This window comes from Sulfuricaulis sp., from assembly GCF_041499725.1.
In the GTDB taxonomy this organism is placed as follows: Bacteria; Pseudomonadota; Gammaproteobacteria; order Acidiferrobacterales; family Sulfurifustaceae; genus Sulfuricaulis.
On sequence record NZ_JBGQKW010000010.1, the window covers coordinates 1 to 48,826 of the forward strand.

The window sequence follows — 48,826 nt, forward strand, 5'->3', positions numbered from 1 at the left end:
CAAGGAGTGGGAACTGGGCGAGACGCAGGCACAAGCGCTCGCCTGGGCGGCACGGTTACACGAAATCGGGCTAGCGATCGCGCACACCAAATACCATCGCCACGGCGCTTATCTTGTCGAGCATTCCGATCTCCCGGGTTTCTCGTTACCCGAGCAGCGCTTGCTCGCCGCGCTCGTGCGCGCGCATCGTCGCCGTTATCCGCTCGAGGTATTCGAGGGTTTCGCGAAAGGCGAGACGCGCATGGTCCGCCGCCTGGCGGTGCTGCTGCGCCTGGCGGTGCTGCTGCACCGCGGGCGCACCGGGAGAGCGCCGCCACGCGTGGTATTGAAGGCGCACGAACGCCGCCTGCGGTTGCGTTTCCCGCGCGGCTGGCTGCGTCGCAACCCGCTTACGGCGATGGATCTGGCGCAGGAGGCGGAATACCTTAAAGCTGCCGGAGTCAGGCTGGAGTTTGAATAGACAGGATTTGCGGGAATTTTCGGGATTTTAATGCGCCGCTTTCTGCTTAATCCTGCGAATTTTACTTTTCAAGAAGTTTCCGCCAACTCCTCGAGCAGGGTGTCCTGTGCCGATACCGGTTCATGGTCCGGCGGCGCGAGGCGCCGGTAACTGCCGTCGCTTAGCAACTCCCACGCCTGGGTATTGTCCGCCAGGTAGACCGCCAGCGCTTCCTTATATACCCGCTCACGCAGCGATTTGTTCTCGGTCGGGAAGGCGATTTCGACGCGGCGAAAAAAATTGCGGTCCATCCAGTCGGCACTTGCCATCCACATCTCCTGATTGCTGTCGTTCTGGAACCAATAGGCGCGGGTATGCTCGAGAAAACGGCCGATAACGGAGCGCACGCGAATGTTTTCCGAGACGCCCGGTACACCCGGTCGCAAGCAGCAGATGCCGCGCACAATGAGGTCGATATTGACTCCCGCCTGCGAGGCCGCGTAGAGGGCTTGTATGATCTGTGATCCCACCAGGGCGTTCATTTTGGCGATGATGCGCGCCGGTTTGCCGGCGCGCGCGTGCCCGGCCTCCCGTTCGATTTTTTCCAGCAGCGATTTATGCAGGGTGAAAGGCGACTGCACCAGTTTCTGCAACTTGCTGGCGCGGCCGATGCTGGTTAGCTGCAAGAACAGTTTGTGCACGTCGTCGCCGATCGCCTCGTCGCAGGTGAGCAGGCCGAAATCGGTGTAAAGGCGGGCGGTGCGGTCATGGTAGTTGCCCGTGCCGAGGTGCACGTAGTGACGCAGGCGCGCGCGCTCGCGCCGCACCACCAGGGTCATCTTGGCGTGCGTTTTGAAACCGACCACGCCGTATACCACGTGGGCGCCGGCTTCCTGCAACAGCGTCGCCAGGCTGATGTTGGCTTCTTCATCGAAACGGGCGCGCAGCTCGATCACGACCGTGACTTCCTTGCCGGCGCGCGCCGCTTCGATCAGGGCGTCGACCATGGCTGAGTTCGGTCCAGTGCGGTACAGCGTTTGCTTGATGGCCAGGACGCCGGGATCGACGGCGGCCTGGCGCACGAAATCAATCACCGGAACGAACGACTCGAAAGGATGATGCAGCAGGACGTCTCCCTGGCGGATGACCTCGAACAGGTTTTTGTTGCGCACGAGTTTTTGCGGCAACCCCGGAGTGAAAGCGGGGTACTTCAGGTCCGGCCGGTCCACCAGATCGTAGATGGCGAGGAGGCGGCTGAAATTCACCGGACCGTTGACTTGGTAGAGGGTTTCTTCGGTTAGCTGAAACTTGTTCATCAGGTAGCCGGCCATGTCCGGCGGACAATTGTCGGCGACCTCCAGACGCACGGTGTCGCCGTAGCGGCGCGACGGCAATTCGCCTTCGACCGCACGCAGCAGGTCATCCACTTCTTCTTCGTCCACGAACAGTTCGCTGTTGCGGGTGACACGGAACTGATAACAACCGGTGACTTCCATGCCCGGGAACAGATCGTTGACATGGGTGTGAATGATCGAAGACAGGAACACGAAGTCATTGGGCCCGGTCGAACATTCCTTGGGCAGTGAAATCAGGCGCGGAAGCGCGCGCGGCGCCTGCACCACGGCGACACCGCCGCGGCGGCCGAATGCATCGACCCCGCGGAGCGAAATGATGAAGTTGAGGCTCTTGTTCAGGATCCGCGGGAAGGGATGCGACGGATCGAGGCCGAGCGGGCTCAATACCGGTAGCAGCTCGTGCTCGAAGTAGTGTCTGACCCAGGCTTCCTGAACCGCGTTCCACTCGGTACGCCGTACGAAGCGGATTTTTTGCCGCGCCAGCTCGGGAATGAGCAGCTCATTAAGCGTATGGTACTGATCTTCCACCAGCCGGTGGGTGGTGGCATTGATTTGCTTCAACACCTCCTGCGGCAGCAGGTTGTCCGGCCCAGCCTGCACCGATCCCGAAGCCACTTGTTCGTGCAGACGCGCCACGCGGATTTCGAAAAACTCGTCGAGGTTGGTGCTGGAAATGCACAGGAACTTGAGCCGCTCCAGCAGCGGTGTGGTCGCATCCTTGGCTTGCTCCAGCACCCGCCGGTTGAACTCAAGCAGACTGAGCTCCCGGTTGAGATAAAGTTCCGGCGACCGCAGATCTTCCAACGGTTTGAGTTCGGCAATATTCATGGGTTGGCCAAAAGGCAACACGAAGTTTATAGACAGATTGCGTCAGTAGTATGACACTTAATGTGACAGCGTTGCAGGGATACCCCCGGATCGCGCGGATCGCAACCGGTTTGGCGCTGTTTCAGGCGGATTTATCGGCCGTGCCCTGTGCTTCGATGTCGCGCCGCACCTCATCCATGTCGAGCGCTTTAGCTTTCTCGATAACCTGATCGAGGGCGGAGGCAGGCAGTGCGCCGGGCTGCGCGAAGATGATGATCTTCTCGCGGAAGATCATCAGGGTGGGAATCGAGCGGATCTGGAAGTAACCGGCCAGGGCCTGCTGCTCCTCGGTGTTAACCTTGGCAAACACGACATCCGGGTATTTTTCCGAGGCTGCTTCATAGGCCGGCGCGAATGAACGACACGGACCACACCACGGCGCCCAGAAATCCACGATGACCATGTTATTTTCGCTGATGATCTGATGAAGATTTTCCTGAGTTACTTCAACGGTAGCCACTTTAAATACCCCGCGGCATCGTGGGGATGCCATCTGAAAGTTAAGGTTGAATGCCTGATTATACCGGCACGAGGTGACTGTATCCGGGATTAAATAGGGACAGATCTGAAAAAATCAAGCCGGATTGGTTCACGCAGTCTGATCTGGCGCCGGGTTTCGGCATCCTGCCCTGATTCAACGGGAAACCATAATACGTAATGGCAGGAGCCGGTCAGCGCGATTCCTTCCCCAGAATTTCCCGTTCCACCTGATCCAGGCTGGTGTGGCGTACGTCCTTGCCCTTGACCAGATAAATAATGTATTCGCAGATGTTGCAGGAATGGTCGCCGATGCGCTCGAGCGCGCGCGCGGCCCAGATGACGTTCAGCACGCGCGAGATCGTGCGTGGGTCTTCCATCATGTAGGTGATGAGCTGGCGCATGGCGCCATCGTACTTCTGGTCGATCTTGATGTCCTCGCGCGCCACGCGCACCGCCGCTTCGATATCGAGGCGCGCAAACGCATCGAGTGCGTCGTGCAACATGTGACGCACATAACCGCCCAGCGCCTGGATCTCGGCGTAATTGTTCTTGGGGCGCTCCTCGGCGGCGAGCCGAACGGCCATGCGTGCGATTTTTTCGGCCTCGTCGCCGATGCGCTCGAGATCGGTGATGGTCTTGATCACCGCGACCACGAGCCGCAGGTCGCTGGCCGCGGGCTGGCGTCGGGCAATGATCTGGCTGCATTCCTCGTCGATGGTGACTTCCATCTTGTTGACCTGGGTATCGTGCATGATGACGTTTTCACCCAGCGCCGTGTCGCCCTTGATGAGGGCTTCGAGGGCTTGCTCGATCTGCTGCTCCACGAGTCCGCCCATTTGCAGCACGCGCGAACGGATGTCCTCCAGTTCAGCGCTGAACTGGCGGGAGATGTGTGTGTGAATTTGTTCCATAGTGCTCTCCGTGAATTCTCGTGAGCCATCCCTGGTGGCACTTCATTAACTTCGTTTTACCCCAGCCCGGACTTTCCTTGCTTCGCATCCCGCTCCGCGCGGAAAGGCCGGGGTTCGCCATCCCTGGCGAACCCGCTCGATGGGAGAAAGGTCCACTGGACCTTTCTCTGTTTCCCTCTCGCCCCTGGCCGGGCGTTCGCCGGCGCTGACACACGTTAAGTGTGTCAGCGACTACCCCGTCTTTCAGCCCGGAGTGCAGCTGACTTCGCTGCACCCGTTCGGTGGCTCGAGTGTCCACTGGACACTCGTGAAAACTCCACCTCACCCATAGCGGCCGGTGATGTAGTCTTCGGTCTGTTTCTTCGACGGATTAGTGAAAATGGTGTTGGTGTTGCCAAACTCCACCGCTTCACCCAGGTACATAAAGGCCGTGAAGTCGGAGACACGCGCGGCCTGCTGCATATTGTGCGTGACGATGACGATAGTATAGTTCTTTTTGAGTTCGTAGATCAGTTCCTCGATTTTGAGGGTCGAGATCGGGTCCAGCGCCGAGGCGGGTTCATCAAGCAGCATTACTTCCGGCTTTACGGCAATGGCGCGCGCGATGCACAAGCGCTGCTGCTGGCCGCCGGACAGGCTCATGCCGTTCTGGCGCAACTTGTCCTTGACCTCGCCCCACAGTGCCGCCTGCTGCAAGGCCCACTCCACCCGGTCGTCCATCTCCGAACGCGAGAGTTTTTCATACAGGCGCACGCCGAAGGCGATGTTCTCGTAAATCGACATGGGAAACGGCGTTGGTTTCTGAAACACCATGCCCACTCGCGCACGCAGACGGAAAAGATCCGTTCCCGGCGCGAGGATGTTCTCGCCGTCGAGTTGGATATCGCCGGTGGCGCGCTGGCCGGGATAGAGTTCGTACATACGGTTGAAAGTGCGCAGCAGCGTGGATTTGCCGCAACCCGACGGACCGATGAAGGCGGTAACCATGTTGGTGGCGATATCCAGGCCGATGCTCTTGAGCGCCTGGTATTTGCCGTAAAAGAAATTCAGGTCGCGTACCTGAATTTTTCCGCTGATATCGTTTTCCATTAGTGATCCATCTGTGCCTTGCTCAGCAGGGCGCGCGCCACGATGCTCAAGATCAACACGCTCAGGGTGATCAGAAGCGAGCCGGCCCAGGCCAGCGTATGCCATTCCGAATACGGGCTCATGGCGAACTGGAATATCACCACCGGCAGGTTGGCCATGGGTTGCATCAGGTCAGTGCTCCAGAACTGGTTGCTGAGTGCCGTGAAAAGCAGTGGCGCTGTTTCGCCCGCAATGCGCGCGATGGCCAGCAGTACGCCGGTAAGGATGCCGGAAAGCGCCGCCCGATAGGCGACGAGCGAGATCATTTTCCAGCGCGGCGCGCCCAGCGCCAGTGTCGCCTCGCGCAATGTATTGGGCACGAGCCGCAGCATCTCCTCGGTCGTGCGGATCACGACCGGCAGCATGATGATGGCGAGCGCGATGGCGCCGGCGAGCGCGGAGAAATGTCCCATACTTACGACCACCAGTTCATAGACGAAAAGCCCGATGATGATCGAAGGTGCGGAGAGCAATATGTCGTTGATGAAGCGAATGGTGCCGGCGACCCAGCTGCGGCCGCCGTATTCCGCCAGGTAGGTGCCGGCGAGGATGCCGACGGGTGTGCCGATCACGGTCGCCAGTCCCACCATGATGAGACTGCCGACAATGGCGTTGGCCAGTCCGCCGATTCCACCGGGGGCCGGCGTATTCTGATGAAACAGGTTCCAGTCGAGAGCCGCGATGCCGTAGCTGACGGTGGTCCAGAGTATCCAGAACAGCCAGAAGAGGCCGAAAATCGTGGCCAGAAGCGACCCCGTGAGGCTCACGATGTTGACGCTACGTCGCCGGAAATAGCGCAAGCCCATGCGTCAACTCTTGGCGCTGTCGCGTGACTCCAGCCCGAGCAGCAGGAGTTTGGCTAGCGCCAATACGATGAAGGTGATCATGAACAGCACGAGCCCGAGCGCGATCAGCGCGGAGGTGTGCATGTCGCCCACGGCCTCGTTGAATTCATTCGCCAGCGTCGAGGCGATTGAATTTCCCGGCTCGAACAGCGAAGCACTCATCCGGTGGGTATTGCCGATGACGAAGGTCACGGCCATGGTTTCGCCGAGTGCCCGCCCCAGCCCCAGGAATATGCCGCCCACCGCGCCGACGCGCGTGTACGGCAGCACCACGTTCCACACCACTTCCCAATGCGTGGCGCCCACGCCGTAGGCCGATTCCTTGAGGAATTTGGGCGTGGTGAGAAACACGTCGCGCATGAGCGCGGTGATATAGGGAATGATCATGATGCCGAGGATGATGCCGGCGGGCAGCATGCCGATACCGAGCGGCGCGCCCTGGAACAGGGCGCCGATGAGCGGGGTATCGCCGAACCGCGTCTGGAGCCAGGGCTGGACATGCTGTGACATGACGGGCGCGAACACGAACAGCCCCCACATGCCGTAGATGATACTGGGGATGGCCGCGAGCAGTTCGATCGCGGTACCGATCGGGCGTCGCATCCAGTCCGGCGCTACCTCGGTGAGAAATATCGCGATGCCGAAGCTCATGGGTACGGCGATCAGAAGTGCGATCAGGGAACTGATCAGCGTTCCGTAAATCGGCACGAGCGCGCCGAATCGTTCAGTAACCGGATTCCATTCGTCGGTCACGAGGAATTTCGGACCGAAGGCGACGAGTGCCTGCCAACCACCGACGAACAGCGACACGATGATGCCGGCAAGAATCACCAACACCAGCCACGCCGAGCCGGTGGTCAAAGCCTGAAAGAAACGGTCCATCAGGCGTTGCCGCGCGCTGATGCTGTCGGAAATGTGTGAACCGCCCATATTCATTATATTTATGGAAAGAGAAAGCGGGGTCACGAAGGACCCCGCAGGTTTACAGCTTGTCTGCCGGCAATCTTACTTCTGGACCATGCTGTCGGTCCAGATGGCCTTGCCACTCGCATCATTGATCTCGGTTTTCCATGTCTCTTCAACCAGTTTTACGACGCTGGCAGGCATGGGCACGTAATCTAGCTGCTCGGCAAACTTGTCGCCGTGATGATAGGCCCAGTCGAAAAACTTCAGCACCTGATGGGCGGTCTCCGTCTTTTCCTGTTTCTTGTACACCAGGATGAAGGTAGCGCCCGTGATCGGCCAGCTCTTCGCGCCCGGCTGATCGGTGAGCATCAGGTTGAAGCCCGGTGTGCCCTTCCAGTCTGCGCCCGCGGCGGCGGCTTGGAACGTCTCGCTGTCCGGCTTGACGAACTGGCCGGCTTTGTTTTGCATCTGGGTAAAGGTCATTTTGTTCTGCAGCGCGTAAGCATATTCGACGTAACCGATCGAACCCTTCAGGCGCTGCACGTACGAGGCCACGCCCTCATTGCCCTTGCCGCTCACGCCGGTGGGCCAGGCGACCGAGGTGTTGTTGCCGATTTTTTCCTTGAACCCGGGGCTTACCTTGGACAGATAGTGAGTGAAGATGAAGGTGGTGCCCGAACCGTCGGCGCGCGACACGACGGTGATTTTGCCGTTCGGCAGTTTCACGCCCGGGTTAAGGTTCTTGAGCGCCGCATCGTCCCAGTTCGTGATCTTGCCGAGGTAGATGTCGGCGAGCACCGCGCCGGTGAGTTTCAGTTCGCCCGCCTTCACGCCCTCCAGGTTCACGACCGGCACCACGCCGCCCATGACCATGGGGAACTGAATGAGACCGATCTCATTGAGCTTTTCCACGCTAAGCGGCGCATCCGAAGCGCCGAAGTCCACGGTCTTGGCGGTGATTTGTTTGATGCCGCCGCCCGAGCCGATGGACTGGTAATTCATGTTCATGCCGGTCTTGGCCTTGTAGGCCTCGGCCCATTTGGCGTAGATCGGGTAGGGGAAGGTGGCGCCCGCGCCGTTAATGGTTGTTTCGGCCTGAACCAGGCCCGCGGTCAGTCCGAACGCGACCACACCGGCGCTGACCAGATGTTTCAGCGGTTTGGATAATAAAAGCATAGCGTGATTTCTCCGAATATGAGTTTGTGTAAATGGCATGAATGCGGGACGCATCTTGCCTCCGCTATATGACATTTGTATGACGGTCATCAGGGCCCGGAATCGCGCGGTATTTGGCGGCTTTGCGTGAATCAGGTCCGTCAGCGTGCATCAGCCGCCGGATGGGGCGCCCGGAATGGGACAGCATTCGGCATAACTCAGGATGCCGGGAGAGCGCCCGTACCAGACGCTGGTGATGTAGACGATTTTCACCACCGAGAGTATGCCCACAACGGTGACGAGCACCACGTTGCCGGCAACGTGGGCCGATTGAAGTGTTGGTGACGAGTTATCGCTGTCGAGTTCCTTGAGGACAAGACACATGAAATCGTCGCCCGGGTGTCCACCCGCCGCGATGAGAGGCGCGGTCAGCGCGGTTTCGGTCGCGCTGACCGCCAGATATTCAGGTCAAGCCCCACCCGCACGCGGAAGACGCGACCACGACAAACGCGGCCATGCGCAAGAGCATGACGACATTAAAAATTGCCGATCAAGTTCTACTTTCCGGAACCCGCTAGCTCTTTGGCGCTGATCGTCCCGCCGCGACGGGATTCAAACCAGGCCCCGAGACGGAAACCGCCCCCCGCGAGACCGGCCAGTATCAGCAGGAACAGCCAGCTCGGCCAACCGGTCAGCCCGGCGAGGGTCTGGCTCTCCGGCCCCTTGCCCGTCTGATATAACGGCTGCAGCGAGTCGTAGAACACGGCGAATACCATCATGCCGATCACCATGCCGAGCATGAAGAACAGGGCGTCAAAGCGGCCGGAGAACAGGCCGACCACGGAAGTGCCGGGGCAGTATCCGCCGATGGCCATCCCCGCACCCAGCATTGCGCCGCCCAGCGCCATGGCCCAGAAGAACATGGTGGGGATTTTCAGGGCGTCGAAGCGCAGCCAGCCGGCCACGTCGAACAGCCACAATCCGATCGCGGCCACGACGATGGCGACAAACATGACCCTGAACACGGTCCAGTCGCGCAGCGCGAACTGGGCGGTCAGCTTGCGCGGGCTGTTGAGTCCCGCGGACTCGATGAAAAAGCCGAACAGGACGCCGGCCGCCAGAACAATCAAGTTGCCTGAATTTTCGAGCGGAAAGTTCATTGCCAAATCCTCCCTGTCAGGGTCGCCACCAGCAAGCCGGCGGCGAAAAAAGCCATCAGAAAGACGAAGGCCGCTACCGCCAGCACCGCGCCGCCGGACAGGCCGAGGCCGCTGGTGCAGCCACCCGCGAGCGACGCGCCGAAGCCGGAGAGCGTGCCGCCGGCCACGGCAAATCCGATTCGCGAGCCCACGCCCGTGCGCGGACCGCGCTCGATCTTGAAGAGAAAGCGCCGCGCGATGAGACTGCCCAGCAAGGCGCCAATGGCCACACCGGCGATTTCCCAGCTGATCCATGAGTTCATCGGATGACTCGCGCCCAGGTAGTTGCCGAGATCAGAATTCATCTGGGTCCAATCGGGTGCCACCGAGGCACTCAGCCATGCCAGCAGACGGCTGAAGAAACCGCTGGCGCCGAGGCCGTGCCCGGTGAATAGAAACATACCCATCAATGCCAGACCCAGCCCCACCCCGGCGGCCAATGGCGGCCAAAAGTCTTGCGGTTTACGTTCAGTCATTGCGAAACTCCTTTTGATTGCAGTTCAAATGTAAGTCTGATTAGTACGCCGGTCAGACCGCCGGCGGATGAATGCCCGTGGCCTAGCAGCATTCGTCAGAACTCAGGATGCCGCGCCTGGTTTCGTATCAGGCGCGCGAGTGGTTGACGAAGTTTGCCACCATGAGCATCACCGGTACCTCGATCAGCACGCCGACAACTATGCACAGAAATACCCAGACCGTGAGATAGCGTTCTGAAGAAGCCCATTTTGGCGCCGGCAAATTTCCTGGCTGTGGTTTCGCTATGTAAGCATTATATTAAATACTAATATTTCTTTATTTTGACGTGCGTCAATACGCGAAAAATACTGCTCAAGAGCCATACCAAAGCGATTATTGCCATGCTCTCGCAGTCAAAAAACAGCAAGTTATCGTTAAATTTGCAGGTTTCTCCTCCGGTTAATTCTTTATTTTTTATCAATACTGACATGGCGGCCTTGAGCTTCAGAGTCGTAGCGTTTGCTGGGCCGGAAAACGCCATCATTGATAAGGAAGTTAAGTAAAGATCAGCCTGGCTGTTTTTTTGGATGGGGGGGGGAGCTGTTTTTTCTTGTTTTTGCTGGCAGTACGACATCAGCGATGGTCGCGAAGCTCGCGAAGGATATTTCCACGCCGGCGGACCGCCACTTACCGGACGACCTTCTGGCCGGAGATGAGGTTGACAGCCAGATCTGTCTTGCGCAAGGTCACACCCCCGGCGGATGAATGCCCGTGCTCGGGCAACACTCATCGTAACTCAGAATGCCCGGCCTGGCTTCGTACCAGCCGCGCGAGTGATTGACGAAATAAGCGACCGCCAGCATCACCGGCACCTCGATCAGTACGCCCACGACGGTGGCGAGCGCCGCGCCTGACTCGAAGCCGAAGAGAGCAATCGCCGTGGCCACGGCCAGCTCGAAGAAGTTGCTGGCGCCGATCAACGCCGAAGGACCGGCGACACAGTGCGGCGAGTGCAGCGCGCGGTTGAGGAAATACGCCAGCCCTGAATTGAAGAATACCTGAATCAGAATGGGCACCGCCAGCAGCAGGATCACGAGCGGCTGGCGCACGATCTGTCCGCCCTGGAAACCGAACAGCAATACGAGCGTGGCGAGCAGGGCGGTGAGCGAAACCGGGTGCAGCGCCTTGATGGTCTGCGCGAGCCGCGCCAAACCAGTTTCGTGGCGCAGGATCGCACGGCGCACGAGCCAGGCGGCCGCGAGCGGCGCGACGATATAGAGCGCTACCGACAGCAGCAAGGTGCCCCATGGTACGGTGATGGAAGACAGGCCCAGCAGCAGCCCGACGATCGGTGCGAAGGCGACGACCATGATGACGTCGTTGAGCGCCACCTGGGTCAGCGTGAAGTTCGGCTCGCCGCGTGTCAGATGGCTCCACACGAACACCATCGCGGTGCAGGGCGCGGCGGCCAGCAGAATCAGCCCGGCGATGTAGGAATTGATTTGCTCCGCCGGCAGCCACGGTCGGAACAGCCAGCCGATGAACAACCAGCCGAGCAGGGCCATGGAGAACGGTTTTACTCCCCAGTTCACGAACAGCGTCACCCCGATGCCCTTCCAGTGCGCCGTCACGCGATGCAGCACCGCGAAATCCACCTTGAGCAGCATCGGGAAGATCATGAGCCAGATCAGCGCCGCGACCGGCAGGTTGATGCGGGCGATCTCGAGGCCGCCCACGGCCTGGAATGCCGTCGGGAAAAGTCGCCCGAGGCCGATCCCGGCGACGATGCACAGGAACACCCACAGAGTGAGATAGCGTTCGAACAAACCCATCCCGGCGCCCGTGGATCGCTTTGCGGTGGTTTCGCATTGTGCGCTCATGCTTCCTCCTTGCCGTCGCTGCGCGCCAGCATTTTCAGTCCGCCGATCAGGCCTTCGACGCGGCTTTTGATGTCATCGCGCGTGGCGCGGAACTTAACCATGATCTCGTCCTCGGTGCCGGTGGCTTTCGCCGGATCTTCCAGCGGCCAGTGTTTTTTCTGAACTCCGGGAGGCAGCATCGGGCAATGCTCATCGGCATGGCCGCAGACGGTGACCACGAGATCGGCCTGCGTCAGCATCTCCGGCGTCACGCGCGTGGATTCCTGGCGCGAGATATCCACGCCGGCTTCGCGCATGACGGCGATGGCGCGCGGGTTCTTGCCGTGCGCCTCGATGCCGGCGGATTTCGCCTCCAGCCATTCGCCGCCCAGGTGATTGGCCCAGCCCTCGGCCATTTGCGAACGGCAGGAATTGCCGGTGCACAGAAACAGAATCCTCGCTTTGCGTTGGTACATTCGATTTCCTGTATGAGCGATCAAGATTTATTGGCAGACTTTGCCCGCGCCGCAGGCGTTTTGGTTTCCCGGCGGATTGCTTTCCGGCGATGGGCAGAACACCGGCGCGAACCCGCCGCCCGGGGTACGGAAGTTGGTCGTCTGACCCTGATACAACCGCGCGGCGAGCAGCTGCACCTCGCCGTCGTAGACATAATTGCGAATATCGAGCTTGAGCGCGGTTTCGGTTCCGTTCTGCCGCAGCCGCCGTTGGCTCGGCGCGATTTGTTCCTGCGCGACGTAACGGCCGGAAACGATCTCGTCCCACACCCGCCGGGTGAGCTTGTCGCCGCGATACGCGGCTCTTCCGCCGTAACCGGCGGTGGGCTTGAAGAACAGTTTGCGCCGCCGCTCCCACAATTCCGCTGCGTGTGCGGCGTCCACCGCGACCGTGCGCGGAATGCCGGTCAGCAGCGTGTGGATGACAGGCTCCGGAACCTGCCACGCGCGCAGCCGCGCGTCGTCGGTCAGCGCGACGAGATTGCGCTTGTCGGCATAGAGCGCATGCACGCGCGGATGTGGCGTGAGCACGACGCTGCCTTCGAGGTAGGCCTGGCGCAGGACCGCGTGCCGCGGTTCATCCAGGGTGAAATCGGTCAGGCGGTTGTATACGAGGTCGATGGCTTGATTCTCATGCCACAGCTTGCCGTCGAGCATCCTGAGTTCGGCCGGATCGGCGATCACGGCCTTGAGTCCGTGACGGCGGAACAGCCGTTCGAACAAAAGAAACTCCGGGTAGAGGTACTGTTCCCGGGGAGCGTCATCCACGATGGAGATGCTCGTGGGCGTTTGCTCGCCGCGTTGCCGGCGCCACTCGCGCAGAAACATCTGGTGGAAAACGTCGTCGAGCGCGCCGATGTCCGCCGGCCCCGGTATCAGCGGCTTCATCGTCTCGCAGCAGGCGGCCTGCGCGCGCGCCAGTGCGGTGTTGAGCAGTGCCCCGCCGGCATTGGTGTTGATCTCAATGAGCTGCGGTCCCGCGGGTCCGAGATGGAAGTCATAGCCCATGAACACACCGCGCGGTCCCGGGTCGAAGCGGGCGACCTCCGGCGCCTCGGCCAGCACCTCCTCGCGATAGGCCGGCAGCGCCACCACAGTTTCTACTGCGCGGATGATTTCGCGCATGCGTTCGACCTGTTGCGGCGTCACGAACACCGCCGTGGCGGAAAAAAGATTCGGCCGGGTGGCGAGCATCTCGTCATAGAGATCGGCGTCCAGTTCGTGCCGCAGCGCGTCGCGGTTGACGGTCACGCACAGACAGTCACGATTGAGCGCCGTGGCCAGGTCTTTGGACCCGGTTGCGGAATGGACCGCGGCGGCATTTACCGTCGATGGTTTGGTAATGAATCTATTCATGCGCTTGCTTCAGCCTGCGAGCCAGCCTTCGACCACGCTCTTGTTCGGCATGCCGCCGGCGTGCACCACCTTGCCGTCGATCACCACGCCGGGCGTGGACATCACCCCATAGGCCATGATGTCGGCGATATTCTCGACCTTTTCTAGATTGACGGCGACGCCCTTGGCACGCGCCGCATCCTCGATGAGCTTCACGGTAGCTTTGCAGTTGGCGCAGCCCGTGCCCAGCACTTTCACGTTCTTCATACGACACCCCGTAAGGAATTGAACAGCAGGCCCACGATAACGAAGGCCGTGGCCAGATATCCGGTGAACGCCCCGAGCAGCGGCCACTTCACGACCTTGCGCAGGATCATCATCTCGGGCAGCGACAGCGCCGTGACCGCCATCATGAAGGCCAGCACCGTGCCGAGCGGCACACCTTTACCGAGCAACACCTCGGCGATCGGGATGATGCCGACCGCGTCGGAATAAAGCGGTACGCCCACGAGCACGGCGCCGACGACCGACAGGAATCCGCCGTCACCGGCGATGCGCGCCACGAAATCCTCCGGCACGTAGCCGTGGATCAGCGCGCCGACCGCGACACCGATCAGCACGAACTTCCAGATGCGTCCGACGATCTCGCGCACCTGCGCGAGCGCATATTCATGCCGGCCCTTGAGCGAGATATCGGGTGCCGCGCGCTGCGCTTCGCCCGTGTGTATCTTCCATACGTACTCCTCAACCCAGCGTTCCAGCTTGAATCGTTCGAGCACGAAGCCGCCGACAAAGGCCACGGTCAGGCCGGTGGCTACGTAGATCGCCGTCATCTTCACGCCGATCACCGAGGCCAGTACGACGACGGCGACCTCGTTGATCATGGGGCTCGCGATCAGGAACGACAGCGTGACACCGAGCGGGATGCCGGCCTCGAGAAAGCCGATGAACAGCGGAATCGAGGAGCAGGAACAGAACGGCGTCACCGCGCCCAGGCCCACGGCCATGAAGCGCGCCGAGATGTTCGAGCGCCGGCGGATGAACTCGCGTACCTTTTCCGGCGCAAGCAGCGCGCGCAGCAGGCCCATGACGTAGATCACCAGCGTGAGCAATGCCAGAATCTTCGAGACGTCCATCACGAAGAATTGCAGCGCTGACCCGAGAGGCGTGCCCTGTAATCCGGCGAGGTCGTAAACGATCCAGTTGGCGAGGGCTTCGAACATGATTTGTCCGGGTGAAATCGTTTTTTGCGCCGATGGGCGCCGGCCGTCAGGCGCAGCAGCGAATCGGCGGCCGGGTCGGCGCGCCGCGCAGGCGCTTGCGGTCCTGTGCGAACGGTTTGGCCGTGGTGTTTGCCCGGCTCGCGGTATTCAGAATTTCGCGCGCCCAGGCCGGTAACCCGGGGTTGATGCGATAGTGGATCCACAGCCCCTCGCGCCGGTCGCTGACGATACCGGCATCGCGCAGCATCGCCAGATGGCGTGAAATCTTGGGCTGGGATTCATCGAGCGCGTGGGTGAGTTCACAGACGCACAGCTCACCCTCCGCGGTCAGCAGCAACAGGCTACGCAGGCGTGTCGGATCGGCCAGGGCGGTAAAGAAGTTTTCCGCGGAAATCATGACATTAATATATGCCAAAACATATATATGATCAAACGTATATTAAATACCCCGGCAGTAGGCCCGGAAAATCGCGGTAATACAGGCTATCCGCACGGGGTGACGGCTGGGGATGGCTACGGTTGTCACCTCGGGGCCGGGACGCGTGGCAACTACCGTGCGTCACTCGCCGCCTCGGGCGAGAAACGCGCCGTCACGATGCGCAGCGCCACGAGCGTGACGATCACGCCCAGCCCGAGCAGCACCTTCCCCGGCGCGTACTCCTTGAACCACAGGCCCATCAGCTCGCCGATCAGTACCACCAGGGCGGTATCGAGAATAAATGTGACACGCACGCGTCCGAGTTTCAGATACGCCTGAAGCGTGCGGATGACTTCCAGAAGCGCCAGCATGATGAGCGCTTTTATGATCACGTGTTCGGCAATGCTCGCCCAGCCTGCGGCGAGCGTTTCACGCAGGCCGGCAACCAGGTGAATAATCCCCGCCAGCATCCACAGGCACAGCGCCAGGATCAGCAATCCGGTGAGATGACGGACCAGGGCGGGATAAATAACATCGGCGGTAACTTGGCCGGGAATGTTTGCTTCCGTGGGTTGTTCGGCGGCGGAGGCTGCTTCGATGTGGTGGAATTTACCGGCTAGATTACTCATGGCCGGCATGATGGACTGCCACCATGAAATTTGTATTACACCGGTGCCGGGAACATCAAGCGCGGGCAACCCGCTGCTCTGGAAAGACGCAGTGAAATGCGCTGCCTTGGCCGACATCACTTTCGATTTCAAGTCTCGCGTCGTGGCGCAGCAGCACGTGCTTGACGATGGACAGTCCCAGGCCGGTGCCGCCCGAGGCGCGCGAGCGCGCCGTATCCACGCGGTAAAAGCGTTCCGTCAGGTGCGGAAAATGTTCCGGCGCAATGCCTTCGCCGGTGTCGGTGACGGCGAATTCCGCGCCGTCACCCGCGGCGCGCCACGTGAGCCGGATCGTGCCACCGGCAGGTGTGTAACGCACGGCGTTGTTGATCAGGTTGGAAAACGCGCTGTGCAGTTCCTCGCGGCTGCCGAGCAGCTTGAGCGAAGGATCGGTCTCCAGTGTGATGTCGTGGTGGTTCTCTCCACTTAACAGCATCGCCTGCTCTTTGAGACTTGTGAGAAGCGCGGAGACATCCACCGGTTCATCGTGCGTACGCGGTGACGCGGTCTCCAGTTTCGAAAGCATGAGCAAATCGTCCACCAGGCGCTGCATGCGCAGGGATTGCTCATGCATGGTGGAAAGATGCTTCTTGAGGTCTTCCATCTTGATTTGGTCCATCTGCCGCAGCGTCTCGACGTAGCCGCCGAGGACCGTGAGCGGCGTGCGCAGCTCGTGCGAAACGTTGGCCACGAAGTGGCGGCGCATCTGTTCCAGCCGCATCAGCCGGGTGACATCGCGCCCGATGACGAGTTTCTGGCTGCTCCCGAAAGGGGTGATCTGGATGGAGACGTGGATTTCTCGGTTGTCCGGCGAGGTGATCTCCAGCGGTTCGACGTATTCACCGCGTTCCAGGTACTGGGCGAAGCCGGGCACGCGCAGGAGATTGAGCAGGCGCACGCCGGCGTCGTGCGGATAACGGATGCCGATCAAGCCCGCGGCGGAGCGATTGGCCCATTCGATGTCGCCCGCTTGCGACAACACCACCACGGCATCGGGCATCGCCGAAGCGGCTTTCTGAAATCGTGCAAGCATGCCGCTCAGCTGATCCTGGCGACGCGAGGCCTGTTTGACGAGCTTGTAAATTTCGTCGAACACCTCGCCCCACAATCCGCCGGCTTCCGGAATATCGCCGGCGCGGCGGTCGAGCAGCCAGCGATGCAGATTCCGCAGGTGCCGCAGTGTCCAGGCGATGTAAAAACCGAACCCGCAGGCGGCGATCAGGAACGGGTGATCGGTGAGCGCGCCGAAGAAGAGGCTCAATACGGCGATGCCGATGAGAATCCAGATTTCGCGCCATAGGCCGGGATGCATGCGTTATTCCTGCATCGAGAAACGGTAGCCGGCGCCGCGCACCGTCTGAATCAACCGGTCGTGCCCGGTGGCAGTCAGTATCTTGCGCAGGCGGCGGATATGCACGTCCACGGTGCGTTCTTCCACGTACACGTTATTGCCCCACACGCTGTCGAGCAGGCGCTCGCGCGAGTGCACGCGCTCGGGATGGGTCATGAAGAACTGCAGCAGGCGGAATTCCGTGGGCCCCAGTTCCAGATGCTGTCCACGCGCGCTGACGCGATGCGTGACCGGATCGAGCGTCAGTCCACCGATTTCCACCGGCGATTCGGCCGCATGCGGGGCCGTGCGTCGCAGCAGCGCCTTGATCCGCGACAGCATTTCGCGCGTGGAAAACGGTTTGGTGATGTAATCGTCCGCGCCGCTATCGAGCCCAGTCACCTTGTCCGTTTCTTCCGTGCGCGCGGTCAGCATGATGATAGGGATATCCCGCGTCAGTTTCTCGCGTCGCAGGCGTCGGGAGTATTCGACTCCGCTTAGTCCCGGCAACATCCAGTCGAGCAGGATCAGATCGGGCATGTCCGCGAGGATTTTTGCCTGCGCCTCGGCGGTGTCAGCCGCCTCGATGCAGTCGTAGCTCGACTGCGAGAGGGCCAAGCAGACCATCTGCCGGATCGCGGATTCGTCGTCGACAATGAGGATTTTGGCCCGCATGGTTTAGTGTCCGGGCTTAATAACCCTTGAGTTTGCCGCATTTCATACCATAAATATGACATTTTGGTTACCATTAGCCGTTTCAGCGCCTGCCTGCCGTCAAAAACAGGGGGCCGAGTGAATCTAGGCGGGAAAAGCATGCGAAAAAACACAGTCAGACCGACGGACATCAAATTGCACCAGAAATCGCGCATTCTCGAGGTGTCGTTCGACGATGGCAGCCATTTCAATCTGCCCTGCGAATATCTGCGGGCGTATTCGCCGTCGGCCGAGGTGCGCGGCCACGCGCCGGGACAGGAAGTGCTGCAGGTGGGCAAGGAGAACGTGAATATCACCAACATCGAGCCGGTGGGCAGTTACGCCGTATGCCTGTTTTTCGACGACGGCCACAGCACCGGGATTTATTCCTGGGATTGGTTGCATCATCTGGGCACAGACCAAGACAGCCTGTGGAAACAGTACCTGGAACGGCTGACCAAGGCGGGCGTGGTCCGCAAGCCCAAACCGGTGGGATAAATATCTCATGCCATCGCCCGGTAAGCAGGAGCGCACCACGCACTTCGGATTCCGCGAGGTGCCGGAGTCGGCCAAGGACAATCTCGTCGCCGGGGTGTTCCATTCGGTCGCCAGTAAATACGACCTGATGAACGACCTCATGTCGCTCGGCATCCATCGCCTGTGGAAACAGTTCGCGACCGAGGCGAGCGGTGTACGCGGCGGATTTCGCGTGCTCGACGTGGCCGGCGGTACCGGCGACCTGGCGGCGAAATTTGCCGCGCGGGTCGGCCGGCGCGGGCAGGTGGTGCTCGCTGACATCAATGAATCCATGCTCGGGGTCGGGCGCGCGCGCCTGGCGGATCGCGGCATCGTGGGCAATGTCGCGTTCGTGCAGGCGAACGCCGAGAACCTGCCGTTTCCCGAGAATTATTTCGATCGCGTGAGCATCGCCTTCGGGTTGCGCAATGTGACGCACATCGATCGCGCGCTGTCCTCCATGTTTCGGGTGTTGAAGCCGGGCGGGATGCTGCTGGTGCTCGAGTTTTCCCGTCCGGTGGTGCCGGGGCTGAACAACCTTTACGACGCCTATTCCTTCAATGTCCTCCCGTGGCTCGGACGCGTGATCGCTCAGGATGAAGGCAGTTACCGTTACCTCGCGGAATCCATCCGCAAGCATCCCGACCAGGAAACGCTGAAGACGATGATGGAGCGTGCGGGATTCGGGCGGGTGCAGTATTTCAACTTAAGCGGCGGCATCGTCGCCTTGCACAAAGGCTATAAATTCTGAACCCCACCACGGCGCCAGGAACGTCAGGGATGCGAAAATTAAAATGGATTTTCCTGGCGACCCTTGTGTCCTGGCGTTCATTTTTAAAATGTTCAAATGACATCACCTTTCACAACGCTGACTGAAGAGACCATCAATCGTATCCTGCGTCTCGACCCCGATACGCTTGCGCGACTGGGCGAACTCCAGGGCAAGGTGATCCGGCTGCGGCTGGGGGGCGCCGATCCCGTCGAGATTTTTGTGCTGCCATCCGAAACCGGGATCAGTTTGCGTGGGCACCACGACGGCGCGCCGGATGTGACGCTCGTGGGCGACATTCCGGTGTTTGCGAAATTGGCGCTGCGGCGCGTGGCGTCCGATGTCATGGTCGATGGCGAGATCCAAATTAGCGGTGACATCGATCTCGGACAACGCTTCCAGCGTCTCCTGGAAAAAATCGATATCGACTGGGAAGAACCGGCGGCGCGCGTACTGGGCGACGTCGCGGCGCATCAGTTGGGTAACGCGCTGCGCCATCTGGGCGGCTGGACCCGGCGCTCGCTGCATACGCTGGGCGAGGATGCCGCGGAATACCTGCAGGAAGAAAGCCGCCTGCTGCCCTCGCGTTCACGTACCGAGGCGTTTCAACAGGCCGTGGAAGCGTTGCGAGGGGAGGCCGAGCGCCTGGAATCGCGCCTTGAGCGCTTGCGTGAGGGCGTCAAATGATCCGTCCGCGCCAGTTCGCCCGCCTGCTGCGTATCACGCAGGTCTTCGTCCGGCATGATCTGGACGAGTTCGTCACTGCGATCCATCTTTTCCGCCCCTATCGTTTGTTGCTGCGGCTCGCGCCATGGCGGCTGTTCGCACGCCGCGGTCTACCGCGCGGCGTGCGCCTGCGCGAGGCGCTGGAGGAACTGGGACCGGTGTTTGTGAAATTCGGTCAGATGCTGTCCACCCGCCCCGACCTGCTGCCGGAAGACATCGCCGAGGAACTGGCGCGGCTTCAGGATAACGTGCCGCCGTTTTCCGGCGATGAGTCGGTGCGTCTGATCGAGCAGGCGCTGGGCGGCAAACTCGACGCCTTCTTCAGCGAATTCAGCCGCGTACCCATCGCCTCGGCCTCGGTGGCGCAGGTGCATATCGCGCGACTGCACGACGGCAGTGAAGTGGCGGTCAAGGTGCTGCGCCCCGGCATCGAGTCGGTCATCGAGCGCGATCTCGAACTGCTGTACATGCTCGCGCGCCTGGCGGTGCGCTACGTGCCGGATACTCGCCGGTTTCGACCCGTCGAAGTGGTGGATGAATATAACAAGACCATCCATGACGAACTCGACCTGCGGGTGGAGTCGGCGAATGCGAGCCGCCTGCGCGCTAACTTTCAAGACTCTAACCTGCTTTACGTTCCGAAAGTCTACTGGGACCTCACCCGCCGCACGGTCATGGTGCTCGAGCGCATCCACGGCATTCCCGTCGGCAATGTCGAGGGCCTCAAGGCTGCCGGCGTCGACATGCGTAGGCTGGCGCACAACGGTGTGGAGATTTTCTTTACGCAGGCGTTCCGCGACGGGTTCTTCCACGCTGACATGCATCCAGGCAATATCTTCGTCTCGCCCGAGGGCCAGTACCGCGCGGTGGATTTCGGAATCATGGGCACGCTCGGCGAAAAGGATAAACGCTACCTCGCGGAAAATTTCCTCGCGTTTTTCAACCGCGATTACCACGCCGTGGCCGACGCCCACCTGCGCGCCGGCTGGGTTCCGGCGGGCACGCGCATCGAGGAGTTCGAGGCGGCGATCCGCACCGTGTGCGAGCCGGTATTCGCGCGCCCCATCAAGGACATCTCCTTCGGCCGGTTCCTGCTGCACCTGTTTCAGACTGCGCGGCGTTTCAATATGGAAGTCCAGCCGCAACTGGTGCTGCTGCAGAAAACGCTGTTCAATATCGAGGGTCTGGGCCGGCGGCTTTATCCCGACCTCGACTTGTGGGACACCGCCAAACCCTATCTCGAACGTTGGATGAGCGAGCACATGGGGCCACGCGCCTTCATACGAACGCTGCGCAACGAATTTCCCAAATGGTGGGCCATGCTGCCGGAAATCCCGGCGCTGGTGCACGAGGGCCTGCGGCGTGCGGGCCGGGAAGAATCGGCCCGGGAATCCACGGCACGCGAAATCGAGCAGCTGCGCCGCCAGCTGCGCCGCCAGCATCGTCGGCTTTATTTCGCTGCCGCCGGCAGCGGCTTGCTGATCGCCGGTGCGGTGATGCTGGGTATGGACGTTGCGCCTTACGGCGAGGCGTCATGGGGACGTGTTTTGGGATGGGCGCTCGCTGCGATGGGCGGTTTTATGCTGCTGCGAGGCTGGCCGGAGCAGATTCCGTGACAGACGGCATGTCGGGCCGGCGGGCCATTATGCTAGAATTCAATCACAATATACGGATGATCGGTATAGATATGAAGGTTGTCAGAAAAACCCTTCTCGCGGGTGCAGTGTTGCTGGCCAGCACGGGTTCGGCTATGTCCGCTCAGTCAGGAAAACTCTCCTGGTTCGATGACGCCCCTTTCGCGGGCGTGGGCGCCCTGGGGGTTCCCCAGGTGCAGCTGCGGAACCCGTCCGAATACAATTCCTTCGGGCTTGACCTCTACCGGTCTCAGCGTGCCGTTGGCGAAGACAGCTATCCCGCGGAAACCGGCGATGTCGGAGTCGGCGCCAGCTCGGTCAGCTTTTATGGGGAAATCGAGACCCCCGGTAACCAGCACCCCTCGTCTTTTGAAGAGATATCCGGCAACCGTGTCAATGCCTTCGGGGTGAGGTGGCAACATCATGTGGACACCATGAACAGCTTTGTGATCTCCGCCGAGTACGGTGAGGGCGCGGCCGTCAATCCGTCACCGCTTGATACGCTGGATACCCGCGCCGCGATTTCCTGGACCAGCCGTTTGCCAAGCGCCGTGAAACCGAGCGTTACCGGCAGCGTTTTTCTCGGCGATGAGGTGGCGCGCGAGGAAATCTATCGGCATCTCGGACGCCGATATTACGGCTTCACCGTCGGCGGCAGCCTGACGCTGTTCCAGTCGCACACGCCTTACGTGTCGTTCAAGATGCAGAAGAGTCTGTATGACACGGCCGACGAGCCGTCATTCGTCTCCCCGCGCAGCGGCGACCGTTCCTTGCTGTCGGCGGGCTGGAAGTGGCAGGTGCAGCGCGGTTTCAGTCTCCAGGCCGAAGCGAGTTACGGTTTGGGAAGCTCCACCACGAGTCTGGACCCGTATAGCCTCGAACGCAGCCGGATCCTTTTCGGCACACGCTTCGGTTTTAAATAATTTATTTCACAGGTTTTACAGGTTTTTTCAGGATTCACCGGGCGAGCCGGAAATAGACGAAGACACTTTGTGGCCCAGGGTGCAACAAAAACCGTTGCACCCGTTCGGCGGCGCCGCTGCACGTTAAGTGCATCGGCGACAACCCCGCCTCACCTTCGTCCCGGCGAGCGCCCAGCCACGGATGGCTGGGCCGGGTAATTCGAAGTCTTCGTGGCCGCGCCAGGGACGGCGTACATGTTCTCCCCCCGGGCGTTGCAATTTTGCCCCTGCCTTTATTTACCTTGAGCCTTGAAGAAGCTGATGCCCTTGAGCAGGTTCAACGCTTCCTGCAGCTGGTAGTCTTCGACCGCGGGCTTGCCGGTTTCGTCCTTCTTCTTGTCGTCTTTCTTGTCTTCCTTCTTCGGCTCTTCTTTTGGTTTGGCGATTTCATCGCCATTTTCCAGGTGGCGTGCGAGATCCGCTTCCCGCAGGTGGTCGGCGGCTTCGCTCTTGGTGATCCTGGCCTCTTCCGTCACGATGTCAGGCACGATGCCGGAGGCCTGGATCGAGCGGCCGCTCGGCGTGTAGTAACGCGCCGTGGTGAGCTTGAGTGCTCCACCGTTGCTCATGGGGATAATGGTTTGCACCGAGCCTTTGCCGAAGCTCTTCGTGCCCATGATGACGGCACGCTTATGATCCTGGAGCGCGCCGGCGACGATTTCCGAGGCCGAGGCCGAGCCGCCGTTGATCAGCACCACCAACGGCGCGCCGTTCAACAGGTCGCCCGGGGTGGCGGACAATTTCATCTTGGAATCCGCCACGCGACCTTCGGTGTAGACGATGAGCCCTTTGTCGAGGAAGGCGTCGCTGACACCCACTGCCGAGTTGAGTACGCCACCGGGATTATTGCGCAGATCGAGAATCATTCCCCGGAGCGTGCCTTTGTTTTCCGTCTCCAGTTTCTTGAGGGCTTCCGCCAGGCCCTTGTCGGTCCCGGCTTGGAACTGGGTGATGCGCACATAACCAAAACCCGACTCCAGCATCCGACTCTTTACACTCTGGATCTTGATGACCGCGCGCGTAAGCGTGATCTTGAGCGGCTTGGTCGCGCCTTCGCGCACGATGGTGAGTGTGATGTCACTGCCGGGTTTGCCGCGCATGAAGCGCACGGCCTCGGTGAGGGTGAGACCCTTCACGGCCTTGTCGTCGAGCCGGATGATGAGATCGCCGGGCTTCACGCCGGCGCGCGCGGCGGGCGTATCCTCGATCGGCGAGACGACCTTGACGAAGCCGTTTTCCATCGTGACTTCGATGCCGAGACCGCCGAACTGGCCCTCGGTTTCCACGCGCATGTCCTTGAAGCTGTCCGCATCTAGATAGGCGGAATGCGGATCGAGTCCGGCGAGCATGCCCTGCACGGCGTCTTCGAGGAGTTTCTTGTCTTCGACCGGTTCGACGTAATCGGACTTGATGCGGCTGAACACCTCGGTGAAGCTGCGTAGCTCATTCAGCGGCAGCGGCGCCAGGGCTTCCTTGGGTTCGTCGCGTTCGGCCAGCACACCCATATCGAGGATGATCGCTGCGCCGACGAACATCCCGAGAAACAGGACCAGAATATAACGTGTTGCAAGTTTCATTAATGATGCTCCGTTTGATGGACTGCTCCGCCGTGTCGGCGGGTAAAAATAAAATCGAGTCGTTATCGTGCTTTACACCAGATCAGCGGATCGCGCGGATCTCCGCTCTGACGGATCTCAAAATACAAGCCGGGTTGCGCCACGTCGCCGGTGTTGCCCAGGCTGGCGATGGTCTCGCCCGCCTCGACCCAGTCGCCGACCCCCCGGTGCAGGCTTTGGTTGTGGCCGTACAACGTCATATAGCCATCTCCGTGGTCCAGAATCAAGAGTAGACCAAATCCCCGCAACCAGTCGGCAAACACCACGCGCCCGCGGAACACGGCTATCACGTTCTGCCCCTCGTGCCCGGCGATAAAAAGGCCACGCCATTTGAGGTTGCCCACGTTTTTCTGCGCGCCATAACGGGCGATTATACGGCCATGGGTGGGCAGCGGCAGACGCCCTCGTAATCTGGCGAAATGCTTCTCGCCGCCGGGTGGCAGGGGTGTCGTCTCCGGCAATACCGTTTTCAGTTCCTCGATCAGCTGCTCCAGGCGCTTTTCGTCCGCATGCAATCGTTCGATTTCCTGCGAGTGGCCATGCACCTCGCGGCTGAGGCTGGCGAGCAGTTCACCGCGACGCGCGCGGGAGATCTCGAGCGCTGTTTTCTGTTCCCGCTGGGTGGCGCGCAGCACCTCCAGCTCCTGGCTTTGTTCCCGGATCTGCCGATCGAGTGCCTCAAGCCGCGACAGGCTGGCCTGGATGTCGGTAATGCGTTCGGTGCGGGCGCGGTTGAGGTATTGATAATAAGTCAGAACCCTGGCCACGCCCGCGGGGTTTTCCTGATTGAGTAGCATTTTGGGGTATTCCTGGTGACCCATGACATAGGCCGCGCGGATCTGACGCCCCAGTTGTTGCCGCTGCGTATCGAGACCGCCACGTTCGCGTGCCGCCTGTTCCCGAAGGTTTTGCAGTTTCCCTTCGTTGCGCCGCTGACGTGTCTCGGTCTGTCTTGAGCTTTGCAGCAGGCCGCCGATGCGACGTTCCAGGTCACGTATTTCCTCGCGCACGGCGTCACGCTGACCGCGGGTCTCGTTGAGTTTTTCCTGCAGTGCGCCAATACGGGCGCGCAGTTTCTGTAATCGTGCTTCTTCCTGTGCGGAGTCGGTGGCATGGACCGGGTGAAGGACGGTGAATAACAGGCAGCAAAACAATGCTGCGCCCCTCCAACGTACCCAAGTTGTTTTGCGGCGGTTTGGCACCGGTGCCGCCACGGGGAGATGGAAAGGCGGGTGTGGTATGTCCGTCAGGCGCGACCCTCGGCAATCGCCGGCTGTTCAGTTTGCAACGTCACCAGCGGCCGGCCGGTCATTTCCGCCGGCTGCGGCAGACCCAGGAGGTAAAGCATGGTCGGCGCGATATCTTCCAGCGCTCCGCTCGGCGCGAGAGCGGCAGGTCGTCCAATATAAAGGAATGGCACGGGGTTGATGGTGTGTGCGGTGTGCGGTTGGCCGGTTTCAAAATCGAACATCTGTTCGGCGTTACCGTGATCGGCGGTGATGAGCATCTCGCTGCCGGTTTCCATGATCGCCTTGTAGATGTGTGCCAGGCATTGGTCCACCGACTCGATGGCCTTGACCGTGGCATCGAAATCGCCGGTATGGCCGACCATGTCCGGGTTGGCAAAGTTGCAGATGATGACATCGTAATGCCCGCCGCGGATCGCCTTGACTACTTCGTCGGTGAGGCGCGCCGCGCTCATTTCAGGCTTCAGGTTGTAGGTGGGCACATCCGTTGGTGATGGGATCAGGATACGGTCCTCGAACTCGAACGGGGTTTCCACGCCGCCGTTGAAGAAAAATGTCACGTGCGCATATTTTTCCGTTTCGGCGATGCGCAGCTGATGCAGACCGAGACTCGCAAGGTAAGCGCCCATCACATTGCGCAGGCGCTCCGGCGGAAATGCGACCGGCACGTGGAATTCGGAGTTGTATTCCGTGAGACTCACGAAGGCGCCGAGCTTGGGAATCACCGCGCGCTCGAAGGCGTCGAAGTTTTTGTCGATGAAGGGGCGCGTGATCTGGCGTGCACGGTCGGAACGGAAGTTCATGAAGATGACCACGTCGCCGTCGGCGATATGGGCAGATTCCGCGCCGGGCGGCGAAATGACGGTGGCCTTGACGAATTCGTCGGTTTCGCCCCGGGCGTAAGCCATGTCGAGTGCTTGCGACGCGGAGGCGGCGCTAAATTCAGCCTTGGCCTGCGTCATCAGATCGTAGGCGGCCTGGATGCGCGGCCAGCGGTGGTCGCGGTCCATCGCATAGTGGCGGCCGATGATCGAGGCGAAGCGTCCGTGTTTCACCGCGGCGAATTTTCCTTCCATGGCTTTGATGGAAGCTGCGGCGCTCTGCGGCGGTGTGTCACGCCCGTCGAGGAACGCATGCAGGTAGAGCTGGGTCGCGCCGCGTTTGACCGCGAGTTCGACGATGGCGTGAATATGCTCCTCGTGACTGTGGACCCCGCCGGGCGAAAGCAGGCCCATGACGTGCACCGCCTTCCCGGTTTTGAGCGCCAGGTCGATGGCGTCGGTGAGCGTTTTGTTGGTGAAGAAGGTGCCGGTGCTGATCGCGCGGTTGATGCGCGTGTATTCCTGGTACACCACGCGGCCGGCGCCGAGGTTGAGGTGGCCGACTTCCGAGTTACCCATCTGGCTGGAAGGCAGGCCGACAGCCGCCTCCGAGGCATGAATCAGGGTGTGCGGATGCTGCTTCCAGAGCGCGTCCCACGTGGGTTTGCGGGCAGCGGCGATGGCGTTGTATTGGGTGTCTTCACGGTAGCCCCATCCGTCCAAAACGATCAGAACCAATGGTTTAGGGGTAAATGACATGCTTGATGACTCAAATAGCGGTTTTTTCAGTCTCTTTTAAATATCACCGATATTGTATAATGTTTTCGTTCACGACACAGCAGATTCCGCGGGTCCGGAGCGAGGGAGCGTGGGCTGAGAACGAAACACGAGGCCTAATATAGATGAGCGCCGCCGCTGCAAAAGTTGAAGACGTACTGATCACCAACGAAGAAGATATTCATCTTGCCTCCCGCTCCATGAAGGCCATGGCGCACCCGCTGCGCCTGAAAATACTCTGTATCCTCGGGGGCAATACCGAGGTCAGCGTCCAGGACATCGTCGAGCAGGTCGGGACCTCGCAAAGCAATATCTCGCAGCATCTTTCCATTCTGCGCGACAAGGGCATCCTGGCGGCGCGCAAGGACGCCAACAAGGTCTATTACCGGATCAGCGATCCGAAAATACTGCAGCTGATCGGTTCGTTGCGCCAGGCCTTTTGCAGCGCGGTGCGCCGCTGAGCATAGCCGGAAAATCATGGTAAACCGTGTTCAACCGGCGATTGCCGGCAACACTGGGAAATCACAACTGGATTTCAGATATATTCCCCCCATCTCTTTTTGATTAGCAATTTTATTCCCTAACCATGACCATGCAGTTTGTCATTCATAACTGGTATTTGTTCGTCGCGCTGGGCGTCATCCTGTTTTTGCTGGTGATGGGCCCCGTCAGCCAGCAACTGCACGGCATCAAGAATGCCAATGCCGCCCAGACGGTGCAACTGCTCAATCGCGAGGACGCCGTGGTCGTGGACGTTTGCGAACCCAAGGAGTTTCAGGCTGGCCACATTCCGAATGCGGTCAATCTTCCCTTGTCGGCGTTGTCAAACCGCCTGCGTGAGCTCGACAAGTTCAAGAACAAACCGGTGATCGTGACCTGCCGCGCCGGTAATCGTTCCATGAAGGGCGCGGTGATCCTGCGCAAGCACGGTTTTGCCACGGTTTACAACCTTTCCGGTGGACTGCTTGCCTGGGAGAAGGACAACCTGCCGGTGGAGAAATAGTGGTGGCGAAAGTGCTGATGTACGGCACACGCATTTGCCCCTATTGCCGGATGGCGGAACGGTTGTTGGAGAAGAAGGGTATTCAGGCTGAAAAGGTGATGGTGGATCAAAACCCCGCGCGCCGCGAGGAGATGATTCGACTCACGGGCCGGACCAGCGTGCCGCAGATTTTCATCGGCGCGACGCATGTCGGGGGATACACGGAGTTGACGGGGCTCGAGCGAGCGGGGCAGCTGGATGCGTTGCTGAAGTCGTGAACCGCTTACGATATACAGCCTAATAACATTAGCGAGGACAGAGACGGTGGATCAGAGTCAGCAAGAGAATATCGTTTTCAATATCGAGAAGATTTACATCAAGGATATTTCCTACGAAGCACCCAGTGTGCCGTCGGCGTTTATCCAGGCACAGAATGCCGCCGCGGAAATCGGCATTCAACTCGGTGTTGAGCATGGAGTGCTCAATCCGGAGCAGGGCATATACGAGGTGGCGCTGACCGTGACGGCAACCGCCAAGCGCGAGGACAAGAACCTCTTTCTTGTCGAAGTGAAGCAGGCGGGAATTTTTCGCATCGGCGGCGTCGAGGGCGATACGTTGCAGCGGGTGCTCGAGATCAGTTGTGCCTACGTGCTGTTACCGTTCGTGCGCGAGACGATCAATGATCTTGTCGGCAAGGGTGGGTTTCCGCAGTTGCTGATCAATCCGATAAACTTCGAGACGCTGTTCGATCAGAAACAGGCCGCTCAGGCGAGCCCACCGAGCATCAATTGAAGTCTATTTTATAACGCCTGCAGAGAAGAGACAGCGCGATGAAGCAGAAGACGGTTCAGCACAGCGCACATTTTTTATTCGTCGAATACCCGCTCTGACTGGATTCGGACAGCGTCCGGAAACAAGATGACTTCCGAGAAAAAATATCCAGTAACCGTGCTCGGGGCCGGATCCTGGGGCACGGCGCTGGCGCTGTTGCTCGCGCGCAATGGGCGTACCGTGTTGCTCTGGGGTCATGAGGCGGTTCAGCAGGAGCGCCTGGAACGCGAACGCCAGAACCGCGCCTATCTTCCGGATTTTACCTTTCCCGCGAATATCCAGGTACATGCATCGTTCCCCGAGGCAGTGAAATCCATATCGCGTTTCCTGATTGCCGTTCCCAGTCACGCTTTCCGCGCCACGCTCAGCGCGCTGGGTCCGCTAATGCCCAACGACGCTGTCCTGGCCTGGGCAACCAAGGGTCTTGAACCCGGAAGCGGCAAACTGCTGAGTCAGGCAGCGATCGAAGTGTTAGGCGGCAAGCATGCTCTCGCCGTGATATCCGGGCCGACATTTGCGCGTGAAGTGGCGCTCAACATGCCCACGGCGCTGACCGTGGCATCGGAAAACGAGAAAGCGGCGGAAGAAGTGGCTTCGTGGCTGCGCAACGAGCGCGTGCGCGTGTACACCAGCCGCGACGTGGCGGGCGTGCAGCTGGGCGGGGCGATCAAGAACGTCATGGCCATCGCCGCCGGCATCAGCGACGGGCTCGGGTTCGGTGCGAACGCCCGTGCCGCGCTCATTACGCGCGGGCTGGCCGAGCTCACGCGCCTCGGTATCGCCATGGGCGGGCAAAAGGAAACCTTCATGGGCCTGGCTGGCGCCGGCGATCTGATCCTGACCTGCACCGATAACTCTTCACGCAACCGCCGCGTCGGTCTGGCGTTGGGACAGGGGCGCAAGCTTCCCGAAATTCTGGCTGATCTGGGTCAGGAAGCGGAAGGGGTGGCCACTTCGCGCGAGCTTTATCAGCTCGCGAAAAAAATCAACGTGGAGCTGCCCATCACCGAGCAAGTGTATCGTGTGTTATACGAAAACCTCCCGCCCCAGGCCGCCGTGGAAGCGTTACTTAAACGCGGACCCCGGCAGGAGTAAATGTCGCCCTACTGCGTTCGTCTGGACAAATCAGTAGCCCTACTCGCTTCGCTCGTTCGTCCTGACATAATAAGAATTATTCCCCGTCGCTGAATCCCTGTTGCCGCCAGGCTTCATAGACCACCACCGCCACCACGTTGGACAGATTCAGGCTGCGATTGCCGGGTTGTAGCGGCAGCCGCAAGCGGTATTTCTCCGGGAGAGTGTCGAGCAGATTCTGTGGCAGTCCACGCGTTTCGGGCCCGAAGAGCAGGGCATCGTTTTCCAGGTATTCCATCTCCGTGTAAAACCGCCGTGCGCGGGTGGAAAAGGCGAGCAGCCGCCGTGGTCTCGCACCTTCGATAAATGCCTCATAGCTCGCATAAGTCCGGACATCCGCCCACTCACGATAATCGAGCCCCGCGCGTTTCAGTTCTTTGTCTTCCAGCCTGAAACCGAGAGGCTCGATAAGATGCAGACACGCTCCGGTATTGGCACACAGGCGCATGATGTTACCGGTGTTGGGTGGAATCTCGGGTTGATAGAGCACGACATGAAACATGGTTTGGCATTCTTTAATAGGTGTGTAATCTGGTGTTTCGTCCGAGATTGTATATAAGTAGGTAGGAAGCTTGCATGTCCCGCTACCAGCCACTCAAGGAGGAATAGGGCGGTGATAAAAAGTAAAACGCACAGCCTGCCCACCGTGCACGTCAGTTCCCTGTTGTTCATCTGCGCCCTGTTTCCCGCCCTTTTGTTCAAGGGTCCGCAAATAGAATTTTTTGCCGTTGCCCAGATTCTGCTGGTGATGTGGCTGGGCTGGGTCGTCCTGCAATCCCACGGTTCGGGCCTTTCCGTGCCCAAAACGGCCTTGGCGCTGTGCCTGACGCTGTTCTGGTTGTGGCTGGCCATTTCACTGTCTTGGAGTCTCGCGCCCAGTATCAGCGTGATCAACTTCTGGTGGGTCGGCAGTCTGGTGCTGGTATTCTGGCTTTATACCCTGACACCCGACCGTGACGCGCTCTGGTCGCATGCAGCCGCCATCATATTGGTATTGGGGATTGTACTGGCGCTGATGGGGATTCATCAGGTGCTCGTGCTCGAGCAACAGGCGCGATCCATTTTTGAAACCCGTAATACCCACGCCGCCTTTCTGAATCTCGTGGCCTTGCCGGCGTCGGCGTATTTTCTGCTGCTGATGGCGGACAAGGGTGCTCCGCGTCATTTCCCCGCCCTGCTGGGGGTAGTCTTGTATATTCTGTTTCTCGGTATTTTTATTACCGCGAGCCGCGGTGCCAACCTGAGCCTTTTCTTGAGCATGGGCATATTGGTGGCGCTTAGCATGCGCAACCTGCCGAAGCGTGGAGTCGTCGTGCTGTTGCTATTGATGGCGGCAGCATTTTTATCCACCAAGATTTCACACGGAGAACTGGGCGAGCGCCTTCCGCAGCTGATGCACGATTCCGGCCGCTTGGTCATATGGCAATCTTCCTGGAATCTGTTGAAGGCTTCGCCGTGGCACGGCATTGGCTTGGGACTTTATTACCTGGCTTTCCCGCCATACCGCAATCCCGTGGACAATTCTGGCGGATTCTTCGCGCATAACGATTATCTGCAGATCTGGATCGAGACCGGCCTCCCGGGGCTGCTGCTTCTGCTTGCGGTGCTGTTTGCCGCGCTATGGCTTCTGGTGCGAACCTTGTCCGTTAAAACCATGAGCAAGAGCACCCGGATCGAACTGACCGGTCTTTTTTGCGGGTTGCTGGCGGTGGCGGGCCAGAGTTTTGTCGATTTCAATCTCTACATACTGTCTATCATGATGATATCGGGTTTGGTGATGGGCCGTTTCCACCAGATTGCAAACCGCGAGCTGAAACCGGCGTCGATGCGGATTCGTTTTTCTTATCTTATTGGCAAACAGGCCTTTCCCGTGATCGTGGTCCTGCTGCTGCTTCTTCCCATGTTGTATTTTGTGTCGCTGGGGCTGGCTAATTCCTATTATGACAAGGCGCTCGCGCAGGCGCGGGAAGGGAAACTGCAGGAAGCCGACAAGGGCCTCGCCACGGCGGAACGCCTGACTCCGGCGGATGACCGCATGCTTATCGCGCACGCAGATTTGTACCGGCACGCGATCACGTTGTTACCGCCGGATGCCGAAGGCAGCAAAAAGCTGCTGTACGAAGATGCGCTCATATTTCTGGACCAGGCACAACACGTCAATTCCCTGCGCGGATTGACATTCGTTATTCGTGGAAGACTCTACCAGCAGAATCCCGCTCTCGCGGGCGATAATGGGCACGAACTTGCCGCCGATTCCTTTCGTCGCGCCCTGGTGCTCAACCCCAAACTGTTCCAGGGCCGTTTGGATTACGCTGCCATCGTGCTACAGCGCGGTAAAAAGGATGAAGCCCTGCAGATATTGGACGAAGGCTTGAAGTACGAATATTACAACATGCCGGATCTGATCCCGTTTTACTCCCTGGCGGCCAAGCTCAGACGGGAGCTTGGAAGAGAGGAAGACGCCAAGACGCTCGAAGACAAGGTCCAGTATCTGGAAAAACAGGCCGCCGCGAGTTATTACCTGCGTGGATACTAACCCGCATTGATTTATCTTCTCCAGCCGGCTTGTCGTAAAGCCTGGCTCGGTATTTGCTTGTATTTCCGAGGTATCAGGCTCTTCCGCACGTGCTGGAAGGGGCTGTTCGGCTGCGGTTGAAAAAGCCTGAAGCGTCGGTTTTTTCGACTATATTGGGGTAAGTTCAGTATTTTCAGCATATTAGCCGCTTCATGCCCGGGATGAGGAGCGGCCCGACGGGGAGTCACCATGGCAACGATAACCGAAATGAAACCGAAAAAGATTCGCATCGGCGACCTGCTGATTGCGAATAAAGTCATTTCGCAGGAGCAGCTCAATACGGCGCTGGCGGACCAGAAAAAAAGCGGCCGCAAACTCGGACGCGTGCTTATCGATAACGGGTTTATCTCCGAAGAGCAGTTGCTGACCTTTCTCTCGCAGCAGCTCAATATTCCTTATATCGATCTGCGGCGCTATCACTACAAGCCCGAAGTCGTGCGTCTGATTCCAGAGACACATGCCCGGCGTTTCCGCGCCATCGCTCTGGAAGACAGCCGCGAGAGCCTGCTCGTGGGCATGGCCGATCCTACCGACATTTTCGCTTACGACGAACTGCAGCGCGTGCTGCGGCGCCCGCTGCGCTTTGCCGTGGTCAAGGAATCCGATCTGCTCAAGACCATCGACCAGGTTTACCGGCGTACGGAGGAAATCAGCGATCTGGCGCAAGAGCTCCAGCAGGAATTGACGGCGCAGGGCGGAGTCGATTTGGCGGCCCTGGCCGAAGCCGAGGGGCTGACCGACGCCCCGGTCGTCAAGCTTTTGCAAAGCATGTTCGAGGATGCCATACAAGTGAACGCCTCCGACATCCATATCGAGCCGGACGAAAAGGAATTGCGTATCCGTTTTCGCCTCGACGGCGTGTTGCGCGTGCAGACCATCGCGGACCGGCGTATCGCGAGCGCGCTGGTGTCGCGCGTGAAACTCATGGCGAACCTCGATATTTCGGAAAAGCGCCTGCCGCAGGACGGCCGCACCAACGTGCGCATCCGCGACAGAAGCATCGATGTGCGTGTCTCGACCATGCCGGTGCAGTTCGGCGAGTCGGTGGTCATGCGTCTGCTCAACCCTTTTGCCGGCGTGTTTAGCCTCGAGCAGGTGGGCATGCCGAAGAACGTTCTTGATCGCTTCCGTCGCATGATTCACAACCCCAACGGCATGGTGCTGGTCACCGGCCCCACGGGCAGCGGCAAGACGACGACACTCTACGGCGCGCTCAAGGAACTCAACCGGCCCGAATTCAAGATTCTGACCGCCGAGGATCCCGTGGAATACCGGCTCCCCGGCATCAACCAGGTCCAGATCAATACCAAGATCGAACTGTCATTCGCCCGCGTATTGCGGTCCATGCTGCGCCAGGACCCGGACATCATTCTCGTGGGCGAAATGCGCGATCAGGAAACGGCTGAAATCGGCATGCGCGCCGCCATGACTGGTCACTTGGTGCTGTCGACCCTGCACACCAACGACGCGGTTTCCACCGCGCTGCGTCTCATCGACATGGGAGTGGCGCCGTACATGGTCGCCGCCTCGCTGCGCGCCATCGTTTCGCAGCGTCTGGTGCGACGTATCTGCGAATCGTGTGCCGAGCCCTATGAACTTCCCGCCGCGCAGATGGCGATTGTCCGGGCCGAAGCCGGGGACAAGGCCGACCAACTGAAATTCAAGCGCGGACGTGGATGCAGTCACTGCAATGGTAGCGGCTATCAGGGACGAATAGGCGTGTTCGAATATCTGGAGATGGATAACCCGCTGGTGGAGGCGCTGCATTCGGGCGATCCTCTCAGATTTTCCACCGTGGCCAAGGCCCAGCCGGGGTATCAGTCATTGCGCCGCAGCGCCATCGTTCTCGCCGCCCAGGGCCAGACCACCATGGATCAGGTGGTCCGCGCCACCTATTCGCTGGAGGAATAATTTTCTTATGTTAAGACGAACGAGCGTAGCGAGTAGGGCTGCTGATTTGTCAAAACGAACGAAGCAGGGCTGCTGCTCTTATCTCAAGACAAACGAGCGTAGCGAGTAAGGCTACATTTATGCCACTGTTTCAATACAAGGGGCGCAATCAGCGCGGTGAGGCGGTGCGGGGGCATCTCGACGCCGCTTCGCCGGACGCCGTCGCCGCCCAGTTGCTGAACAGCGGCGTTATTCCGATCGACATCATCATTGCCAAGGCGCGTGCCGATGTCTTCGGCGCCTTGCGGGCGCGTCTGGCGGCCGGCACTAAAATTTCTCTCACGGACCTCGCTCTCTTCAGCCGGCAGATGTACACCCTGCTCAAGGCCGGCGTGCCGATCATGCAGGCGTTGCGAGGGTTGCGCGAGTCCACGCAGAATCCGGCGTTGGCCAAGGTTATTGGGAACCTCAATGAGAGTCTCGATACCGGCCTGGACCTCAACAGCGCCATGCGGCGCCATCCACAGGTATTTTCATCGCTATACGTGAACCTGGTCCAGGTGGGCGAGACCACGGGCAGTTTGCAGGAGGTATTTCTGCAACTCACCGTTTATCTCGAACGCGAGAAGGATACCCGCGACCAGATCAAGTCGGCGACGCGTTACCCCACTTTCGTCGTGGCCGCGATTTTCATCGCGATCTTCATTATCAATCTCTTTGTGATACCGACCTTCGCCAAGGTTTACGCCGGGTTCAAGATCGAGTTGCCGCTCGCGACCAAGATACTCATCGCCACGTCAAATTTCACCGTCGCTTATTGGCCGGTAATCCTGGCGACGGTGTTCATCGTGGTCTTCTATGCCCGCTACTATGTCCGGACAACGGAAGGCCGCTATCGCTGGGACAAGTTCAAGCTCGGTATCCCGGTGGTCGGGCCAGTTATTTATAAGGCTACCCTCGGTCGGTTTACCCGGGCGCTCGCGGTGATGATGAAGTCCGGCGTGCCGCTGGTGCAGGGCATGACGGTGGTCAGTCGCGCGGTGGACAACGAATTCATCAGCGATCGTATCGTGCAGATGCGCGATGGAATCGAACGTGGCGAAACCATCGCGCGCACCGCGGCGGCGACCGGCATGTTTCCGCCGCTCGTGATCCAGATGATTTCGGTAGGCGAGGATACCGGTTCGGTGGACGAACTCATGTTCAATGTGGCGGATTTTTACGACCGCGAGGTGGATTACGACATCCGCAACCTGAGCACCGCCATTCAACCGATCCTGATCGTGTTTCTGGCGATCATGGTGTTCATCCTGGCGCTGGGCGTGTTCCTGCCGATGTGGGACCTCGTCCAGGTGGCGCGTAAAGGTTAGACGTAATGCGGCATATGCCCGGATCTGAGAAACTAGACAAGCTTGGAAGCGTAACCTACTGTATTTTCATAGGCTGCCGTGTTTCAGCAGGAAGGAATTCATTGTGAGCCGGGAAAGCCAGGACCCATCGGGTCGGGGAGGTATAAGGCACTGTCATCGCGGCTTTTCCCTGCTCGAACTGGTCATTGTCATCGTGATCATTTCGGTGCTGCTGGTGCTGGCGATCTCGCGTCTGCTGGCCCTGCAGGTGGATGCCGAACGGGTGACGATGGAGACGGTAGCCGGGACGCTTCGCAGTGCGATTGGCATGAAGGTTGCAGAAAGTATTGTGAAATCGAAGGTCGCCGACCTTCAGGCCCTCGAGGGTAGCAACCCCATGGCCCTGCTGGCGGAAACGCCGCACAACTATCTGGGCGAGCGCGATGGCGTGGACCCGGCGACACTCGAAGACGGCAACTGGTATTTCGACAAGCGGGACAAGACGCTTGTTTATTTGGTCCGCAACAAGGGGTTTTTTACCGGCGGACCGCCCAAGCCCCCGCGGGCGCGGTTCGCGGTGCGGCTGGTCTATAGTGATAAAAACGGGAACGGCGTGTTTGATCGAGGCATAGATGCAGTTGAAGGTTTGCGCCTCAGTCCCGTGGAATCTTATTCCTGGTCCCGATACTGATGTCGGGCCGGTAACGATGGATGGCAGTAGGTAACGGACCCACTGCCAGAATGTAGTAGAGCAATTTTATTTTTTGATTCAGGAGATAAACATGTTTAAACAGCAAAGCGGTTTCACTCTCGTCGAACTGGTTATTGTTATCGTCATCCTCGGCCTGTTGGCGGCCACGGCCCTGCCGCGGTTTATCAACGTCACCCAGGACGCGCGCATTGCGAGCGTTCAGGGCGTCGCGGGTGGATTGCGCTCTGCAGCTTCGCTCGCTCGCGCACAGGTGATGGTCAGTGGCAGTGGCGGTGGCACGATCAGCATGGACGGCGTGTCCGTGTCGGTGAACGCCTCCGGCTATCCGACCAACGCCCTCGTCGGCATTGAAGCAGCCATGCAGGGACTGGATGGCTATACGGTTGCCCACGCCGCGCCGAGTTCTACCTTCCAGCCCAAGAACGGCGGCAACGCGACCTGTCAGGCTTCGTACAATGCCAACACAGCTGTCGTGACTGTTACATCGGGTGGTTGTTAAGCAGGTTTGTTGAAATCCCAACTATGACAGGGAGTAAAATATGCGCATGAGACAAAGTGGATTCACACTTATTGAATTGGTCATCGTGATCGTCATTCTCGGCCTGTTGGCGGCCACGGCTCTGCCGCGGTTCATCAACATCACCACGGACGCGCGCATCGCGAGCGTTCAGGGTGTAGCGGGCGGATTGCGCGGCGCCGCCTCGCTCGCCCGGGCCCAGCTGCTGGTCCAAGGCAGTGGCGGCGTCGGTTGCGGCGCTGTCAACAATACCGTCTGCATGGACGGTTTGGCGGTGACGGTGGCCAGCACGGGTTTTCCAAGCGGTGTTGCGATCGGTATTGGCAGAGCGATGCAGAGCACGGATGGTTACAATGTCACCTACGCAACTGATACTGCGACTTTCCAGCCGGCCAACGGCGGTAACAGCAATTGCCAGGCGCTCTATGGCACGGACGGCACGGTGTTGGTTACCTCAACGGGATGTTAAGCGGCAAGTTAACAGGGCGAACAGAAAATAGCTTTATCTCCTGAAAGTAAGGTGACCGATAGACACGGTCACTTGTGAAAACCGGCGCAACCTAACGAGAGGTTGCCTACGAGCCCGGTGAAACCGCAAAGCATGGGGGCGCTGGCATGGAGTCAGCGCCCTATTTTTTTAGGTGTGAGAAATGACGAGGATTTCCGGCATCCGGTCAACCACCGAAAACGGCTTCACCCTTGTGGAGCTGGCGGTCATTATTTTGCTCGTGGGCATACTCGCGTTTGTTGCCATTCCTCGGCTTTCAGGTCCGAGCCTGCGGGTAGACGCGCAGGCCGAGCAACTCGCGTCCGATATCCGTTATACCCAGACGCTGGCCATGACTCGCGGCGACCGTTTTCGCATCAATCTGACCTCCGCGGGCTACCAGATCACCAGCAGCAGTGGCGCCAATACCGTGGTCCATCCCGGTACGGGTTCCACCAATCCCGTTGTTCTCAATGGGGTGACGCTCGGCGGATGGAACCCGCCGCTCACCAACGATTACGTCGCGTTCGATGGACGCGGTGTCCCCTATGTGCTTTTTACCAGCAGTACCGGGCTGGCCGCGAACGCCACGATTACTTTGTCGGGAGGAGGTTACACGCGTAACCTCGTGATTTCACCGGAAACGGGAAGGGTGGTGCTGCAATGAAACGCCACCCGGCGATCCTGAAGTATCGCGCCAATCAGGCCGGCGTCACGCTGGTCGAGCTGATCGTGTTTATCGTGGTGGTGGCGTTGCTGGCGATCGGTCTCATCGCCGCGTTTACCTCGTCCATGAAAGATACTCCGGCATCCGGCGACGTTTCCCAGGCCTTGCAGCTCGCGCAGGAACGCATGGAACTCATTCTCGCGTACAAGCAGTCGAGAGGGTTCAATGCCCTGATAGACCCTTGCACGCTGGGCTCGCCACCTACGCAGTGCACCAGTTTCCCGTCCGGATTTAACGTGCCCGCAGCGACGATCGTTAACAACTGGAACGGCAGCAGCGAGTACAAAGTGATCACGGTGAATGTCACCGGCCCCCAGACCCTCGCGGTCACGGCGCTCGTGGCCAGTTACTGACATGCGCACCGCACACCCATTTCGGCGAGGGCATTCAGGCGGCGCGAACCGCTGCGCCGGCTTCAGCCTCGTGGAATTGATTCTGGTCGTGGTGCTGACGGCGATTCTGGCGGCGGTCGGCTCGCAGATGCTGGGCAAAAGCTTGCGGTCGTTTGTCTTCGGCAAGGAGGTGATCAAGGGTGACTCGCAGGCGCGCGTGGCGCTCGAGCGGCTGACGCGCGATCTGCGCATGGTCAGTGCGCCGGCGAACCTCGTCATCGTTCCGGCGACCGCCATCACCTTCAGCGACACCGAGGGCAACACCGTGAGTTATTCGCTCGCCGGCGGCAAGTTGATGCGCAATGCCCAGGTGCTGGCCGACGACGTCAACAATCTGCAATTCGCCTATTTGCGCAGCGACGGCAACACGGTCGCCGCCACCGCGGCGCAGGTTTACTTCATCACCGCGTCGGTGGCGGTCAAGCGCGGCACCCTCGCCACCGACATCACCAGCCTGCGTGCCACCGTGCATCCGAGGAATTTCCCGTGAATCGGTTTGGCACCGGCCAACAAGGCAGCCCGCGCGAACAACGCGGCTTTTTGTTGATGACCGCGGTGATCCTGATCGTGGTCGTAGCGCTGCTTGCCACCGTGATCACCTTCCTCTCCACGGGCAATGTGCTGTCAAGCGCGGGTCATGCCAACTCGGCCCAGGCGCTGTTCCTCGCCGATAGCGGCCTCGAGTACGAACAGCGACGCCTTGCCCAGAATCTCGATTGGTATCGCAGCGCATCGGACCCCATGTCAAGCGCCACGCGGAACCTCGGGGCCGGGACCTTCACGGTGTATTCCAATCTGCCGGCGACCATGCTGCGTCGGCGTATCCCGAACGCTGGCTCCACCGCCGATATCTGTGTCTATACGATCGACCGCTTGCCAACGAGCGGCTATGTGCAGGTCGAAGACGACATCAATAGTACTGCCGAGTTCATTCAATATTTCGGCACTACATCCAGTTCCGCCAACTGCGGAAATCGCCCGGCGTTGACAGGTATCATTCCCGCTTCGCGCAATTTCTCCATCGGAGGGGTTAGCAATGCCGCCAGCGCGCATGGCCGAGACAGCCGGGTTTATCCGGTCACGACGCTCATGGATAACCTGGCGGCTTCGGTTACTTGCGTGACTCCAGCGCAATTACGAATTGCTGATCATCCGAAGTTTCTAAGCGCCGGGACCATCAGCCTGGACGATGGTACCGGCGTCAACGCCGAGGAGATCGCCTACGCCAGTTCAACCCGCGCAGGAGGCGTGATGACGCTCAAGAGTCTGCGTCGCCTGCTTGGAGCCAACTGCCCCGCGTGGTTGGTTGGTGCGCCGGTCACTCCGCTGCTGGTGGACAGCGCGTTCCCGGACTTTGAGGCAGAAATCGTTTCGCAGGGGGCGGTAGACGTAACGACGCGCGTGGAGCGCAAAACGGTTCAACGCTAGCAACAGCGCTTGCTGAAGGCGGGGTATTTCAATGAACAGACGATTGATCCAAGGCTTGCTGGGCTTCCTGATGATGTCGGCTCTGATTCCGGCGTATGCCACCCAGACCTTTACCATCACGCAAACCAGCCCCGCGACGGGTACCGCCGTTGACATGGGCACGACTCAGGCCGTTACGTTTCAGGTGGCGAATAACAACACCGCGCCGGACAACGGGCAACGTATTTATCTGACGCGGTTTCGTACGACCAGCCCCACCTATTTTTCCAGTGCGACCACCGCGCCAGCCGGATGGAAGCTCAACACGGCGATCGGCGCCACGACGACCAGCATCACATTTCAGGCCTTGACGTGGAACGACGCGATCGCGGTGGGCGCCCCGGTTAATTTTACCGTCGCGATCAAATTGCGAACCAACACCGGCGACTACACCGAGACCATGCGCGATGCCCGCGCCTCGTACACGAACAACACAACTCCCCTGTCCCAGGTCGGCAGCCGCATCACCAGGACCAGCCCCGCCAATCTCGCCGTGAAATCTCTTGCGGTCACCTCGTTCCAGACGACCGATCTCGCGGGCGTACCGACATCCACCATCAATGCCGGCGTCGGATTCAAGCTGGTGATGACGGTGAAGAACCTGTCGACCACGAATACAGCGACCTCTATCCAGTCCAACGCCAATCCACCGGCGCAAACCAAGACCGGTACTTGGAAGGCCGCTCCGCCACCCGCCACGCCCAATTTGACCGGCACCGTCTATAGCCCCAACCCCTTGACGCTGGCACCCGGGGCTTCCGGGACGATTACCTTTACGTATGGAACGGATGTCGCCGACAGCGGCACGGTGAAATTCACGGCCAACGCCAGGACCACCAGCGGCACGACCATGACATCGCGCTCCTTGGACTCCAATATCCTGAGCGTGAGCCCGCTGAACGCGAGTATTGCCGTGACTCCCGCCTGTATTTTCTCCGGCGGCACCGCCACCTTCACCATGACGGTGACGAACAACGGCGCCGCCGTGATCAATCTCGTACCATCGGGGCCGACGCGTTTCGGAACCGCTGTCATCGGTGCTTTCAGTGCCCCAGCTTATACATCCACATGCCCCGGCAGCCTCGCCGGCGGAGGTGCAACATGCAACATCGTCTGGACCGCAGCGGTGACCGGAACGGTGGATGTGGTAAACCCAAAACCGAATTTTTGGGTGACTGGCAGTGTCAGTGCTAATGCTGGTTTGATTGCATCGCCTGTGGTCACCTCCAACACGGTGGACGTGGATGACTACATCGTGAGTGTCGCTCCCGTTAGCACTAGCGCTTCCAGCACGAACGAGGAACTGACCTGGACGGTGACGAATCGCGGCTGCGCCAACGTGGACTCGGTCGCGATTACGGTACCGGCCGGCTGGACCTTCGGAAGCGACGCCTACTCGCTGGTCACTGACACTACCCTGACGGACATCGAAACCTGGACCGTATCGGGCACCACCTTCACGGCACCCCTGAACAACGCCCCGCTCGCGGACCCGGGGCGCTTGCCGCTCAATCAGGACGGCCAGTTTATGCTGGTGTTCCCGGCAACGCCGACCGTCACCGGCAACAGCAACTTCACCGTGCGGGTGACCGACGAGAACGGCACGTTCGTGGATAAAACGACGACAGTCACAGTCAATGCGCCCGCGCCCGGCGGGGCCAACGCCGCCAGGCCAAGCGCATGGCGCGAGGAGTTCCGGTAATCGCATTAATGCCTTGTCATCATTGGAACCGCGACGCGCCTTGAACGTTCATGTCTGTCTTCGAACCCTCAAGCCTGTCTGTCGTTTCTAACCCAGCGCCGTGCAATCGCCCCGGTTTTTGCTAGTCTTTGTCTGAATGTCAAATGTCGTTTCATATGGCCCCTGATCAATCCGTACCAATGCGCCTCGGTGGTTTCAGAGGTTTCACCCTTGTCGAGATGATCGTGACGCTGATCATCATCGCGCTGATCGCGGCGGTGACTGGCCCGCTGTTTTTCAACGTCAATGCCTTTCGCGAAAGCGGATTTTACGATGAGACGGTCTCCGCGCTGCGCTACGCGCAGAAGTACGCGGTGGCCAGCGGCTGTACCGTGCGCGTGCAGACCACCGTGACCGGGTTCACGCTCTATCGGCCCGCTTCCGTCGGCAACTGCAATACCCCGGGTTCCTATACGACGCCACTGACGGATCCTTCCGGCAACGCGACGACCTTCACCCGAACCGTTCCGAGTGGTGTAACGCTTTCGGCGGCTGACTTCACCTTCTCCGCCAGCGGCACGGCTTCGGTCACGCCCTCGCTTGCCATCACTGTCGGCAGCCGGCAGTTGACGGTTATCGGCGAGACTGGATTCGTGCAGGCGCAATGAGAATGATGCGATCCCGCCTTCATGCACGCGGAGTAACCCTGGTGGAGTTGATTGTCTCCATCGTGGTGATCGGGGTTGCGCTGGCCGGCGTCATGGTTGTCATCGTGCGCAACACTAGCGCCAGCGCCGACCCGCTGATCTGGCATCAGGCCGTGATCGTCGGCGAGGCTTATCTGGAGGAAATCCTCACCAAAAATTTTACCGCCGACGGGGTCGAGGCGTCTCGCGGTCTCTACGATGACGTGTGGGACTATAACGGTATCACGGATAGTCCTCCTCGCGACCAGAACGGCACTGCCATTACGGCGCTAGCGGGTTACTCGGTGAATGTTCAGGTGACCACCGAGGCGCTGAATGACATCACCCTCGCCAGCGGCAACGCCGTGCGTGCACAGGTGACGGTCACGATGCCGACTGGCGGCAGCGTCGTTGTCAGCGGATATCGGACAAACTACAACTGATATGAGCCTGCTCAGATTCGATTATCAGTCGAATACCGGTTGCATGCGTCGCAACCGGGGCGTGAGCCTTATCGAACTGATCGTCGTCATCACCATCAGCGGGATCATTGCCACGGTACTGGGCGTGATCATCGTGCGTCCGATCCAGGGCTACGAGGCGCAGGTGCGCCGTGCGCAACTGGTGGACGCGGCGGAAATGGCGGTGCGGCGTCTCGGGCGCGACATCCGCCAGGCGCTGCCCAACAGCGTGCGCGTGCGCGATGCCCTCGGTAACACGAACAGCGTGAGCTGCTTGGCCGCGGGCGCGGTCTGCACGATCGAGATGCTCAACACGATGGACGGCGCGCGCTATCGCGACGGGCCGGGTAATATCGGCCATGACCACGGACCGACACGATACCGATTAAAGTTTAATGGCGCGGACAACGATGGATTCAACATCGTCGGCTTTTTTCAGAACATTACGGTGCCGTTCACCTCCACCACGCAGCGCCTGTCGATTTACAACCAAGGTATCACCAATGCGGATGCGTACGCGGACGCAAACTTGCCCGCCGGCCCATACGTCATTACCAATCCTAACCCGCCGGCCAACACGACCTTTACCATTAGTAATGACGATGGCGCCCCACCCGATGAACATCAGATTTTGCCGATCGGAGGCGCAACCTTCCGGTTCCGCTACGCTTCGCCCAACCAACGCGTCTACGTCGTAGACACGCCGGTAACCTATGTCTGCAACGCTGGACCGAACGGCAACATCACGCGTTACTGGAACTATCTCATCACTGCTGCCCAGCAGAGCGCGCCGGCCGGAGCAACGACGGCATTGCTCTCAACACCGGTCACGGCCTGCAACTTCAGATACTCGCCGGGTACGAACCAGCGCGCCGGTCTTGTCACGCTCGACATCACCGTCGCCGACGCCGCCAGCGGCGAACAGGTCCGGTTGCTGTACCAGGTGCACGTGGATAACTCTCCATGACGCGTCTTCCGTCAATCCGCGGAAAACATGAGCGGGGTTTCGCTCTCGTCGCGGCCATCTTTATCGTTGTGGTGCTGGCCATGCTCGGAATCATGATGGTGACCATTGGCGGCATGGAGCGGGCCACCGCGAGTGCCGCGGTGCAGGGCACGCGCGCCTTCTATGCGGCGCGTTCCGGGGTGGAATGGGGGACTTTCGGAGCGCTCAACAACACGGTGCCCACTTGCGGCGCGACTCCTTCAACACCGACCACCAATACTTTTAATCTGGCGGCTGCCGGCCTTAACGGATTTACCGTGTCCGTGGTCTGCAGCTATACCACGCACCGCGAGCGCAGCGATACGTACAACGTCTACGTCATTAGCTCCACTGCCACCTCCGGGAATTTCGGCGACGCCGACTATGTCTCGCGCACCCTCCAGGTGACTGTGACCAACGCGCCCTAAGTCCTTGACTTGATGGTATGACGCTTCGATCACGTCCTTCATGGGCTATCCTTAAAAGATCGGGTGCGTGGCTTTGGCCACGTCACCTCAAAAGGCACCAGCATTCAGTATGAGTTCAGATATGTCATGACCGCCGCCAGCCGCATCCTCAGCGTGAAACTCAATAAGATAATGAACTTTCGTGCCGAACATAAACATGGCAAGGCGCTTGTTTCCTGTCTTGCCGTGGTCTTGTTTTTGGTTTTTGCCTTCATCGTAACGCCAGCCCAGGCGCTCGTTAGTTTTCGCGCCGCGGCTTCGGCCAGCGCCGCGACCGGCGGGGTGATAACCTATGTGAATAGCGGAACTGTGGCGAACGCCGCCAGCGGCAACGTTGCCCCGGGCTATCCAGCCGGTTGGTCGGCGGGTGACATGCTGTTGTGCGTTGTTGAAAGCAAGGACAATGTCGTGGCATCGATGCCCGCCGGCTGGACAACGCTTTCCGCCGCCAACAGCGGCGCTGCGCACCGGGCCACGATCTTTTGGAAGATCGCCGCCGCCGGCGACAGCACCACGCCCACGGTTACGCATACCGGTGGCGATTCGATCATCGCCCAGATTATCGGCTTCAACGGCGTCGATAACACTACTCCATTCGACGTCGCCAACAGTTTTACCGTCTCGCCGGCCGACCTGACCACCGAAGCGGGCGCCATCACCACCGTCTCGCCGAATACCATGCTCGTGTTCACGGCGCACATGGCCGACAATCACACCTCCATTGGTCTGCCGGCGGGCAGTGCGCCATGGACGCAAGCCTTTTTCAGCGCCACAAATAACGGCACCGATTCCTCGATCGCCGCGCATTATGGCTTGCGCGCCGCCGCCGGCGCGCAAGCGGCGGTCACGGCCACGCGCGCGGGAGCCGCGGCCGCCATCAGCCACGGCGCGCAGATCGCGCTGCGTCCCGCCGTCGGCGCGCTGACCATTCCCAAGCCCGCGGGAACACTCACGGCGGACGTCATGATTGCCTCCGTCAGTGTAACGCCGAGCACAATTACGATTACGCCACCCGTGGGATGGACCCTGATCCGGCAGGTGACTCAGGGCACCGCGACCACCAGCAAGCTTGCTACTTATTATCGAGTTGCCGGCGTGGGTGAGCCGGCTGGCTATACCTGGACGTTGTCGGGCGGCACCCATAATGGCGCGGTCGGCGGCATTGCAAGCTTTAACGGCGTGGATAACGTCACCCCGTACGATGCCGAGACCGGAAATTCCACGGCCAGCGCCACTACCCATACGGCGCCGAGTGTAACGACCACGCTAACCAACGGCATGCTCGTCACCGTCCATGAGTACGCTAGTTCAGGAACCTGGTCGACAGCGGCAATGAACGAAGCCGTTGACGTGGCATCGCTCGCGCCAAACAACGCGGCAGGGATTTCAATGGAAATGAATTACGAAATCCGCCCCACGATCGGTGCCACCGGAACCCGCACGGCCACGGCCACCGCGACCGCGGATACCGGAGCGGTCCAGTCCATATCCCTCAAGCCGACGCCATTGATTTGCTATACCGATGACTTCAACCGGGCCAACGGTTCCCCCAGCGTGGACTGGGTCGTCTCTCACAATAGCGGGACGTTCGGTGACCCGGTCATCTTCAATAATCGCCTGCGCCTGACGGACGCGAGCGGCAGCGCGGCCACGACGGCGACCTTGCAGCGTTTGTTTCCGGGATCGGGAAACCGGATCGAGGTGGAGTTCGACCATTTCGCCTACGGCGGTTCCGGCGCGGACGGCATCGCGCTCACCCTCTCCGACAGCGCCATCACCGCCGTGCCGGGGGCGTTCGGCGGTTCTCTCGGTTACGCGCAAAAGAGCAACCCCGGTTCCGATTGCACGGTCCCCGGCGGTTGCCCGGGATTTGCCGGCGGCTGGCTTGGCGTGGGAATCGACGAGTACGGAAATTTTTCCAACCCGACCGAAGGGCGCGTGGGTGGGCCGGGGGCACGGGCTGATTCTGTCTCGATACGCGGGTCCGGTTCCGGAGTGGGTGCCACCTACGGCGCAGGTTTGCCCAATTACAGCTATCATACGGGCACCGGTACCCTGGCGCCCGGCATCGACGTGACCGGGGCCACAGCCGGACCGGGCTATCGTTACCGCATCATTGTTGACCACGCCAATGGCGTCAACGCCATGGTATCGGTCGAGCGGAATACCGGCGCTGGTTTTACCACGCTTATTCCCGCCTACGACGCCAAGGTCATAGCCGGCCAGGCAACCGTGCCGACCAACTGGTTGCTGTCCTACACCGGTTCCACCGGCGGCGCCACCAATATCCATGAGATCGATAACCTGCAAGTTTGCGCGACCACTGTAACGCCTTTGTCCGGCATTCATCATTTCGACATCACGGTAGGGGCTTCGGCGAGCACCTGCGCGGCTAAGGGCGTCACGATTACGGCCAAGGACTCCTCGGGCAACACACTGACCGGGTACACCGGCACGGTCACTATCACCACGTCCACGTCGCATGGCGATTGGTCGCGGACGCCGACCGGCACCCTCGTGAACGGAACGCCGGACGACGGCATCGCGACCTATACCTTTGTCGCCGGTGACAACGGGTCCGTCGCGCTCAGTTTTACCAATACGCATGCGGACGATCTGACCTTCAATGTTACCGATGCCACGGTGCCGAGTAGCAGCACGACTTCATCCCCGGTCACCAGCTTCCGCGACAGCGCGTTTGTCATTACCGAGGATCCGATCCAAATTGCCGGCCGCAATCAGACCATATCCGTGAGTCTCTATACGAAGGTAGGCGGCAGCTGCTCCGCGGACGCCAGTTATACCGGTTCAAAGAATCTGGACGCGTGGCTCACACTGGATGCCTATCATCCCGCCGGCGCCAGTGTGCCCACCATCGGCGCCTTGACCCTGCCGACGAGTGCGCCGGCATCCAACCCCGCCACGAATAACCTCACGCTCACCTTCGCGAGCGGCACCGCGAGCTTCGCCATGAGCACCACGGACGTCGGCAAATACATACTGAACCTGCGCGACGACACTCGTTTATATGCCACGGCGGTGGATCTGAGTGGCACCAGCAACAGCATCACCACCCGCCCCTGGCTGCACGTCGCGGTGACCGGAAACCCCGGTGCCAGTTCCGCCGCGGGGACTGTGTTTACGTCGGCCGGCACCAATTTTACGGCCACCGTGCGCGGTGTATTGTGGCAGGCCGCTGACGATGCCAACAACGACGGTGTCCCGGACAGCGGTGCCAACTTAGCCAATAATTCCTTGGCCCCGCGATTCGCCTGGGATACGGTACTGTCACCCACGACACCTTTTACGCCCGCCACTCCCTCCGACGCGCCGGCGGGCACCGGAACAGCCGGCACACTGGTTCGCGGCGCGGGCGGTAGCACGCTTACGCAAGCGAGTTTCAGCGGCGGTTCCGCATCGGCCGCGGATTGGCGCTACAGCGAGGTCGGCAGCTTTACGTTGCGAGCCACCGCAAGCAACTATCTCAACAGCGGAATCAACGTCTATAACGACAACGGCGTGGTCGGCCGCTTCACGCCGGCCTATTTCGACGTCACCCGCATCCACGGCTGCCCCGCGGGCGCGGACCCCCTGTTGTTTACTTACTCCGGTCAGCTGTTTACCGTTACCGCCACCGCGCGCGCCGCGAACAGCGGCACGACGACCGCGAACTACGATGGCGCGCTTGGATTCGCCAAAGCCACCACTGTTTCGAATGCCGGCAACGCCGCCAACTTCACGAACAACACTCTTGCGGCGGGCAATTTCGTCGGTGGTGCCCGGACCCAGAGTACCGTGACGTACACTTTTCCCGCCAAGGAAACCGCGCCGGCCACGCTCACCCTGCGTGCCATCGACACGGACAGCGTCAGCTCGGTCGGCCACACCGAAGAGCAAACGCAAATCCGCAGTGGGCGGGTACGTCTCTATAATGCCTACGGTTCCGAACTTGTGACCCTGTCGATGCCGATGCGGGTGGAGTACTACGAAGACACGACTGTCTCCGCGCCCGCGACCAATCCTCCTATCACCGGTTGGGTCACGAATAGCGCGGACACTTGCACATCGCTCAGTCTCCCTAATCTCGACTTGCAGAATGCTGTTCATGACCCGGCTCAAGGCGTGGCGACGATCAATATAAAAACCGGTCCGAACATTCCTTCGACCGTCACGGTCGTTTCGCCCACGGCCGGTGTGGGAGAACTGAGCTTCTCCGCCCCGGGAGCGGGGGGCGACGGGTACGCTGATGCACGCATGGATCTAGCGGCTCGTTCCTGGCTGCAATTCGACTGGAATGGTACGGGAAACACCGATCCCACCGGCCGCGCCACTTTTGGGCTGTACCGCGGCAGTCCGAAGCATATCTATCTCCGCCAACGCTATAACTGAGCTGTTTTTCCACCGGTAACTCAGTCTCATCCGAGGATTTGAGCGGGTCGAGGCTGAACCAAAAAACTTCGCGAGTTTCCTAGGTTTTTCCCTGTTTTGAATGCAGAAAACCGCATTGACAACAGTGGGTTATTGGACGATTCTTAACTTGAATCTCAGAAAACATAGCAATTTGCCGATATGTCGGGGTTTTTGGCTGTGTTTTTGCATGGCAATGGGAGTCTTTCGGGATAAGGAGAATTCC

The 48,826-nt window shown here is 60.0% G+C and carries 51 protein-coding genes and 1 pseudogene; 27 read left to right on the forward strand and 25 right to left on the reverse strand.

From position 1 onward, the window contains the following. Positions 1 to 460: pseudogene (locus ACC569_RS03120) on the forward strand (exopolyphosphatase); the annotation flags it as partial. A 68-nt stretch (positions 461 to 528) separates the two neighbouring features. Here the strand turns inward: ACC569_RS03120 and ppk1 are convergent. The 21 genes from ppk1 to phoB form a co-directional block, all read right to left on the reverse strand. Continuing rightward, positions 529 to 2,622, reverse strand: coding sequence for a polyphosphate kinase 1 (gene ppk1, locus ACC569_RS03125; RefSeq protein ID WP_372522040.1), 2,094 nt, complete (start codon positions 2,620 to 2,622; stop codon positions 529 to 531). 121 nt (positions 2,623 to 2,743) lie between these two features. Next, entirely contained in the window at positions 2,744 to 3,121 is a 378-nt protein-coding gene (gene trxA, locus ACC569_RS03130; protein WP_372522041.1) for a thioredoxin, read from the reverse strand. Between the two features lie 211 nt (positions 3,122 to 3,332). Continuing rightward, complete coding sequence (phoU, locus tag ACC569_RS03135; protein WP_372522042.1) at positions 3,333 to 4,052, reverse strand: phosphate signaling complex protein PhoU; 720 nt, start codon at positions 4,050 to 4,052, stop codon at positions 3,333 to 3,335. Between the two features lie 321 nt (positions 4,053 to 4,373). After that, the gene (pstB, locus tag ACC569_RS03140) at positions 4,374 to 5,141 is read right to left on the reverse strand and encodes a phosphate ABC transporter ATP-binding protein PstB (protein ID WP_372522043.1); all 768 of its coding nucleotides are present in this window, start codon (positions 5,139 to 5,141) and stop codon (positions 4,374 to 4,376) included. After that, positions 5,141 to 5,986, reverse strand: a complete 846-nt coding sequence (gene pstA, locus ACC569_RS03145) for a phosphate ABC transporter permease PstA (RefSeq protein ID WP_372522044.1) — start codon at positions 5,984 to 5,986, stop codon at positions 5,141 to 5,143. The genes pstB and pstA overlap by 1 nt, the downstream gene beginning before the upstream one ends. 3 nt (positions 5,987 to 5,989) lie before the next feature. Next, on the reverse strand, positions 5,990 to 6,955 hold the full coding sequence (gene pstC, locus ACC569_RS03150) for a phosphate ABC transporter permease subunit PstC (protein WP_372522045.1): 966 nt from the start codon (positions 6,953 to 6,955) through the stop codon (positions 5,990 to 5,992). 75 nt (positions 6,956 to 7,030) lie between these two features. Beyond that, positions 7,031 to 8,107, reverse strand: coding sequence for a phosphate ABC transporter substrate-binding protein PstS (pstS, locus tag ACC569_RS03155; protein WP_372522046.1), 1,077 nt, complete (start codon positions 8,105 to 8,107; stop codon positions 7,031 to 7,033). Positions 8,108 to 8,257: 150 nt separating this feature from the next. After that, positions 8,258 to 8,470: a hypothetical protein gene (locus ACC569_RS03160; RefSeq protein ID WP_372522047.1), complete on the reverse strand. Its 213-nt coding sequence runs from the start codon at positions 8,468 to 8,470 to the stop codon at positions 8,258 to 8,260. Between the two features lie 173 nt (positions 8,471 to 8,643). Beyond that, positions 8,644 to 9,246 (reverse strand): DUF6691 family protein, encoded by a 603-nt coding sequence (locus tag ACC569_RS03165; protein ID WP_372522048.1) that lies wholly within the window; start codon positions 9,244 to 9,246, stop codon positions 8,644 to 8,646. After that, positions 9,243 to 9,761 carry a YeeE/YedE thiosulfate transporter family protein gene (locus ACC569_RS03170; RefSeq protein ID WP_372522049.1) on the reverse strand — a complete coding sequence of 173 codons (519 nt, stop codon included), beginning with the start codon at positions 9,759 to 9,761 and terminating at the stop codon, positions 9,243 to 9,245. Before ACC569_RS03170 ends, ACC569_RS03165 begins: the two co-directional genes overlap by 4 nt. Before the next feature lie 127 nt (positions 9,762 to 9,888). Then, entirely contained in the window at positions 9,889 to 10,023 is a 135-nt protein-coding gene (locus tag ACC569_RS03175) for a hypothetical protein (protein ID WP_372522050.1), read from the reverse strand. Between the two features lie 43 nt (positions 10,024 to 10,066). Beyond that, positions 10,067 to 10,375 carry a hypothetical protein gene (locus ACC569_RS03180; protein ID WP_372522051.1) on the reverse strand — a complete coding sequence of 103 codons (309 nt, stop codon included), beginning with the start codon at positions 10,373 to 10,375 and terminating at the stop codon, positions 10,067 to 10,069. 112 nt (positions 10,376 to 10,487) lie between these two features. Next, positions 10,488 to 11,573: an ACR3 family arsenite efflux transporter gene (gene arsB / locus ACC569_RS03185; protein ID WP_372522090.1), complete on the reverse strand. Its 1,086-nt coding sequence runs from the start codon at positions 11,571 to 11,573 to the stop codon at positions 10,488 to 10,490. 44 nt (positions 11,574 to 11,617) lie between these two features. Next, a complete protein-coding gene (arsC, locus tag ACC569_RS03190) occupies positions 11,618 to 12,076 on the reverse strand; it encodes an arsenate reductase (thioredoxin) (protein ID WP_372522052.1) in 459 nt (152 codons plus the stop codon). Between the two features lie 27 nt (positions 12,077 to 12,103). Beyond that, on the reverse strand, positions 12,104 to 13,471 hold the full coding sequence (locus ACC569_RS03195) for a hypothetical protein (protein ID WP_372522053.1): 1,368 nt from the start codon (positions 13,469 to 13,471) through the stop codon (positions 12,104 to 12,106). 9 nt (positions 13,472 to 13,480) lie between these two features. After that, positions 13,481 to 13,717 carry a thioredoxin family protein gene (locus tag ACC569_RS03200; protein WP_372522054.1) on the reverse strand — a complete coding sequence of 79 codons (237 nt, stop codon included), beginning with the start codon at positions 13,715 to 13,717 and terminating at the stop codon, positions 13,481 to 13,483. After that, on the reverse strand, positions 13,714 to 14,673 hold the full coding sequence (locus ACC569_RS03205) for a permease (RefSeq protein WP_372522055.1): 960 nt from the start codon (positions 14,671 to 14,673) through the stop codon (positions 13,714 to 13,716). Before ACC569_RS03205 ends, ACC569_RS03200 begins: the two co-directional genes overlap by 4 nt. Before the next feature lie 46 nt (positions 14,674 to 14,719). Further along, positions 14,720 to 15,070, reverse strand: a complete 351-nt coding sequence (locus ACC569_RS03210) for a metalloregulator ArsR/SmtB family transcription factor (RefSeq protein WP_372522056.1) — start codon at positions 15,068 to 15,070, stop codon at positions 14,720 to 14,722. A gap of 152 nt (positions 15,071 to 15,222) precedes the next feature. After that, positions 15,223 to 15,729 carry a phosphate-starvation-inducible PsiE family protein gene (locus ACC569_RS03215; protein WP_372522057.1) on the reverse strand — a complete coding sequence of 169 codons (507 nt, stop codon included), beginning with the start codon at positions 15,727 to 15,729 and terminating at the stop codon, positions 15,223 to 15,225. A gap of 46 nt (positions 15,730 to 15,775) precedes the next feature. Continuing rightward, entirely contained in the window at positions 15,776 to 17,071 is a 1,296-nt protein-coding gene (gene phoR, locus ACC569_RS03220) for a phosphate regulon sensor histidine kinase PhoR (RefSeq protein WP_372522058.1), read from the reverse strand. 3 nt (positions 17,072 to 17,074) lie between these two features. Next, positions 17,075 to 17,764 (reverse strand): phosphate regulon transcriptional regulator PhoB, encoded by a 690-nt coding sequence (gene phoB, locus ACC569_RS03225; protein WP_372522059.1) that lies wholly within the window; start codon positions 17,762 to 17,764, stop codon positions 17,075 to 17,077. Between the two features lie 138 nt (positions 17,765 to 17,902). Between phoB and ACC569_RS03230 the strand changes: the two genes are divergently transcribed. The 5 genes from ACC569_RS03230 to ACC569_RS03250 all read left to right on the forward strand — a co-directional run bounded on the left by ACC569_RS03230 (position 17,903) and on the right by ACC569_RS03250 (position 22,350). Next, positions 17,903 to 18,280 carry a gamma-butyrobetaine hydroxylase-like domain-containing protein gene (locus tag ACC569_RS03230; RefSeq protein WP_372522060.1) on the forward strand — a complete coding sequence of 126 codons (378 nt, stop codon included), beginning with the start codon at positions 17,903 to 17,905 and terminating at the stop codon, positions 18,278 to 18,280. Between the two features lie 7 nt (positions 18,281 to 18,287). Then, positions 18,288 to 19,049, forward strand: coding sequence for a bifunctional demethylmenaquinone methyltransferase/2-methoxy-6-polyprenyl-1,4-benzoquinol methylase UbiE (gene ubiE / locus ACC569_RS03235; protein ID WP_372522061.1), 762 nt, complete (start codon positions 18,288 to 18,290; stop codon positions 19,047 to 19,049). 96 nt (positions 19,050 to 19,145) lie between these two features. Then, positions 19,146 to 19,754 carry an SCP2 domain-containing protein gene (locus ACC569_RS03240; RefSeq protein WP_372522062.1) on the forward strand — a complete coding sequence of 203 codons (609 nt, stop codon included), beginning with the start codon at positions 19,146 to 19,148 and terminating at the stop codon, positions 19,752 to 19,754. Then, complete coding sequence (ubiB, locus tag ACC569_RS03245) at positions 19,751 to 21,409, forward strand: ubiquinone biosynthesis regulatory protein kinase UbiB (protein ID WP_372522063.1); 1,659 nt, start codon at positions 19,751 to 19,753, stop codon at positions 21,407 to 21,409. Before ACC569_RS03240 ends, ubiB begins: the two co-directional genes overlap by 4 nt. A 71-nt stretch (positions 21,410 to 21,480) precedes the next feature. After that, on the forward strand, positions 21,481 to 22,350 hold the full coding sequence (locus ACC569_RS03250; protein WP_372522064.1) for a hypothetical protein: 870 nt from the start codon (positions 21,481 to 21,483) through the stop codon (positions 22,348 to 22,350). 272 nt (positions 22,351 to 22,622) lie between these two features. Here ACC569_RS03250 and ACC569_RS03255 read toward each other — a convergent pair whose 3' ends face one another. From ACC569_RS03255 to gpmI, 3 genes are all read right to left on the reverse strand, one after another. Then, complete coding sequence (locus ACC569_RS03255; RefSeq protein WP_372522065.1) at positions 22,623 to 23,966, reverse strand: S41 family peptidase; 1,344 nt, start codon at positions 23,964 to 23,966, stop codon at positions 22,623 to 22,625. 62 nt (positions 23,967 to 24,028) lie between these two features. Next, complete coding sequence (locus tag ACC569_RS03260; protein ID WP_372522066.1) at positions 24,029 to 25,159, reverse strand: murein hydrolase activator EnvC; 1,131 nt, start codon at positions 25,157 to 25,159, stop codon at positions 24,029 to 24,031. A 92-nt stretch (positions 25,160 to 25,251) separates the two neighbouring features. Continuing rightward, positions 25,252 to 26,832 (reverse strand): 2,3-bisphosphoglycerate-independent phosphoglycerate mutase, encoded by a 1,581-nt coding sequence (gene gpmI / locus ACC569_RS03265; RefSeq protein WP_372522067.1) that lies wholly within the window; start codon positions 26,830 to 26,832, stop codon positions 25,252 to 25,254. A gap of 143 nt (positions 26,833 to 26,975) precedes the next feature. On the opposite strand from gpmI, the gene ACC569_RS03270 reads away from it, so the two are divergent. The 5 genes from ACC569_RS03270 to ACC569_RS03290 all read left to right on the forward strand — a co-directional run bounded on the left by ACC569_RS03270 (position 26,976) and on the right by ACC569_RS03290 (position 29,758). Further along, entirely contained in the window at positions 26,976 to 27,311 is a 336-nt protein-coding gene (locus ACC569_RS03270; protein WP_372522068.1) for an ArsR/SmtB family transcription factor, read from the forward strand. Positions 27,312 to 27,436: 125 nt separating this feature from the next. Continuing rightward, positions 27,437 to 27,853: a rhodanese-like domain-containing protein gene (locus ACC569_RS03275; RefSeq protein ID WP_372522069.1), complete on the forward strand. Its 417-nt coding sequence runs from the start codon at positions 27,437 to 27,439 to the stop codon at positions 27,851 to 27,853. A 2-nt stretch (positions 27,854 to 27,855) separates the two neighbouring features. Further along, positions 27,856 to 28,110: a glutaredoxin 3 gene (gene grxC / locus ACC569_RS03280; protein WP_372522070.1), complete on the forward strand. Its 255-nt coding sequence runs from the start codon at positions 27,856 to 27,858 to the stop codon at positions 28,108 to 28,110. Between the two features lie 46 nt (positions 28,111 to 28,156). Further along, on the forward strand, positions 28,157 to 28,624 hold the full coding sequence (secB, locus tag ACC569_RS03285) for a protein-export chaperone SecB (RefSeq protein ID WP_372522071.1): 468 nt from the start codon (positions 28,157 to 28,159) through the stop codon (positions 28,622 to 28,624). A 126-nt stretch (positions 28,625 to 28,750) separates the two neighbouring features. Then, the gene (locus ACC569_RS03290) at positions 28,751 to 29,758 is read left to right on the forward strand and encodes an NAD(P)H-dependent glycerol-3-phosphate dehydrogenase (RefSeq protein ID WP_372522072.1); all 1,008 of its coding nucleotides are present in this window, start codon (positions 28,751 to 28,753) and stop codon (positions 29,756 to 29,758) included. 76 nt (positions 29,759 to 29,834) lie between these two features. Here the strand turns inward: ACC569_RS03290 and ACC569_RS03295 are convergent, their stop codons facing one another. Beyond that, positions 29,835 to 30,299: a tRNA (cytidine(34)-2'-O)-methyltransferase gene (locus ACC569_RS03295; protein WP_372522073.1), complete on the reverse strand. Its 465-nt coding sequence runs from the start codon at positions 30,297 to 30,299 to the stop codon at positions 29,835 to 29,837. Positions 30,300 to 30,410: 111 nt separating this feature from the next. On the opposite strand from ACC569_RS03295, the gene ACC569_RS03300 reads away from it, so the two are divergent. The 16 genes from ACC569_RS03300 (at position 30,411) to ACC569_RS03375 (ending at position 48,582) form a co-directional block, all read left to right on the forward strand. Further along, positions 30,411 to 32,333, forward strand: coding sequence for an O-antigen ligase family protein (locus tag ACC569_RS03300; RefSeq protein WP_372522074.1), 1,923 nt, complete (start codon positions 30,411 to 30,413; stop codon positions 32,331 to 32,333). Positions 32,334 to 32,561: 228 nt separating this feature from the next. After that, entirely contained in the window at positions 32,562 to 34,283 is a 1,722-nt protein-coding gene (locus ACC569_RS03305; RefSeq protein ID WP_372522075.1) for a GspE/PulE family protein, read from the forward strand. Positions 34,284 to 34,402: 119 nt separating this feature from the next. Further along, positions 34,403 to 35,632, forward strand: coding sequence for a type II secretion system F family protein (locus tag ACC569_RS03310; RefSeq protein ID WP_372522076.1), 1,230 nt, complete (start codon positions 34,403 to 34,405; stop codon positions 35,630 to 35,632). 103 nt (positions 35,633 to 35,735) lie between these two features. Next, complete coding sequence (locus ACC569_RS03315; RefSeq protein ID WP_372522077.1) at positions 35,736 to 36,302, forward strand: prepilin-type N-terminal cleavage/methylation domain-containing protein; 567 nt, start codon at positions 35,736 to 35,738, stop codon at positions 36,300 to 36,302. Positions 36,303 to 36,393: 91 nt separating this feature from the next. Further along, positions 36,394 to 36,822: a type II secretion system protein gene (locus ACC569_RS03320; protein WP_372522078.1), complete on the forward strand. Its 429-nt coding sequence runs from the start codon at positions 36,394 to 36,396 to the stop codon at positions 36,820 to 36,822. Between the two features lie 40 nt (positions 36,823 to 36,862). Then, the gene (locus tag ACC569_RS03325; protein ID WP_372522079.1) at positions 36,863 to 37,309 is read left to right on the forward strand and encodes a type II secretion system protein; all 447 of its coding nucleotides are present in this window, start codon (positions 36,863 to 36,865) and stop codon (positions 37,307 to 37,309) included. A 181-nt stretch (positions 37,310 to 37,490) separates the two neighbouring features. Next, the gene (locus tag ACC569_RS03330; RefSeq protein WP_372522080.1) at positions 37,491 to 37,994 is read left to right on the forward strand and encodes a GspH/FimT family pseudopilin; all 504 of its coding nucleotides are present in this window, start codon (positions 37,491 to 37,493) and stop codon (positions 37,992 to 37,994) included. Next, complete coding sequence (locus ACC569_RS03335; RefSeq protein ID WP_372522081.1) at positions 37,991 to 38,407, forward strand: prepilin-type N-terminal cleavage/methylation domain-containing protein; 417 nt, start codon at positions 37,991 to 37,993, stop codon at positions 38,405 to 38,407. Before ACC569_RS03330 ends, ACC569_RS03335 begins: the two co-directional genes overlap by 4 nt. A gap of 1 nt (position 38,408) precedes the next feature. Beyond that, positions 38,409 to 38,936 (forward strand): prepilin-type N-terminal cleavage/methylation domain-containing protein, encoded by a 528-nt coding sequence (locus tag ACC569_RS03340; RefSeq protein WP_372522082.1) that lies wholly within the window; start codon positions 38,409 to 38,411, stop codon positions 38,934 to 38,936. Further along, positions 38,933 to 39,874: a PilX N-terminal domain-containing pilus assembly protein gene (locus ACC569_RS03345; protein ID WP_372522083.1), complete on the forward strand. Its 942-nt coding sequence runs from the start codon at positions 38,933 to 38,935 to the stop codon at positions 39,872 to 39,874. Before ACC569_RS03340 ends, ACC569_RS03345 begins: the two co-directional genes overlap by 4 nt. A gap of 31 nt (positions 39,875 to 39,905) precedes the next feature. Continuing rightward, positions 39,906 to 41,615 (forward strand): hypothetical protein, encoded by a 1,710-nt coding sequence (locus ACC569_RS03350; RefSeq protein WP_372522084.1) that lies wholly within the window; start codon positions 39,906 to 39,908, stop codon positions 41,613 to 41,615. A gap of 179 nt (positions 41,616 to 41,794) precedes the next feature. After that, positions 41,795 to 42,262 carry a Tfp pilus assembly protein FimT/FimU gene (locus tag ACC569_RS03355; protein WP_372522085.1) on the forward strand — a complete coding sequence of 156 codons (468 nt, stop codon included), beginning with the start codon at positions 41,795 to 41,797 and terminating at the stop codon, positions 42,260 to 42,262. Positions 42,263 to 42,264: 2 nt separating this feature from the next. Then, positions 42,265 to 42,723 carry a prepilin-type N-terminal cleavage/methylation domain-containing protein gene (locus ACC569_RS03360; RefSeq protein WP_372522086.1) on the forward strand — a complete coding sequence of 153 codons (459 nt, stop codon included), beginning with the start codon at positions 42,265 to 42,267 and terminating at the stop codon, positions 42,721 to 42,723. A 1-nt stretch (position 42,724) separates the two neighbouring features. Further along, entirely contained in the window at positions 42,725 to 43,708 is a 984-nt protein-coding gene (locus ACC569_RS03365) for a type II secretion system protein J (protein WP_372522087.1), read from the forward strand. Continuing rightward, positions 43,705 to 44,154: a pilus assembly protein MshP gene (locus ACC569_RS03370; protein ID WP_372522088.1), complete on the forward strand. Its 450-nt coding sequence runs from the start codon at positions 43,705 to 43,707 to the stop codon at positions 44,152 to 44,154. Before ACC569_RS03365 ends, ACC569_RS03370 begins: the two co-directional genes overlap by 4 nt. A 126-nt stretch (positions 44,155 to 44,280) precedes the next feature. Then, positions 44,281 to 48,582, forward strand: coding sequence for a DUF6701 domain-containing protein (locus ACC569_RS03375; protein ID WP_372522089.1), 4,302 nt, complete (start codon positions 44,281 to 44,283; stop codon positions 48,580 to 48,582). Positions 48,583 to 48,826: the final 244 nt, after the last annotated feature.

Bases quoted from the DNA above. Each gene is read 5' to 3' on its own strand.
- ACC569_RS03210 (WP_372522056.1), bottom strand. From the start codon at position 15,070: ATGATTTCCGCGGAAAACTTCTTTACCGCCCTGGCCGATCCGACACGC.
- pstS (WP_372522046.1), bottom strand. From the start codon at position 8,107: ATGCTTTTATTATCCAAACCGCTGAAACATCTGGTCAGCGCCGGTGTG.
- ACC569_RS03200 (WP_372522054.1), bottom strand. From the start codon at position 13,717: ATGAAGAACGTGAAAGTGCTGGGCACGGGCTGCGCCAACTGCAAAGCT.
- ACC569_RS03370 (WP_372522088.1), top strand. From the start codon at position 43,705: ATGACGCGTCTTCCGTCAATCCGCGGAAAACATGAGCGGGGTTTCGCT.
- ACC569_RS03270 (WP_372522068.1), top strand. From the start codon at position 26,976: ATGAGCGCCGCCGCTGCAAAAGTTGAAGACGTACTGATCACCAACGAA.
- ACC569_RS03340 (WP_372522082.1), top strand. From the start codon at position 38,409: ATGCGCACCGCACACCCATTTCGGCGAGGGCATTCAGGCGGCGCGAAC.
- ACC569_RS03325 (WP_372522079.1), top strand. From the start codon at position 36,863: ATGCGCATGAGACAAAGTGGATTCACACTTATTGAATTGGTCATCGTG.
- ACC569_RS03375 (WP_372522089.1), top strand. From the start codon at position 44,281: ATGACCGCCGCCAGCCGCATCCTCAGCGTGAAACTCAATAAGATAATG.
- ACC569_RS03250 (WP_372522064.1), top strand. From the start codon at position 21,481: ATGAAGGTTGTCAGAAAAACCCTTCTCGCGGGTGCAGTGTTGCTGGCC.
- pstC (WP_372522045.1), bottom strand. From the start codon at position 6,955: ATGGGCGGTTCACACATTTCCGACAGCATCAGCGCGCGGCAACGCCTG.
- ACC569_RS03350 (WP_372522084.1), top strand. From the start codon at position 39,906: ATGAACAGACGATTGATCCAAGGCTTGCTGGGCTTCCTGATGATGTCG.
- ACC569_RS03160 (WP_372522047.1), bottom strand. From the start codon at position 8,470: ATGTGTCTTGTCCTCAAGGAACTCGACAGCGATAACTCGTCACCAACA.
- pstB (WP_372522043.1), bottom strand. From the start codon at position 5,141: ATGGAAAACGATATCAGCGGAAAAATTCAGGTACGCGACCTGAATTTC.
- ACC569_RS03330 (WP_372522080.1), top strand. From the start codon at position 37,491: ATGACGAGGATTTCCGGCATCCGGTCAACCACCGAAAACGGCTTCACC.
- ACC569_RS03305 (WP_372522075.1), top strand. From the start codon at position 32,562: ATGGCAACGATAACCGAAATGAAACCGAAAAAGATTCGCATCGGCGAC.
- phoU (WP_372522042.1), bottom strand. From the start codon at position 4,052: ATGGAACAAATTCACACACACATCTCCCGCCAGTTCAGCGCTGAACTG.
- arsB (WP_372522090.1), bottom strand. From the start codon at position 11,573: ATGGGTTTGTTCGAACGCTATCTCACTCTGTGGGTGTTCCTGTGCATC.
- gpmI (WP_372522067.1), bottom strand. From the start codon at position 26,832: ATGTCATTTACCCCTAAACCATTGGTTCTGATCGTTTTGGACGGATGG.
- ACC569_RS03195 (WP_372522053.1), bottom strand. From the start codon at position 13,471: ATGAATAGATTCATTACCAAACCATCGACGGTAAATGCCGCCGCGGTC.
- ACC569_RS03240 (WP_372522062.1), top strand. From the start codon at position 19,146: ATGACATCACCTTTCACAACGCTGACTGAAGAGACCATCAATCGTATC.
- ACC569_RS03165 (WP_372522048.1), bottom strand. From the start codon at position 9,246: ATGAACTTTCCGCTCGAAAATTCAGGCAACTTGATTGTTCTGGCGGCC.
- ACC569_RS03170 (WP_372522049.1), bottom strand. From the start codon at position 9,761: ATGACTGAACGTAAACCGCAAGACTTTTGGCCGCCATTGGCCGCCGGG.
- ACC569_RS03355 (WP_372522085.1), top strand. From the start codon at position 41,795: ATGCGCCTCGGTGGTTTCAGAGGTTTCACCCTTGTCGAGATGATCGTG.
- ACC569_RS03255 (WP_372522065.1), bottom strand. From the start codon at position 23,966: ATGAAACTTGCAACACGTTATATTCTGGTCCTGTTTCTCGGGATGTTC.
- ACC569_RS03205 (WP_372522055.1), bottom strand. From the start codon at position 14,673: ATGTTCGAAGCCCTCGCCAACTGGATCGTTTACGACCTCGCCGGATTA.
- ubiB (WP_372522063.1), top strand. From the start codon at position 19,751: ATGATCCGTCCGCGCCAGTTCGCCCGCCTGCTGCGTATCACGCAGGTC.
- ppk1 (WP_372522040.1), bottom strand. From the start codon at position 2,622: ATGAATATTGCCGAACTCAAACCGTTGGAAGATCTGCGGTCGCCGGAA.
- ACC569_RS03365 (WP_372522087.1), top strand. From the start codon at position 42,725: ATGAGCCTGCTCAGATTCGATTATCAGTCGAATACCGGTTGCATGCGT.
- phoB (WP_372522059.1), bottom strand. From the start codon at position 17,764: ATGCGGGCCAAAATCCTCATTGTCGACGACGAATCCGCGATCCGGCAG.
- ACC569_RS03230 (WP_372522060.1), top strand. From the start codon at position 17,903: ATGCGAAAAAACACAGTCAGACCGACGGACATCAAATTGCACCAGAAA.
- ACC569_RS03320 (WP_372522078.1), top strand. From the start codon at position 36,394: ATGTTTAAACAGCAAAGCGGTTTCACTCTCGTCGAACTGGTTATTGTT.
- ACC569_RS03360 (WP_372522086.1), top strand. From the start codon at position 42,265: ATGATGCGATCCCGCCTTCATGCACGCGGAGTAACCCTGGTGGAGTTG.
- pstA (WP_372522044.1), bottom strand. From the start codon at position 5,986: ATGGGCTTGCGCTATTTCCGGCGACGTAGCGTCAACATCGTGAGCCTC.
- ACC569_RS03310 (WP_372522076.1), top strand. From the start codon at position 34,403: ATGCCACTGTTTCAATACAAGGGGCGCAATCAGCGCGGTGAGGCGGTG.
- ACC569_RS03275 (WP_372522069.1), top strand. From the start codon at position 27,437: ATGACCATGCAGTTTGTCATTCATAACTGGTATTTGTTCGTCGCGCTG.
- arsC (WP_372522052.1), bottom strand. From the start codon at position 12,076: ATGTACCAACGCAAAGCGAGGATTCTGTTTCTGTGCACCGGCAATTCC.
- phoR (WP_372522058.1), bottom strand. From the start codon at position 17,071: ATGCATCCCGGCCTATGGCGCGAAATCTGGATTCTCATCGGCATCGCC.
- ACC569_RS03215 (WP_372522057.1), bottom strand. From the start codon at position 15,729: ATGCCGGCCATGAGTAATCTAGCCGGTAAATTCCACCACATCGAAGCA.
- ACC569_RS03290 (WP_372522072.1), top strand. From the start codon at position 28,751: ATGACTTCCGAGAAAAAATATCCAGTAACCGTGCTCGGGGCCGGATCC.
- ACC569_RS03180 (WP_372522051.1), bottom strand. From the start codon at position 10,375: ATGTCGTACTGCCAGCAAAAACAAGAAAAAACAGCTCCCCCCCCCATC.
- ACC569_RS03335 (WP_372522081.1), top strand. From the start codon at position 37,991: ATGAAACGCCACCCGGCGATCCTGAAGTATCGCGCCAATCAGGCCGGC.
- ubiE (WP_372522061.1), top strand. From the start codon at position 18,288: ATGCCATCGCCCGGTAAGCAGGAGCGCACCACGCACTTCGGATTCCGC.
- ACC569_RS03295 (WP_372522073.1), bottom strand. From the start codon at position 30,299: ATGTTTCATGTCGTGCTCTATCAACCCGAGATTCCACCCAACACCGGT.